This is a genomic window from Bacteroides sp. 2_2_4, from assembly GCF_000157055.1.
In the GTDB taxonomy this organism is placed as follows: Bacteria; Bacteroidota; Bacteroidia; order Bacteroidales; family Bacteroidaceae; genus Bacteroides; species Bacteroides ovatus.
This window is the reverse complement of record NZ_EQ973359.1, coordinates 342,595-400,265: the sequence shown is the minus strand read 5'-3', so window position 1 is coordinate 400,265 and position 57,671 is coordinate 342,595. Positions and strand designations below refer to the sequence as shown.

Annotated in this window: 60 protein-coding genes, 1 tRNA gene and 1 pseudogene (2 of these 62 only partly in view); 32 read left to right on the top strand and 30 right to left on the bottom strand. The window is 41.2% G+C overall.

Features of this window, described 5'->3' with window-relative positions:
• The 14 genes and pseudogenes from BSCG_RS15365 to BSCG_RS15430 form a co-directional block, all read left to right on the top strand.
• On the top strand, positions 1-956 hold the 3' portion of the coding sequence (locus BSCG_RS15365) for an NADH:ubiquinone reductase (Na(+)-transporting) subunit B (protein WP_008775869.1). It extends 217 nt beyond the left edge of the window; only the last 956 of its 1,173 coding nucleotides appear in the window; the start codon falls outside the window, past its left edge; it ends in the stop codon at positions 954-956.
• 13 nt (positions 957-969) lie between these two features.
• A complete protein-coding gene (locus tag BSCG_RS15370) occupies positions 970-1,644 on the top strand; it encodes a Na(+)-translocating NADH-quinone reductase subunit C (RefSeq protein ID WP_004315905.1) in 675 nt (224 codons plus the stop codon).
• Positions 1,645-1,665: 21 nt separating this feature from the next.
• Positions 1,666-2,307, top strand: coding sequence for an NADH:ubiquinone reductase (Na(+)-transporting) subunit D (locus tag BSCG_RS15375; protein ID WP_004300389.1), 642 nt, complete (start codon positions 1,666-1,668; stop codon positions 2,305-2,307).
• Positions 2,308-2,417: 110 nt separating this feature from the next.
• Positions 2,418-3,044 (top strand): NADH:ubiquinone reductase (Na(+)-transporting) subunit E, encoded by a 627-nt coding sequence (gene nqrE / locus BSCG_RS15380; RefSeq protein ID WP_004315904.1) that lies wholly within the window; start codon positions 2,418-2,420, stop codon positions 3,042-3,044.
• An 18-nt stretch (positions 3,045-3,062) separates the two neighbouring features.
• Entirely contained in the window at positions 3,063-4,337 is a 1,275-nt protein-coding gene (gene nqrF, locus BSCG_RS15385; protein WP_008022130.1) for an NADH:ubiquinone reductase (Na(+)-transporting) subunit F, read from the top strand.
• Positions 4,338-4,587: 250 nt separating this feature from the next.
• Positions 4,588-4,767 (top strand): hypothetical protein, encoded by a 180-nt coding sequence (locus BSCG_RS15390; RefSeq protein WP_004306317.1) that lies wholly within the window; start codon positions 4,588-4,590, stop codon positions 4,765-4,767.
• A gap of 46 nt (positions 4,768-4,813) precedes the next feature.
• Positions 4,814-6,148: a DEAD/DEAH box helicase gene (locus tag BSCG_RS15395; RefSeq protein ID WP_008775867.1), complete on the top strand. Its 1,335-nt coding sequence runs from the start codon at positions 4,814-4,816 to the stop codon at positions 6,146-6,148.
• A 205-nt stretch (positions 6,149-6,353) separates the two neighbouring features.
• Complete coding sequence (gene serC / locus BSCG_RS15400) at positions 6,354-7,421, top strand: 3-phosphoserine/phosphohydroxythreonine transaminase (RefSeq protein ID WP_004300395.1); 1,068 nt, start codon at positions 6,354-6,356, stop codon at positions 7,419-7,421.
• 99 nt (positions 7,422-7,520) lie between these two features.
• A complete protein-coding gene (locus BSCG_RS15405) occupies positions 7,521-8,441 on the top strand; it encodes an NAD(P)-dependent oxidoreductase (protein ID WP_004300396.1) in 921 nt (306 codons plus the stop codon).
• A 162-nt stretch (positions 8,442-8,603) separates the two neighbouring features.
• A complete protein-coding gene (locus BSCG_RS15410) occupies positions 8,604-9,851 on the top strand; it encodes a DUF1015 domain-containing protein (RefSeq protein WP_004311623.1) in 1,248 nt (415 codons plus the stop codon).
• 255 nt (positions 9,852-10,106) lie between these two features.
• Positions 10,107-10,724, top strand: a complete 618-nt coding sequence (locus BSCG_RS15415) for an IMPACT family protein (RefSeq protein ID WP_004300400.1) — start codon at positions 10,107-10,109, stop codon at positions 10,722-10,724.
• Between the two features lie 96 nt (positions 10,725-10,820).
• Entirely contained in the window at positions 10,821-11,570 is a 750-nt protein-coding gene (locus BSCG_RS15420; RefSeq protein ID WP_004300401.1) for a C39 family peptidase, read from the top strand.
• Positions 11,571-11,649: 79 nt separating this feature from the next.
• Positions 11,650-12,734: pseudogene (locus tag BSCG_RS15425) on the top strand (HpaII family restriction endonuclease).
• 68 nt (positions 12,735-12,802) lie between these two features.
• The gene (locus tag BSCG_RS15430) at positions 12,803-13,372 is read left to right on the top strand and encodes a nitroreductase family protein (protein ID WP_004300403.1); all 570 of its coding nucleotides are present in this window, start codon (positions 12,803-12,805) and stop codon (positions 13,370-13,372) included.
• A gap of 186 nt (positions 13,373-13,558) precedes the next feature.
• Here the strand turns inward: BSCG_RS15430 and gcvP are convergent, their stop codons facing one another.
• From gcvP to BSCG_RS15460, 6 genes are all read right to left on the bottom strand, one after another.
• Complete coding sequence (gene gcvP / locus BSCG_RS15435) at positions 13,559-16,408, bottom strand: aminomethyl-transferring glycine dehydrogenase (RefSeq protein WP_004315900.1); 2,850 nt, start codon at positions 16,406-16,408, stop codon at positions 13,559-13,561.
• A gap of 112 nt (positions 16,409-16,520) precedes the next feature.
• Complete coding sequence (locus tag BSCG_RS15440) at positions 16,521-17,159, bottom strand: MBL fold metallo-hydrolase (RefSeq protein ID WP_004311627.1); 639 nt, start codon at positions 17,157-17,159, stop codon at positions 16,521-16,523.
• Between the two features lie 43 nt (positions 17,160-17,202).
• Complete coding sequence (gene rsmG / locus BSCG_RS15445) at positions 17,203-17,823, bottom strand: 16S rRNA (guanine(527)-N(7))-methyltransferase RsmG (RefSeq protein ID WP_004300406.1); 621 nt, start codon at positions 17,821-17,823, stop codon at positions 17,203-17,205.
• 113 nt (positions 17,824-17,936) lie between these two features.
• On the bottom strand, positions 17,937-18,788 hold the full coding sequence (locus BSCG_RS15450) for an RsiV family protein (protein ID WP_004326964.1): 852 nt from the start codon (positions 18,786-18,788) through the stop codon (positions 17,937-17,939).
• Positions 18,789-18,932: 144 nt separating this feature from the next.
• A complete protein-coding gene (locus BSCG_RS15455) occupies positions 18,933-19,166 on the bottom strand; it encodes a YecH family metal-binding protein (RefSeq protein WP_004306297.1) in 234 nt (77 codons plus the stop codon).
• Between the two features lie 72 nt (positions 19,167-19,238).
• The gene (locus BSCG_RS15460) at positions 19,239-20,324 is read right to left on the bottom strand and encodes a metallophosphoesterase (protein WP_004306295.1); all 1,086 of its coding nucleotides are present in this window, start codon (positions 20,322-20,324) and stop codon (positions 19,239-19,241) included.
• Between the two features lie 196 nt (positions 20,325-20,520).
• Here BSCG_RS15460 and BSCG_RS30880 point away from each other — a divergent pair, with 196 nt between their 5' ends.
• The 4 genes from BSCG_RS30880 (at position 20,521) to BSCG_RS15480 (ending at position 25,968) form a co-directional block, all read left to right on the top strand.
• Positions 20,521-20,919, top strand: a complete 399-nt coding sequence (locus BSCG_RS30880) for a hypothetical protein (protein WP_004306293.1) — start codon at positions 20,521-20,523, stop codon at positions 20,917-20,919.
• 124 nt (positions 20,920-21,043) lie between these two features.
• Entirely contained in the window at positions 21,044-23,266 is a 2,223-nt protein-coding gene (locus BSCG_RS15470; RefSeq protein WP_032849486.1) for a TonB-dependent receptor, read from the top strand.
• A 69-nt stretch (positions 23,267-23,335) separates the two neighbouring features.
• Positions 23,336-23,659: a heavy-metal-associated domain-containing protein gene (locus tag BSCG_RS15475; protein WP_032849485.1), complete on the top strand. Its 324-nt coding sequence runs from the start codon at positions 23,336-23,338 to the stop codon at positions 23,657-23,659.
• Between the two features lie 98 nt (positions 23,660-23,757).
• The gene (locus tag BSCG_RS15480) at positions 23,758-25,968 is read left to right on the top strand and encodes a heavy metal translocating P-type ATPase (RefSeq protein WP_008775863.1); all 2,211 of its coding nucleotides are present in this window, start codon (positions 23,758-23,760) and stop codon (positions 25,966-25,968) included.
• 174 nt (positions 25,969-26,142) lie between these two features.
• On the opposite strand, the gene BSCG_RS15485 is transcribed toward BSCG_RS15480, so the two are convergent.
• Positions 26,143-26,982: a helix-turn-helix domain-containing protein gene (locus tag BSCG_RS15485; RefSeq protein WP_004300415.1), complete on the bottom strand. Its 840-nt coding sequence runs from the start codon at positions 26,980-26,982 to the stop codon at positions 26,143-26,145.
• A gap of 66 nt (positions 26,983-27,048) precedes the next feature.
• On the opposite strand from BSCG_RS15485, the gene lipB reads away from it, so the two are divergent.
• Complete coding sequence (gene lipB, locus BSCG_RS15490; protein ID WP_008775862.1) at positions 27,049-27,732, top strand: lipoyl(octanoyl) transferase LipB; 684 nt, start codon at positions 27,049-27,051, stop codon at positions 27,730-27,732.
• On the opposite strand, the gene BSCG_RS15495 is transcribed toward lipB, so the two are convergent.
• The 7 genes from BSCG_RS15495 to BSCG_RS15525 form a co-directional block, all read right to left on the bottom strand.
• Positions 27,689-28,606: a PorV/PorQ family protein gene (locus BSCG_RS15495; protein ID WP_032849484.1), complete on the bottom strand. Its 918-nt coding sequence runs from the start codon at positions 28,604-28,606 to the stop codon at positions 27,689-27,691. The two genes, lipB and BSCG_RS15495, sit on opposite strands and share 44 nt — an antisense overlap.
• A gap of 2 nt (positions 28,607-28,608) precedes the next feature.
• Entirely contained in the window at positions 28,609-30,165 is a 1,557-nt protein-coding gene (locus tag BSCG_RS15500) for an N-acetylmuramoyl-L-alanine amidase-like domain-containing protein (RefSeq protein ID WP_032849483.1), read from the bottom strand.
• A gap of 6 nt (positions 30,166-30,171) precedes the next feature.
• Entirely contained in the window at positions 30,172-32,160 is a 1,989-nt protein-coding gene (locus BSCG_RS15505; protein ID WP_004300419.1) for an OPT family oligopeptide transporter, read from the bottom strand.
• A 105-nt stretch (positions 32,161-32,265) separates the two neighbouring features.
• On the bottom strand, positions 32,266-32,661 hold the full coding sequence (locus BSCG_RS15510; RefSeq protein ID WP_004300420.1) for a DUF1573 domain-containing protein: 396 nt from the start codon (positions 32,659-32,661) through the stop codon (positions 32,266-32,268).
• Positions 32,662-32,758: 97 nt separating this feature from the next.
• The gene (locus BSCG_RS15515) at positions 32,759-33,382 is read right to left on the bottom strand and encodes a DUF4923 family protein (protein WP_008022156.1); all 624 of its coding nucleotides are present in this window, start codon (positions 33,380-33,382) and stop codon (positions 32,759-32,761) included.
• Positions 33,372-33,977: a ribosome biogenesis GTP-binding protein YihA/YsxC gene (gene yihA / locus BSCG_RS15520; protein ID WP_008775858.1), complete on the bottom strand. Its 606-nt coding sequence runs from the start codon at positions 33,975-33,977 to the stop codon at positions 33,372-33,374. Before yihA ends, BSCG_RS15515 begins: the two co-directional genes overlap by 11 nt.
• 124 nt (positions 33,978-34,101) lie before the next feature.
• A complete protein-coding gene (locus tag BSCG_RS15525) occupies positions 34,102-35,556 on the bottom strand; it encodes a sodium:solute symporter (protein WP_022199365.1) in 1,455 nt (484 codons plus the stop codon).
• Positions 35,557-35,647: 91 nt separating this feature from the next.
• Between BSCG_RS15525 and recR the strand changes: the two genes are divergently transcribed.
• From recR to BSCG_RS15540, 3 genes are read left to right on the top strand one after another with little or no spacing between them, the layout of a single operon-like run.
• Positions 35,648-36,265: a recombination mediator RecR gene (recR, locus tag BSCG_RS15530; protein ID WP_008775856.1), complete on the top strand. Its 618-nt coding sequence runs from the start codon at positions 35,648-35,650 to the stop codon at positions 36,263-36,265.
• A 26-nt stretch (positions 36,266-36,291) separates the two neighbouring features.
• Positions 36,292-36,750, top strand: a complete 459-nt coding sequence (locus BSCG_RS15535; protein ID WP_004311639.1) for a hypothetical protein — start codon at positions 36,292-36,294, stop codon at positions 36,748-36,750.
• Complete coding sequence (locus BSCG_RS15540) at positions 36,747-37,283, top strand: GNAT family N-acetyltransferase (protein ID WP_004311640.1); 537 nt, start codon at positions 36,747-36,749, stop codon at positions 37,281-37,283. Before BSCG_RS15535 ends, BSCG_RS15540 begins: the two co-directional genes overlap by 4 nt.
• Before the next feature lie 4 nt (positions 37,284-37,287).
• Here the strand turns inward: BSCG_RS15540 and BSCG_RS15545 are convergent, their stop codons facing one another.
• Both BSCG_RS15545 and BSCG_RS15550 read right to left on the bottom strand, forming a co-directional pair.
• Positions 37,288-37,878, bottom strand: coding sequence for a YqgE/AlgH family protein (locus BSCG_RS15545; protein WP_008775855.1), 591 nt, complete (start codon positions 37,876-37,878; stop codon positions 37,288-37,290).
• Positions 37,879-37,972: 94 nt separating this feature from the next.
• Positions 37,973-39,289, bottom strand: coding sequence for an aminotransferase class I/II-fold pyridoxal phosphate-dependent enzyme (locus BSCG_RS15550; RefSeq protein WP_004300428.1), 1,317 nt, complete (start codon positions 39,287-39,289; stop codon positions 37,973-37,975).
• 152 nt (positions 39,290-39,441) lie between these two features.
• Here BSCG_RS15550 and BSCG_RS15555 point away from each other — a divergent pair.
• A tRNA-Asp gene (locus BSCG_RS15555) sits at positions 39,442-39,515 on the top strand.
• 218 nt (positions 39,516-39,733) lie between these two features.
• Positions 39,734-40,873 (top strand): site-specific integrase, encoded by a 1,140-nt coding sequence (locus BSCG_RS15565; RefSeq protein ID WP_008775852.1) that lies wholly within the window; start codon positions 39,734-39,736, stop codon positions 40,871-40,873.
• Between the two features lie 51 nt (positions 40,874-40,924).
• On the opposite strand, the gene BSCG_RS15570 is transcribed toward BSCG_RS15565, so the two are convergent.
• The 11 genes from BSCG_RS15570 to BSCG_RS15620 form a co-directional block, all read right to left on the bottom strand.
• Positions 40,925-41,743 (bottom strand): site-specific integrase, encoded by an 819-nt coding sequence (locus BSCG_RS15570; RefSeq protein ID WP_008775851.1) that lies wholly within the window; start codon positions 41,741-41,743, stop codon positions 40,925-40,927.
• 2 nt (positions 41,744-41,745) lie between these two features.
• Entirely contained in the window at positions 41,746-43,002 is a 1,257-nt protein-coding gene (locus BSCG_RS15575; RefSeq protein ID WP_008775850.1) for a P-loop NTPase, read from the bottom strand.
• A 5-nt stretch (positions 43,003-43,007) separates the two neighbouring features.
• A complete protein-coding gene (locus BSCG_RS15580; RefSeq protein ID WP_007854238.1) occupies positions 43,008-43,277 on the bottom strand; it encodes a hypothetical protein in 270 nt (89 codons plus the stop codon).
• Positions 43,261-43,659, bottom strand: coding sequence for a YopX family protein (locus BSCG_RS15585; protein WP_007854240.1), 399 nt, complete (start codon positions 43,657-43,659; stop codon positions 43,261-43,263). The genes BSCG_RS15580 and BSCG_RS15585 overlap by 17 nt, the downstream gene beginning before the upstream one ends.
• 5 nt (positions 43,660-43,664) lie before the next feature.
• A complete protein-coding gene (locus tag BSCG_RS15590; protein ID WP_004326977.1) occupies positions 43,665-43,922 on the bottom strand; it encodes a hypothetical protein in 258 nt (85 codons plus the stop codon).
• Between the two features lie 7 nt (positions 43,923-43,929).
• Positions 43,930-44,439 carry a hypothetical protein gene (locus BSCG_RS15595; protein WP_008775849.1) on the bottom strand — a complete coding sequence of 170 codons (510 nt, stop codon included), beginning with the start codon at positions 44,437-44,439 and terminating at the stop codon, positions 43,930-43,932.
• Positions 44,432-44,614: a hypothetical protein gene (locus BSCG_RS15600; protein ID WP_007854243.1), complete on the bottom strand. Its 183-nt coding sequence runs from the start codon at positions 44,612-44,614 to the stop codon at positions 44,432-44,434. The genes BSCG_RS15595 and BSCG_RS15600 overlap by 8 nt, the downstream gene beginning before the upstream one ends.
• 6 nt (positions 44,615-44,620) lie before the next feature.
• Complete coding sequence (locus tag BSCG_RS15605) at positions 44,621-46,351, bottom strand: hypothetical protein (protein ID WP_008775848.1); 1,731 nt, start codon at positions 46,349-46,351, stop codon at positions 44,621-44,623.
• A gap of 644 nt (positions 46,352-46,995) precedes the next feature.
• Entirely contained in the window at positions 46,996-47,889 is an 894-nt protein-coding gene (locus BSCG_RS15610) for a hypothetical protein (protein WP_032849482.1), read from the bottom strand.
• A 79-nt stretch (positions 47,890-47,968) separates the two neighbouring features.
• A complete protein-coding gene (locus BSCG_RS15615; RefSeq protein WP_004327399.1) occupies positions 47,969-48,250 on the bottom strand; it encodes a hypothetical protein in 282 nt (93 codons plus the stop codon).
• A gap of 139 nt (positions 48,251-48,389) precedes the next feature.
• Entirely contained in the window at positions 48,390-48,629 is a 240-nt protein-coding gene (locus BSCG_RS15620) for a hypothetical protein (protein WP_004327398.1), read from the bottom strand.
• A 375-nt stretch (positions 48,630-49,004) separates the two neighbouring features.
• On the opposite strand from BSCG_RS15620, the gene BSCG_RS15625 reads away from it, so the two are divergent.
• The 8 genes from BSCG_RS15625 to BSCG_RS15660 all read left to right on the top strand — a co-directional run bounded on the left by BSCG_RS15625 (position 49,005) and on the right by BSCG_RS15660 (position 54,292).
• Positions 49,005-49,571: a hypothetical protein gene (locus BSCG_RS15625; RefSeq protein WP_004327397.1), complete on the top strand. Its 567-nt coding sequence runs from the start codon at positions 49,005-49,007 to the stop codon at positions 49,569-49,571.
• Between the two features lie 758 nt (positions 49,572-50,329).
• Positions 50,330-50,686 carry a hypothetical protein gene (locus BSCG_RS15630; protein WP_008775846.1) on the top strand — a complete coding sequence of 119 codons (357 nt, stop codon included), beginning with the start codon at positions 50,330-50,332 and terminating at the stop codon, positions 50,684-50,686.
• 1 nt (position 50,687) lies between these two features.
• Entirely contained in the window at positions 50,688-52,325 is a 1,638-nt protein-coding gene (locus tag BSCG_RS15635) for a phage/plasmid primase, P4 family (protein ID WP_032849481.1), read from the top strand.
• Between the two features lies 1 nt (position 52,326).
• The gene (locus BSCG_RS15640; RefSeq protein ID WP_008775844.1) at positions 52,327-52,509 is read left to right on the top strand and encodes a hypothetical protein; all 183 of its coding nucleotides are present in this window, start codon (positions 52,327-52,329) and stop codon (positions 52,507-52,509) included.
• A 2-nt stretch (positions 52,510-52,511) separates the two neighbouring features.
• Positions 52,512-52,733: a hypothetical protein gene (locus tag BSCG_RS15645; RefSeq protein WP_032849508.1), complete on the top strand. Its 222-nt coding sequence runs from the start codon at positions 52,512-52,514 to the stop codon at positions 52,731-52,733.
• A 5-nt stretch (positions 52,734-52,738) separates the two neighbouring features.
• A complete protein-coding gene (locus tag BSCG_RS15650; RefSeq protein WP_032849507.1) occupies positions 52,739-53,116 on the top strand; it encodes a hypothetical protein in 378 nt (125 codons plus the stop codon).
• On the top strand, positions 53,113-53,520 hold the full coding sequence (locus BSCG_RS15655) for a hypothetical protein (protein WP_008775841.1): 408 nt from the start codon (positions 53,113-53,115) through the stop codon (positions 53,518-53,520). The genes BSCG_RS15650 and BSCG_RS15655 overlap by 4 nt, the downstream gene beginning before the upstream one ends.
• Positions 53,504-54,292, top strand: coding sequence for a hypothetical protein (locus BSCG_RS15660; protein WP_008775840.1), 789 nt, complete (start codon positions 53,504-53,506; stop codon positions 54,290-54,292). The genes BSCG_RS15655 and BSCG_RS15660 overlap by 17 nt, the downstream gene beginning before the upstream one ends.
• 485 nt (positions 54,293-54,777) lie before the next feature.
• Here the strand turns inward: BSCG_RS15660 and BSCG_RS15670 are convergent, their stop codons facing one another.
• The 3 genes in view from BSCG_RS15670 to BSCG_RS30470 are tightly spaced (each overlapping or abutting the next) and all read right to left on the bottom strand, a layout consistent with a single transcriptional unit that may run on beyond the window.
• On the bottom strand, positions 54,778-56,274 hold the full coding sequence (locus BSCG_RS15670) for a phage portal protein (RefSeq protein WP_008775838.1): 1,497 nt from the start codon (positions 56,272-56,274) through the stop codon (positions 54,778-54,780).
• Entirely contained in the window at positions 56,271-57,623 is a 1,353-nt protein-coding gene (locus BSCG_RS15675) for a terminase large subunit domain-containing protein (protein WP_008775837.1), read from the bottom strand. Before BSCG_RS15675 ends, BSCG_RS15670 begins: the two co-directional genes overlap by 4 nt.
• A protein-coding gene (locus tag BSCG_RS30470) for a hypothetical protein (RefSeq protein WP_241762150.1) crosses the window boundary here: on the bottom strand, positions 57,607-57,671 show its end. Its footprint extends 205 nt past the window's final position; 65 of the gene's 270 nt are visible here — the last part of the coding sequence; the start codon falls outside the window, past its right edge; it ends in the stop codon at positions 57,607-57,609. Before BSCG_RS30470 ends, BSCG_RS15675 begins: the two co-directional genes overlap by 17 nt.

The following is a 57,671-nucleotide window of genomic DNA, read 5'->3' as shown; positions in this document are numbered from 1 at the left end:
TGTACAACGTAGGTTACCAGCATTTCACTCATACAGGTGCTACTGGCAGCTTCATCGAAATGTTTATCTACGGATTCCTGGCAGTACTGCCTAAAATAATCGTATCATACGTAGTAGGTCTTGGCATTGAGTTCGTCGTAGCTCAATGGAAGAAAGAAGAAATCCAGGAAGGATTCCTTGTTTCCGGTATCCTGATCCCGATGATCGTTCCGGTAGACTGTCCGCTGTGGATTCTTGCCGTAGCTACTGCATTCTCTGTTATCTTCGCAAAAGAAGTATTCGGTGGTACAGGTATGAACGTATTCAACGTTGCGTTGATTACTCGTGCATTCCTGTTCTTCGCATACCCGACCAAGATGTCTGGTGATGCCGTTTGGGTGTCAGGCGACAGCATCTTCGGTTTAGGACAAAGCGTAGACGGACTCACCGTTGCCACTCCGCTGGGACAAGCTGCTACAACAGGTAGTGTTCCTGCGTTCAACATGGATATGATTACAGGTCTGATTCCGGGTTCTATTGGTGAAACCAGCGTAATCGCTATCCTGATTGGTGCCGTTATCCTGCTTTGGACAGGTGTTGCAAGCTGGAAGACAATGATTTCCGTATTCATCGGTGGCGCATTCATGGCATGGGTATTCAACTCAATCGGCATGGAAAACAACACAATGGCTCAAATGCCTTGGTACGAACATCTCGTTCTTGGTGGTTTCTGCTTCGGTGCCGTATTTATGGCTACTGACCCTGTGACTTCCGCACGTACAGAAAGAGGTAAATATATCTTCGGATTCCTGATCGGTGTGATGGCTATCGTTATCCGCGTACTGAATCCGGGTTATCCGGAAGGTATGATGCTTGCCATCCTGCTGATGAACATCTTCGCTCCGCTGATTGACTACTGTGTAGTACAAAGCAATATCAGCCGTCGCGAGAAACGCACTATCAAGTCTAACCAATAAATACCGAAAGAAAATGAATACGAATAGTAATAGTTATACTATCATTTATGCTTCGGTAATGGTTATTATCGTAGCATTCCTGCTGGCATTCGTTAGTTCTTCACTGAAATCTACACAAGACAAGAATGTGCAGTTGGACACTAAGAAACAAATCCTCGCTGCATTGAACATTAAGAATGTGGAAGATGCGGATGCTGAATATCAGAAATATGTGAAAGGGGATATGCTGATGAACGTAGACGGTACGCTGACCGAAAATACGGGCGAATTTGCTACCAACTACGAGAAAGAAGCAAAAGAACAACAACGTCTGCACGTGTTTGTATGCGAAGTGGACGGTCAGACTAAATATGTAGTTCCTGTTTACGGTGCCGGTCTTTGGGGCGCTATCTGGGGATACGTTGCACTGAACGAAGATAAAGATACCGTTTACGGTACTTACTTCTCACACGCTAGTGAAACTCCGGGTCTGGGTGCTGAAATTGCAACCGACCATTTCCAAAATGAATTTGTAGGTAAGAAGACTTTGGAAAATGGAGCTATCACTTTGGGAGTCGTAAAAAATGGCAAGGTAGAGAAACCTGATTACCAAGTGGATGGTATCTCCGGTGGTACAATCACTTCAGTAGGTGTAGATGCCATGTTGAAGTCTTGCCTGAATAGTTACTTGAGTTTTTTAACTAAATAATAAGGAGGAGAAAGATAGAATATGGGACAACTGTTTTCAAAGAAAAATAAAGAAGTATTCTCTGCTCCGCTGGGAATTGATAATCCGGTAACCGTACAGGTGCTCGGTATCTGTTCTGCACTTGCTGTTACCGCAAAGCTGGAGCCTGCCATCGTGATGGGACTTTCAGTAACGGTGATTACTGCATTTGCCAACGTTGTTATTTCACTGTTGCGTAAGACTATTCCTAACCGCATCCGCATCATCGTCCAGTTGGTTGTGGTAGCTGCTTTGGTAACTATCGTAAGTGAAATCCTGAAAGCGTTTGCTTACGACGTAAGCGTACAGCTTTCTGTTTATGTAGGTTTGATTATCACTAACTGTATCTTGATGGGACGTCTGGAAGCATTTGCCATGCAGAACGGTCCTTGGGAGTCTTTCTTGGATGGTGTAGGTAATGGTTTAGGCTATGCCAAGATTTTGATTATCGTTGCTTTCTTCCGCGAACTGTTTGGCTCGGGAACATTGCTTGGTTTCAATATCCTGAATTATGAACCGATTCAAAATATCGGATACGTAAACAACGGCTTGATGTTGATGCCGCCGATGGCATTGATTATCGTAGCATGCATCATCTGGTATCAACGTGCACGTCATAAAGAATTGCAAGAACAAAGTAATTAATTATTTCTGATTTCTGAATTATGATTTATGTCTAGCTTTATAGTCATAGTCGCATGATAAGTCTGCTGAATCATAAATTATAAATCATAAATCATAAATCAAAAAGAATTATGGAACATTTATTAAGTTTATTCGTCCGCTCTATCTTTGTGGACAACATGATATTCGCATTCTTCTTGGGTATGTGTTCATACCTGGCTGTTTCGAAGAATGTGAAGACTGCCGTAGGACTGGGTATCGCCGTGACTTTCGTGTTGCTGGTGACGCTTCCGGTCAACTACCTGTTGCAAACTAAGGTGCTGGCTGCCAATGCTATCATTGAAGGTGTCGACCTTAGCTTCTTGAGTTTTATTCTTTTCATTGCCGTAATTGCCGGTATCGTGCAATTGGTGGAGATGGTGGTAGAACGCTTCACTCCGTCACTGTACGCTTCGCTGGGTATCTTCCTGCCGTTGATTGCTGTTAACTGTGCGATCATGGGTGCCTCTCTGTTTATGCAACAACGTATCAATCTGGGTCCGAGTGATCCGAAATACATTGGTGATATTTGGGATGCCCTTTCTTATGCATTAGGCTCTGGTATCGGTTGGTTGCTGGCTATCGTAGGTCTGGCTGCTATCCGCGAGAAAATGGCTTACTCTGACGTACCTGCTCCATTGAAGGGCTTGGGTATCACATTTATCACAGTAGGTCTGATGGCAATCGCATTTATGTGTTTCTCTGGTTTGAACATCTAAAAAGAAAGGAATAAGACAATGGATATGAATTTAATATTAGCGAGCATTGGGGTATTCCTTGTGGTTATTCTGTTGCTTGTTGTAATCTTGTTGGTTGCTAAGAATTTCCTGGTACCGTCAGGAAACGTAAAACTGACAATCAACGGCGAAAAGGAATTGGAAGTGGCTTCCGGTTCTACTTTGTTGAATACGCTGTCTGTAAATGGGATATTCCTGTCATCTGCTTGTGGTGGTAAGGGATCTTGCGGACAGTGCAAATGCCAAGTACTCGAAGGAGGCGGCGAAATCCTACCTTCTGAGGTTCCTCACTTCAGTCGCAAACAGCAGCAAGACCACTGGCGTCTGGGCTGTCAGGTGAAAGTGAAAGGCGATATGTCAATCAAGATTGACGAATCTGTACTTGGCGTGAAAGAGTGGGAGTGCGAAGTAATCTCCAACAAGAACGTGGCTACATTTATCAAAGAGTTCATCGTTGCTCTGCCTAAAGGCGAACACATGGACTTTATCCCGGGTTCTTACGCACAGATTAAGATTCCTAAATTCTCAATGGACTATGACAAGGACATTGACAAGAGCTTGATTGGTGATGAATATCTTCCTGCATGGGAGAAATTCGGTTTGCTGGGTTTGAAGTGTAAGAACGACGAGGAGACAATCCGTGCTTACTCTATGGCCAACTATCCTGCCGAAGGTGACCGTATCATGTTGACAGTACGTATCGCTACTCCGCCGTTCAAACCGAAAGAACAAGGTCCTGGATTTATGGACGTAATGCCGGGTATCGCTTCTTCTTATATCTTTACTCTTAAACCGGGTGACAAGGTAATAATGAGCGGTCCTTACGGAGACTTCCACCCAATCTTCGATTCTAAGAAGGAAATGATGTGGATTGGTGGTGGTGCCGGTATGGCTCCATTACGTGCGCAAATCATGCACTTGACCAAGACATTGCATACTACTGACCGTAAGATGTCTTACTTCTACGGTGCCCGTGCGCTGAACGAAGTGTTCTATCTGGAAGATTTCCTGCAAATTGAAAAGGACTTCCCGAATTTCACTTTCCATTTGGCTCTCGACCGTCCGGACCCTGCTGCTGATGCTGCAGGCGTGAAGTACACTCCGGGATTTGTTCACAACGTAATTTACGAAACTTACCTGAAGAATCACGAAGCTCCTGAAGATATTGAATACTACATGTGTGGTCCTGGTCCGATGTCGAAAGCTGTTGAGAAGATGCTCGACGATCTTGGCGTTCCGGCACAGAACCTGATGTTCGACAACTTCGGAGGATAATTCGCAGAAGAGAACAAACCGGTCGGAACAATGACCGGAAAGGTTACATAAACACAGAGCGGGAAATCTGAAAAGCAGTAATGCTTCTTCGATTTCCCGCTTTTTTTTACTATTATCTCATAATGTCTTTCCGTTATGGTTTGTATCTATTTTATGTCTGTTTAAAAGATAGTTCTCCTTTTTTATCTGTACTTATCTATTATATTCGTATATTTGGCTACACAATAGAATTATTAAAGTACAATAGGTTATGGAATATCATCGTATATCTTTTATTCACAATGATACAGAGTATTCATTTGTCAAAGCTATGAGTTCAAGTTTAACGGGATATGCCTTGGTTACCGCTTGTAGGGCAGAAGTAACCATTTACATGAAAGAGAATAATCTGAAAGGTTATTATATATTGACCGGCATGGCTAAAGTTTGATTGTTTTTTTATCTCCGTACTCTTTCCTTTTTGTATCTTTGCCTCCATGTTAGAGAAAAATGAAATTATACAGTCGGCTCTCCGCAATTTGAAGATTGAGGAACTGAATCCGATGCAGGAAGCATCACTTGAACAAGCTACCGGAAGAAAAGACGTTATACTGTTGTCACCGACAGGATCGGGCAAGACATTGGCCTATCTGTTACTTTTACTCCTTACTCTAAAACCGAACGACGACAGCGTGCAGGTTTTGATTCTCGTTCCTTCGCGTGAGCTGGCCTTACAGATAGATTCTGTATTCAAAGCAATGGGGACTTCCTGGAAAACCTGCTGTTGTTACGGTGGGCATCCTATCGCCGAAGAAAAGAAAAGTATATTGGGCAATCATCCTGCTATCATCATTGGTACTCCGGGACGTATCACCGACCATTTGTCGAAAGGCAATTTCAACCCTGAAACCATTGAAACTTTAATTATCGACGAGTTCGACAAATCGTTGGAGTTTGGTTTCCACGATGAAATGGCAGAGATTATTACCCAGCTTCCGGGATTAAAAAAACGTATGTTGCTTTCAGCTACTGATGCGGCAGAGATTCCCGAATTTACAGGATTGAACCGCACAGTTAAGTTGAACTTCCTTTCGGACGATTCTGAAGAACAAGAGTCGCGCTTGAAATTGATGAAGGTGCTTTCGCCTTCCAAAGATAAGATTGATACTTTATATAACCTGCTTTGTACATTGGGGAGCAGTTCGAGCATCGTGTTTTGTAATCATCGGGATGCGGTGGACCGTGTACATCAGTTATTGGCGGATAAAAAACTACTCGCAGAACGTTTTCATGGCGGTATGGAACAGCCGGACCGTGAACGTGCGCTTTACAAGTTCCGTAATGGCAGTTGTCATGTATTGATTTCTACCGATCTGGCAGCCCGTGGACTGGATATTCCGGAAGTCGGACATATCATCCATTATCATTTGCCGGTCAATGAAGAAGCCTTTACGCACCGCAACGGACGTACAGCACGTTGGGATGCGACCGGAACGTCTTATCTGATTCTTCATGCCGAAGAGAAACTTCCTTCTTATATCCCGGAAGAAATGGAAACAGTGGCGTTGCCTGAAAACCCTCCCCGGCCTCCGAAATCGGTCTGGGCTACCATTTATATAGGTAAAGGAAAAAAGGAGAAACTTAGCCGGATAGATATTGCCGGATTCTTATATAAAAAAGGAAATCTGACCCGCGAAGATGTCGGAGCGATTGACGTCAAAGAACATTATGCTTTTGTCGCTGTTCGCCGGGCTAAGGTGAAGCAACTCTTGAATCTGATTCAGGGGGAGAAAATCAAAGGAATGAAGACTATTATAGAAGAAGCGAAGTAAAGATCTTTTCTGTAAGATACCTTACTTGACATCTATGGATAACAAAATGGTGTATATATCCTGTATAAACCAATAAAAAGAAAGGAAAATCTGCTTTAAAACAGTATTTTTATAAGGAAAGATTTGTGCGGCGGAAATAAATTCGTAAATTCGCAAGGTCAAAAGACAAAAGTAACGAAATTGTTAAACCAAAAACAAACTTCAAATGAAAAAGCATAATTTCAATGCAGGACCTTCCATTCTTCCGCGTGAGGTGATAGAGGATACAGCGAAGGCTATTTTAGATTTCAACGGTTCTGGTCTCTCTTTGATGGAAATCAGCCACCGCGCCAAAGACTTCCAACCTGTGGTTGACGAAGCAGAGGCATTATTCAAGGAATTACTCAATATCCCCGAAGGCTATTCGGTACTGTTCCTGGGTGGAGGTGCTAGTATGGAGTTCTGCATGGTTCCTTATAACTTCCTGGAAAAAAAAGCTGCTTACCTGAACACTGGTGTATGGGCTAAGAAAGCAATGAAAGAAGCTAAAGGGTTTGGCGAAGTTGTAGAAGTTGCTTCCTCTGCTGAAGCTACATATACTTATATCCCAAAAGATTATACAATCCCGACAGACGCAGATTATTTCCACATTACGACTAACAACACAATTTACGGTACAGAATTGAAGAAAGATCTCGATTCTCCAGTTCCGATGGTTGCCGATATGTCTTCTGATATTTTCTCACGTCCGATCGACGTTTCTAAATATATCTGTATTTATGGTGGTGCACAAAAGAATCTGGCTCCTGCTGGTGTTACATTCGTTATCGTTAAGAATGACGCATTGGGTAAGGTTTCCCGTTACATTCCAACGATGTTGAATTATCAGACTCATGTTGACAGTGGCTCTATGTTTAACACTCCTCCTGTTGTACCTATTTATGCAGCATTGCAGACGCTTCGCTGGATCAAAGCACAGGGTGGTGTGAAAGAAATGGAACGTCGTGCCATTGAAAAAGCGGATATGTTGTATGCTGAAATCGACCGTAACAAAATGTTCGTGGGTACTGCTGCCAAAGAAGACCGTTCACGTATGAACATCTGTTTCGTGATGGCTCCCGAATACAAAGACTTCGAAGCTGACTTCTTGAAGTTTGCTACTGAAAGAGGTATGGTAGGTATCAAGGGACACCGTTCTGTAGGTGGTTTCCGTGCATCTTGCTACAATGCTCTGCCGAAAGAAAGCGTACAAGCTTTGATTGATTGTATGCAGGAATTTGAAAAACTTCATTAATAATATTTTCACCACAGATTATACAGACGGACGCAGATTTTTTTTATTCTGTGAGAATCTGGGTAATCTGTGGTGAGTCTTTATAAACAGAATTAGATTATGAAAATACTTGTAGCTACTGATAAACCGTTTGCTAAAGTTGCAGTAGACGGTATCCGTAAAGAAATAGAAGCAGCCGGATACGAGTTTGCTTTACTTGAGAAATATACAGAAAAAGCCCAGTTACTGGATGCAGTGAAAGATGCTAATGCCATCATTATCCGTAGTGATATTGTTGATGCAGAGGTGCTTGATGCTGCTAAAGAATTGAAAATCGTAGTTCGCGCCGGTGCAGGATACGATAATGTGGACCTGGCTGCTGCCACAGCTCACAATGTATGCGTGATGAACACTCCGGGACAGAATTCTAATGCTGTTGCCGAACTTGCTTTGGGTATGATGGTATATGCTGTCCGTAACTTCTATAACGGAACTTCCGGTACAGAATTGATGGGCAAGAAATTGGGTATTCATGCTTATGGAAACGTAGGCCGCAATGTAGCTCGTGTTGCCAAAGGTTTCGGAATGGAAGTGTATGCTTATGATGCATTCTGCCCGAAAGAAGTAATCGAAAAAGATGGTGTGAAAGCACTTGATTCTGCAGAAGAATTGTACAAGACTTGCCAGGTGGTATCTCTTCATATTCCGGCAACTGCCGAAACAAAGAACTCTATCAATTATGCTCTGTTGAAAGATATGCCGAAAGGTGCTATGTTGGTAAACACTGCCCGTAAGGAAGTGATTAACGAAGCAGAACTAATCAAACTGATGGAAGAGCGTGCAGACTTCAAATATATCACAGATATTATGCCTGCTGCTAACGCAGAGTTTGCAGAAAAGTTTGCCGGACGTTATTTCTCAACTCCTAAGAAGATGGGTGCTCAAACTGCCGAAGCAAATATCAATGCCGGTATTGCTGCTGCTCAACAAATTGTGGGCTTCTTGAAAGATGGTTGCGAGAAATTTAGAGTAAACAAGTAAGATTCTGAATAAGTCTGCCGGATTTTTCAGGATAACTATGGTAGTATCTGAATAAAAACAATCCGTTGCAGAATGTCTTTTTTAGAAATAAGTAGTATATTTGAGCCACAGATTTTCAAGAAGTCTGTGGCTTTAATTTTTTACATATAAAATACTAATATCATGGCAATAATCAAACCTTTCAAGGGCATTCGTCCTCCGCAAAACCTCGTAGAACAGGTCGCTTCACGTCCTTATGATGTACTGAACTCTGAAGAAGCCCGCGCAGAAGCGGAAGGTAACGAAAAGTCTCTTTATCATATTATTAAACCGGAAATAGATTTCCCTGTTGGTATGGATGAACACGACGAACGGGTGTATGCTAAAGCTGCCGAGAATTTCCAACTGTTTCAGGACAAAGGCTGGTTGGTGCAGGATAATAAGGAAAACTATTATATCTATGCCCAGACGATGAACGGGAAAACGCAATACGGATTGGTGGTCGGTGCTTATGTTCCCGATTATATGAATGGTATTATCAAAAAGCATGAGCTTACCCGTCGTGACAAGGAAGAGGATCGTATGAAACATGTACGTGTGAACAACGCAAACATTGAGCCTGTTTTCTTTGCTTATCCTGATAATGAGAAGCTGGATGTTATTATAAAGAAATATACAGCAAACAAGCCGGTTTATGACTTTATCGCTCCGGGTGATGGCTTTGGACATACTTTCTGGATTGTCGACCAGGATGCAGATATTGCTACCATTACTGCCGAATTTGCTAAAATGCCTGCTCTTTATATTGCTGACGGGCATCACCGTTCTGCCGCTGCTGCATTGGTGGGAGCAGAGAAAGCAAAGCAAAATCCGAATCATCGTGGTGATGAAGAATATAATTACTTCATGGCTGTTTGCTTCCCTGCAAACCAGCTAACCATCATCGATTATAATCGTGTAGTGAAAGATCTCAATGGTTTGACTCCCGAGCAATTCCTGGCTGCACTTGATAAAAACTTTATAGTAGAAGAGAAGGGTGCGGATATCTATAAACCATCCGGCTTACATAATTTTTCACTCTATTTGGGTGGTAAATGGTACAGCTTGACTGCTAAGGCCGGTACGTATAATGATAACGACCCTATTGGTGTGCTTGATGTTACAATCTCTTCCAACTTGATTTTGGATGAAGTTTTAGGTATAAAGGATCTGCGTTCTGATAAACGTATTGATTTTGTCGGTGGTATCCGTGGATTGGGAGAGCTCAAGAAGCGTGTGGATAGCGGTGAAATGAAAGTGGCTTTGGCTCTCTATCCCGTATCTATGAAACAGTTGATGGATATTGCAGATACAGGCAATATTATGCCGCCGAAGACTACTTGGTTTGAACCGAAACTTCGTTCGGGACTGGTGATTCATAAGTTAGATTAAAAAATATCTGTAAGATGATGCGAAAATCATTGTTGATAGGGACTATATCAGTAGATGTGACGCTTGATTGATGTAGAAAAAATAGTGACGGGATATGCCCGGGATAGTGACGGTATCGTTGTGGTATACCGTCACTATTTTTATTGGATAGCGTCACTATTTTTAATTCCCCCAACTGCCTATCATCGATAAGTGGAACATTAATATTTCCAAATGATAGATTGACTTTTCTCATTAAAGCCGTATCTTTGCAACATGACTGCTGAAGATACTTATAAAACCATCATTGAGCCTTCCGAAGGTATTTATACGGAAAAACGAAGCAAGTTCATTGCTATAGCCCTTCCTGTGCGTACTCTCGATGAGATAAAGATGCATCTTGAAACGTATCAGAAAAAGTATTATGATGCACGGCATGTATGCTATGCTTATATGTTGGGAGCTGCGCGAAAGGATTTCCGTGCCAATGACAACGGAGAACCTTCCGGAACAGCGGGTAAACCTATTCTCGGACAGATAAACTCGAATGAACTGACGGATATACTGATTATAGTAGTTCGTTATTTTGGAGGAATCAAGTTGGGGACAAGTGGATTGATTGTTGCTTACAAGGCCGCTGCTGCCGAAGCGATTGCTGCCGCTACTATTATAGAAAAGACGGTAGATGAGGATGTGACGGTAATGTTTGAATATCCTTTTATGAATGATGTCATGCGCATTGTGAAAGAAGAGGAACCGGAGATTCTTAATCAGTCGTATGACATGGATTGTAGCATGACATTGCGGATTCGTCGTTCGATGATGCCTAAGTTGCGTGCACGTTTGGAGAAGGTGGAGACAGCGCGGATTCTTGATGATGAGAATATTTTGTAGGTAAAGTATTAGAAGTAGTAATAGAGATAGAGAGTGGATTGCATGATAAATAAATGTCACATAATTTTTAGTCTGTTTTTAAGTTCCTTTGTATGGATGAGCGTTCAGGCGCAAGCACAAATACAGGAAACTCAAAAACTGGCTCCTAATAATATTCCTGTTCCGTGGTATTCGCAGAAAATCGCGGGATGCCCTTACTCGCATTGCTCTCTGGCTTCTTCGTTAATGGTCTTTGATTATTTTAAGGGAATGACGGCTGATACACAACGTACAGCCCAGGATGCAGAAAAGAAACTGATTGAATATCAGCGGAACTACTTTCTGAAAAAACGTGCTCCTTTCCGTCGCCGTACTTCAATAGGGCAGGGAGGATATTATTCTTTTGAGATTGATTCGTTGACACGTTATTATGAAAACATGATAAGTGCCGAACATTTCCAGCAGAAAGATTATCGGATATTGAAAGATTATATTGATCGTGGCATTCCTGTGCTTGTAAATGTGAGATATACAGGTGCAGTTCGTGGTTTGCGTCCTGGTCCGAGAGGGCACTGGATGGTGCTTCGTGGCATTGATGATAAACATGTGTGGGTGAATGATCCCGGACGTTCGCCGGAGATGCGGACTAAAGGAGAAAACATCTGTTATCCCATTAAGAAACAGCCGGGTAACCCTTCCTATTTTGATGGTTGTTGGACGGGACGATTTATCATAGTCACTCCCAGAGAATGGATACGAAACTCCCTGTTTGCACAGGTAGGCAAGCTCCCTCCATTGGAGGAGGTGACTCATATAGTTCCTCCGGTTGTGTCGTCTGTAACCTTACCGCAGGTTATCAATCAGTAGAAGCAACTCATAGTTAGGAAAATTCAGTAGTAGAATTAAGATAGAACATTTGTAGTAAAATAAAGAAGAACAAAAATATATGGCATTTGAAGCAACCAAAAAAGAATGGTGCGAACTCTATTCTTTCTTTCGTCTCTTAGCAGATGGAAAAGTAGTGTTAGGCACAGCAGAAGCAAAGGCGGGAGATACATTTTGGCCTGTTGCAATGATTCAACGGGAAGAACATGATGGAACACGTCAATATTATATTGAAGAAGATACGATTCGTATAGAAGGAGAGAATGGGAGTAAGTCCATGCCTCGTGAAGATTTTGGTATTGTAGCTGATCTGATATTACAGGCTGTGAAATCTTCGCCGGAAAATGATGTTGCTTCTCCAGAAGAGTAGAAGAGTTTTTAGACGAAGCTGCCATTTTCGATTTGGAAGCAAAAACAGAAGATCGCACAGATTTTTCCATTACATTTTGGCATCCGAAAGCTCCGTTAAGAGGTTTCAATGTCCGTTCACGGTTGGGCGTAATGAATCCGTTGTTGGACGGAGGACGTGCAGCGAATCTTAAACTGGAACAGAGTGGAGTCAAATTTGCCACTCCAACAGTGAATAAAATCAATGCTTTGCCTGAATCTCCGAATGAAGTTGCCGAACGGATGATGATGATCGAACGTTTGGGGGGCGTACTTAAATACGCTGATGTAGCCGACCGCGTATTCCGCAGTAATCTTTTGATGATTGATCTGCATTTTCCACGTGTACTGACAGAAATGGTTCGTATCATGCATTTGGATGGTATCTCCCGTATTAGTGAGTTGACGGAAGTTATTAAACAAATGAATCCGTTGAAGATTAAAGATGAACTAATCAATAAGCATAAGTTCTATGAATTCAAGATGAAGCAGTTCTTGATGGCATTAGTATTGGGAATGCGTCCTGCAAAGATTTACAATGGATTGGATTCGGCAGTGGAAGGTATTCTATTGGTGGATGGAAATGGAGAAGTGCTCTGTTATCATAAATCGGAAAAGCAAATAATGGAGGATTTTTTGTTTTTAAATACCCGTTTAGAAAAAGGATCTTTAGAGAAAGACAAATACGGGTTCCTGGAGAGAGAGAATGGAGTCTATTATTTCAAACTGAATGCAAAGATTGGGCTGGTCAAACGGTAGAAAAGTATAATGTATTGATGCAGTTAAACTAATAATGATGGCATACTTATATAAAATACTTGTTATCCATGAAAACAAATGAAGTTTTAGAGAACATTAAAGCACGCCGTAGCGTACGGGCTTATACTGGCCAGCAAGTTTTAGAAGAGGATTTGCAGGCTATTTTGGAAGCTGCAACTTATGCACCGAGTGGAATGCATCTGGAAACATGGCATTTTACGGCTATTCAAAATATGGATAAGTTGACAGAACTGAATGAACGGATTAAAGGGGCTTTTGCAAAAAGCGACGATTCTCGTTTGCAGGAACGTGGACATAGTAAGACTTATTGTTGCTATTATCATGCTCCGACTTTAGTGATTGTATCTAATGAGCCTACTCAATGGTGGGCTGGTATGGATTGTGCTTGTGCCATAGAAAATATGTTCCTGGCTGCCCAGTCTTTAGGTATCGGCTCTTGTTGGATCAATCAGTTGGGGACAACATGTGATGATCCGGAGGTTCGTGAATTTATTACTGCTTTAGGTGTTCCTGCCAATCATAAAGTCTACGGTTGTGTAGCTTTGGGTTATCCTGATTCGAAGATTCCAATAAAAGAGAAAAAGGTAAAGGCTAATACAATAACTATCGTTAGATAGAATACAGCTTCTTGTCTGATAAAATAAGAGGCTGTGTCGAAACTCTCATATAAAAATCACCCTCGCCACAGAAAGTTGTAGCGAGGGTGATTTCGATAAAAGGGGAGTTTTGATACATCCCCTTATTTTTGTGAGGTGATTCTTTAAGAGACAGTGCTCTGTAAATCTCTTTGGATAGACCTCTTTTTACTCGAAAGTACCATAGCGAGTGGGTAGTAGCTTACGGTCTCCCAAGGTGTTATCTACGCGAGCTACATTTATCCAGAATTTATTATCACGTACACTTTCTATAGGATAAGCTGCTTTCTCGCGTGTATATGAGTGCTCCCAACGATCACTTACAATTTCATATTCTGGATGAGGAGCATTAATCAATACATTATCATCTTTATCCGCTTCGCCATTCTTCACTTCTTGAATTTCTTTCCAGATATTCAGCATGACATCTACGAAATTGTCTAGTTCTGCCAGACTTTCACTTTCTGTTGGTTCAATCATCAACGTACCGTGGACGGGGAAGGAGAGGGTAGGAGCATGATAACCGTAATCCATCAGGCGTTTGGCAATATCATTCTCCGAGATTCCTGCTTCTTCATGTACTTTCCGGCATTCCAGAATCATTTCGTGCCCTACGAAACCGTTGGCTCCCCGATAAACAACTCCATACGTATCTTTCAGACAAGTAGCCAGATAATTAGCGTTCAGGATCGCAATTTTAGTTGCCTGTGTCAGTCCTTCTGCACCCATCATGCGGATATATCCGTATGTGATAGGCAGAATACCTGCACTGCCGAATGGAGCTGCCGATACTTGATTTTGTGAATTGCCGAAGATTCCGTGTCCGGGAAGGAAAGGAACCAAATGTTCGGCTACGCAGATAGGACCGACTCCCGGACCTCCGCCACCATGAGGGGAAGCGAATGTTTTATGAAGATTCAAGTGACAGACATCTGCACCGATGAATCCCGGATTGGTTAATCCTACCTGTGCATTCATGTTGGCTCCGTCCATATATACTTGTGCACCACAGGCGTGAATGATGTCGCAAATCTCTTTTATCTCGGTCTCGAAGATACCATGTGTAGAAGGATAAGTAATCATCAGTGCAGCCAATTCATCTTTATTTTCTTCAGCTTTTACACGTAGGTCAGCCATTTCTACATTCCCCTGCTCGTCGCATGCACAGGTAACAGTTACGAAGCCTGCCTGTATAGCAGACGCAGGATTTGTTCCGTGAGCCGAAGCTGGAATCAAGACTTTGTTACGGTGTCCCTGACCGATACTTTCGAGATAGGTGCGAATCACACGAAGGCCTGCATATTCTCCTGCAGCACCCGAATTGGGTTGTAGGCTGACCCCTGCAAACCCGGTGATAACTTTCAAATCTTCACTTAGGTTCTTGATTAATTCACGATAACCTTCTGCTTGGTCTTCCGGAACCAGCGGGTGCATACCCATAAACTCGGGACGGCTTAAAGGCAACATTTCTGCGGCTGCATTCAGCTTCATTGTACATGAACCGAGGGAAATCATGGATTGTGCAAGAGAAATATCTTTGCGGTCCAGACGTTTGATGTAACGCATCATCTCTGTTTCCGTGTGATACTTGCTGAATACTTCATGTGTCAGGAAAGGAGTTGTACGTTTTAAATCCTTGTCGATGTTGCTTCTTTCCGGAATGTCGTCTACTTTCTGGTAATCTTTTCCGGCGGCAATGGCAAAAATCGAGAGCAACACATTGGCAGCTGCCACATCTGTTGTTTCGTCAATGCTGAAACCAACATTGCCATTTTCATAATAGCGCAGATTAACTTCTTTGGTAAGTGCTATCGTGCGGATTTGCTGTGCCGAAACGTGTTCGGGCAATTCGAAACGTAAGGTGTCAAAGTATTGAGCGTTGACTTGTGTATATCCGCATTTCTTTAATTGCTTTTCAAGAAATACAGTAATGCTGTGTATACGTGATGCAATTGTAGTGATACCCTCCTGACCGTGATAAACGGCGTAAAAGCCTGCCATAGTAGCTAATAATGCTTGTGCGGTACAGATATTTGAAGTTGCTTTTTCCCGTTTGATATGTTGTTCACGTGTCTGTAAAGCCATTCGGTAGCAGAGTTTGCCATATTTGTCTTTAGACCATCCGATGATTCGTCCCGGCATATTCCGTTTGTATTCGTCTTTGGTAGCAAAGAAAGCAGCCGATGGACCGCCATAGAACATTGGGGTACCCAAGCGTTGTGTGGTTCCGAATACAATATCTGCTCCCCATTCTCCCGGAGGAGTTAGCAGGGCGAGACTTAAAATATCAGCGGCAACAGCTACTTTGCAGTCTGCGGCATGTGCTTTTTCGGTAAATTCAGAATAGTCCTCTACGTTTCCATGTGAGTTCGGATATTGCAGAATACAGGCAAACACTTCCGGTGAAGGTTCAAAATCTTTATATTTACCTACACGTAGTTCGATGCCTTGAGGTACGGCACGTGTAGTCATGACAGCTAATGTCTGCGGAAAAATATTCTCGTCTACGAAGACTACGTTCGCATTGGCTTTCTGTTGCGCGCGGGAGCGTAAGGCATACATCATGCTTACGGCTTCGGCGGCGGCAGTTGCTTCGTCCAGAAGTGAGCAGTTGGCGAGTGGCATGGCAGTAAGATCACATACGGCTGTCTGGAAATTCATCAATGCTTCCAGACGTCCTTGCGATACCTCTGTCTGGTACGGAGTGTAAGAAGTATACCATACTGGGTTTTCGAATACATTCCGCTGGATAACGGCCGGAGTGATCGTGTTGTACCATCCCAAACCGATATATGTGGTATATAGTTTGTTTTTAGCTGCCAGTTCAGCGATGTGTTTTCCAAATTCGTATTCCGTCAGTGGACTAGTCAATGCAAGCGGCTCTTTCAGCCGTATATTGGCGGGAATTGTCTGATTAATCAGTTCGTCCAGTGAGTTCACGCCAATTTTGCGGAGCATTATGGCTGTATCTTGTTCATTGATGCCGATGTGACGGCTAGCTAACAAATCGGTTTTCATAATAATCAAGTATTAAATTAAGTATTAAGTATCAAGTATTAAGTATTACTGCGGTTAATGGGCGATTAGCCTTGTTAATACCTAATACCTGATACTTAATACTTCTTTTTTATTATCTAAAAAATGGGTTTTCAGCTTTTTCCATTCCGATAGTCGTGGGAGCGCCGTGTCCCGGATAAACGACTGTTTCGTTGGGAAGAACAAATAAACGGCTGCAAATATGTTCTATCAGTTCATCGAAGTTGCCTCCTGTGAGATCAGCACGGCCGATGCTGCCTTGGAACAGGACGTCACCGGAGAACATGCAGTTGTCTTCTTTGCAATAGTACACCAAGCTGCCGGGTGAATGTCCGGGCACGTGTATTGCTTCCAGTTTGGTATGTCCGAAAGTGATGATATCTCCGTCATGCAGGTATTTGCCCAGTGGTACAGGTTCTTCCTGCAACTGAAAACCAAACATTCTGCTTTGTTTCGGTGCTTCGTCAATCCAGTACTCGTCTGCTTTGTTTGCTTCTGCCGATAACCCGAATTCTTTCAGCATGAACGGATTTCCGAAGATATGATCTAGGTGTAAATGAGTATTCAGCAGATGCTTTACATTCAGTTCATTGGTAAGAATGAACTTTTTCAGTGCCTGCTTTTCTTCTTCATAGAAACAGCCCGGATCAATTACGACTGCTTCTTTAGTGTCATCCCATAATACGTAGCAATTTACGGGAAACATATTAAATTCAAATCTTTTTATTTTCATGGTTTCTCTATGATTTATCATCTATCAGAACATATAGTCTTGTTTAAATCGGAACATATACCACTTTTTTTGTTTTAAAGAACTCTTCCTCGAAGTTGTCGCTCAAGCTATGAATGACCGTTTTATGTTTGAACGGCATTGTTTCATGCTCCAGTTCACCGCCTTTGAGACAGATAAGTCCGTTGGGCAATGCATTCTGTTGTTTCGAAGAGATATTCTTTTTAATAATCTTAATCAAATCCGCCAAAGGCATTACGGCACGGCTGACAACAAAGTCGAACGTTCGTTTCTCCTCTTCTGCACGGGCATGGCGGAAAGTCACATTTTTCAGTCCGATGGCATTTGCCACTTCGGTTGCTACACGTACTTTTTTGCCGATACTGTCTACGAGGTGGAATTTTACCTCGGGAAACAGGATTGCTAAAGGAATGCCGGGAAAACCTCCTCCTGTACCCAAGTCCATGATGCTGGTTCCGGGGCGGAATTGGATGACTTTGGCAATGCCTAATGAATGGAGCACGTGATGCTCATATAAATTCTCAATGTCCTTGCGGGAGATAACGTTGATTTTTGAATTCCAGTCAGTGTAGAGGTCGTATAGAGCTGCGAATTGTTTGCGCTGCTCTTCCGTCAGATCAGGAAAATATTTCAGTATGATTTCCACTGTTTGAATTTTGAATTATAAGTTTTGAATGATAGATGTGGATGAATATCCTATTCTGTCACATGGAAGTGATAACAACAGGATATTCATTGGTGTTCAGCTTTTTATGATTTTTAATTTTTTAGCTCTCCCAGAATCGGGTTACTGCCTAATAGATGTTCCATCATAGCAAATGGGATTGTTACCTTTACAGGTCCCATAGAATAAGGAGTGATATCGTATACATTATAATAGAAGGTGATTCCTTCTTTGCTTAGATAGAAATTTTCTGTCGGAGCGATGTCCCCGGTGGAAGCATATCCCATATCTTCCAATGCTTCGTGAGTGGTCACTTTGTTATCTGCCATGAGCTGATTCCAGATCAGGTCGGTCAATGCGTCTTTGTAGTCTCCGACAAAAATATCATCGAGGCGGAGCGGACGCATCAGGGTGAGGTCCATATTTAAATAAGTTGCCATGTAAATTCCATGTGCACCTCCGGTATATTCGTTATAGTCGATGCGATATACAAGTAGATCTTTATCATACAGTTGCACATGGCTTTCTATACCTTTATAATAAGAATACCAGGCACCGATGGAAGATTCGTCTTCCTTGTCTTTCTCATCTTCGGTATACATAGGCTCGAGATCGCGACGGTATTCGCTGATATAATTCTCGGTATATTGCTTTACAACTTCTTCCGGTTTTTCGCCGATGTATTTATCTCCGAAACAGGCCGAAATGAAATAAGTATTCAGACTGTCTTTCAGCATATCATCCGATGATTTTATCGGATAAGCAAAATTAATAATAATATTGCAGGCCGGTTTGGCTGTATCATTGAAGAGGTGAGCTGTCTTATTCACTTGAATGCTATCAAACTGTAACGCACCTGTGTTTTTGTTCATCTTGTCATGACAAGAAAACAAAAAGCCGCTTACCGAAAGTATAATTGCAAGCAGACTGACATATTGTTTTTTCATACCCATTTTTTCTGTAAATTCAACATTTGTTTTATCATTCACTATTGACAAATATAGATGAAATTCGTGAATCGGGCTAATAAAAACAGAAAAAAATGCAGCTATTTATCCCCAAAAATGGGATTGGCGGATATTATCCGCCAATCAATGCTTGCAAACTTTAGTGATATCTACTGTGAATCCATCTTCAGCAGGCATAAATTTCCCTTTCATTTTCAGAAATTCGATAAGGGTATCTACATCCATGTTTTCTGCCGAGCAAGCATAAAAACGTTGCTGTGAGCCAAACTTCTTAATGATTGCTTCCCGCAATGATGATTCCGAGTAGCTATTTCCTTCCATCATGTGGAGGACTTCATGAGCATGTAATTGTTCCATAATCTTTTTTCTGCAAAGATAGGGCAGAGATTGCTTGGAAACTGTAACATATGTGACAAAACTGCATAATATTCATTGAAAATTGAAAATAACCATTTCACTATGCGTTCCTATTCTGAAGGGTGGTCCCCAAAGAGACAATCCGGAAGATACATACACGTGACTGTTTCCCCATTGGCGATAACCGTGGCTTTGCTCGAAGATATAATCGGTCACCCAATTAATAGGCCATATTTGTCCGTGGTGTGTATGCCCACTGAATTGCAGGTCGATGCCGGCAGCTTCCGTTTTTTCCAAATCAAAAGGTTGATGATCCAATAAAATGATAGGTTTGCTTTTATCGATATTCACCATTAACTCTTGCAGGGAATGACGCTTGCGGTTATGACGGTCATCACGTCCTATCAGTTGTATGCCGTTGGGAAGTGTAACTACTGAATCGCGCAATAATTGTATTTGAGTGCTTTTAATATATCGGATACTTTCATCGATACCGCTAATGTATTCGTGATTGCCGAGAACCATATAGATACCCATAGGAGCTTTCAAGTTAGCTAATTCTTCCGCCATATTCTCTGTATAAAGAGGTACGACGCTATTATCAATCAAGTCACCACTAATCAGTATCAGGTCGGGATGCTGCGCATTTATCATTTCCACATATTTTTTTAATGCGGCTTTCCCTGTACCATTTCCCAAGTGAACATCGCTGATTGCGACGATTTTAATTGCTTGGGGAGTATCTTCATATCGTTTATTGGTTAAAATGCTGACTACATTGGTTTCCGGGTGATGATAGTTATATACCCCACATCCCAGCAATCCCAACGTGAACACTAAAGACAGATAGAACCTATATTTGTAGACAACTTTGAATAATTTCAAGATATCAAACAAAAGCAAGAATAATGCCATGTATAGAGTAAATATCAACCAACTTGTTCCAATGGTGTACATTGAATGGGAGATAAAGACAGGCATCTCAAGGTTACGAGTTAGCATCGTGCCGAAAAAGGATAAAGCACATATCCAGAATAAAACGGTCAGGAATATTTTTACTCCGAGAGATTTAACTTTCAGAGCTTGCTTTGCTCTGATAAATATGTAGGCATTACCTGCCAGATAAAGAGTGATAATGATGAGTAAATATGTAAGCATAGCGTTTACTTAAAAATCAGAGAATTTATTGGGGCAAAGATAGGTTTTATTGTTGAGTAAAAAGAGTTAATAGTGCTGATATGACTCTAAAATAGCCAAATAAAGGAAAGAGAATGTGTCTGTATCGGATTGATTGAATCTTAATTACGAAAAATTATAGGAAAATCTGTTTTTATTCTTATCTTTGTCCTCTGAAATGAAAAAACTAGCCTACATAACAGCACTTATCCTTTCTCTCCTGATTATCTATTCAGGAGGTGGAGTCTCTATTGTGCATTATTGCTGTGTCCGTTGTGAAACGGTGCAGAGCTGTTGTGATACAGGCTGTCCGAAGTGTAAAAAGACTCATACTTGTGATTCAAAAAAAGGTTGTAAAGATAAGGGTTGTACAGCTATTATCTATAAGCTTGATTTGATGAAACATACTACTGAACTGACAACATCAGCTTTAGTAGTCGATCTTTTGTGTGAGCATTTTTGCTATCTGTTGACTCCGACCTATGCGGATAAATCGGTAGAATATGATAGTCTGACCTCTCCGCCACCTCTCTGTTCGAGGCAGAAGCTGGCGCTATATTCCACTTATATTATTTAGCCACTATTTCTTTCTTATTTAATCCTTTGCTTTCAATAGAACATGAAAGTAAAGCAGCACTGAATGCAACTAAGTTGCATGAGAAATGAATTAATTTTGTATCTCGAAAGTAACTTTAGAAAGAATGAAATATATGATAATAGGACTGTTCCTGTTATTTGCCGGTAATATATATGCGCAAGTACGGGGAACAGTGAAAGATAGTACCGGGGAGGCTATTCCGGGTGCCAATGTGTTCTGGATGAATACAGGACAAGGAGTGACAACCAAAGAGGATGGTAGTTTTTCTATCACTAAACCTTCCAAAAGCCACATGCTGATTGTCAGCTTTATCGGTTTTCAGAACGACACGATTCATGTGAGCAGTAAAAATCAACAACTGGATATTGTGCTTCGTGATGGAGTGGAGCTGAATGAAGTAAATATTGTCACTCGTAAACTGGGAACGATGAAATTGCGCAGTAGCGTGATGAACGAAGACATGATAAGCAGTGCCGAATTGAGTAGAGCCGCTTGTTGTAATCTGGGTGAAAGTTTTGTGACGAACCCTTCAGTAGATGTGAGTTATTCCGATGCGGCAACAGGAGCCAAACAAATTAAATTGTTGGGGCTGTCCGGCACTTATGTGCAGATGTTGACGGAAAACATTCCGAATTATCGGGGAGCCGCCGCTCCTTATGGATTGGGATATGTCCCCGGTCCGTGGATGCAGAGCATACAGGTCTCCAAAGGAACATCTTCGGTGAAGAATGGTTATGAAGCCATCACAGGACAGATAAACGTAGAATTTAAGAAACCACAGTTGCCGGAAGCCGATTGGGTTTCTGCCAATCTTTTTGCAAGCACTACCAACAGGTATGAAGCCAATGCGGACGCTACATTGAAACTTTCCAAACGGTGGAGCACTTCTCTGCTGGCACATTACGAAAATGAGACCAAGGCGCATGATGGCAACGATGACGGATTTGTGGATATTCCGCAGGTAGAACAATATAATGTGTGGAATCGGTGGGCATATATGGGCGACCATTATGTTTTCCAGGCAGGTATCAAAGCCCTTTCTGAAACACGTACCAGCGGACAGGCCAATCACGGAGGGACAATGCACTCCGGTGATCTGTATAAAGTAGGGATCGATACGGAACGCTATGAATTCTTCACCAAGAACGCCTATATCTTTAATAAGGAGAAGAATACGAACCTGGCTTTGATTCTTTCCACCACTTTACACAATCAGGATGCTACGTATGGACGCAAACTGTATAATGTGGATCAAACCAACGTCTATGCTTCGCTGATGTTTGAAACGGAATTTAATCCGCAAAATAGTTTCTCCGCTGGATTGAGCTTCAATTATGACGCTTATGACCAACATTACCGTTTGGAAAATACAACGGACAATCCTCTCAAAGCCTTTGAAAAGGAAGCTGTTCCCGGTGCTTACGTGCAATATACGTTGAACCTGAATGATAAATGGATGGTAATGGCCGGTCTGCGTGGTGATTACAGTAACGAACATGGTTTCTTCGTGACTCCGCGTGCGCATCTTAAGTACAATCCGAATGATTATGTGAATTTCCGTCTTTCTGCCGGAAAAGGGTATCGTACCAATCATGTGTTGGCGGAAAACAACTACCTGCTTTCCAGCAGTCGTAAGGTGGAAATAGCAAAGAACCTGGATATGGAAGAAGCGTGGAATTACGGTGCCAGCGTCTCTACTTATATCCCTATATTCGGCAAAACGCTGAATGTGAATGCAGAATACTATTATACGGATTTCCTGAAACAAGTGATCGTAGATATGGATAGCAACCCCCATGAAGTAGCTTTCTACAATTTGGATGGACGCTCTTATTCGCATGTGTTCCAAGTGGAAGCAAGTTATCCTTTCTTCAAAGGATTCACCCTGACAGGTGCTTACCGGCTCACAGATGCAAAAACGACCTACAAAGGTGAACGAATGGAGAAACCGCTGACTAGCAAATATAAAGGACTACTCACGGCTTCTTACCAAACTCCGCTGGGAATATGGCAGTTTGACGCCACACTGCAACTGAATGGCGGCGGCAGGATGCCTACTCCTTATGAACTGGGAGACGGACAGTTATCCTGGGAACGTCGTTATGGCAGTTTTGAACAGTTGAGTTTACAGGTGACCCGTTACTTCCGCCGCTGGTCTATCTACGTAGGAGGCGAGAACCTGACAAACTTCAAACAAAAGAATCCGATTATCGATGCGGCAAATCCCTGGGGGAACAACTTTGATTCTACCATGATTTGGGGACCGGTGCACGGAGCAAAAGGATATATCGGAATACGTTTTAACTTAGCTAGAAATAGTGAGTAAAAGCAGGAAATAGCGAATGAAAGAAACGATCGCATAATAAAGAATATTAATTTTAAACTGATAAGAAAAATGAGAACAAAAAGATGGATGGCCACTTGCGTGGTGGCTCTTTTGAGTGTAACAGCTGTATTGGCAAAAGATATTCGTGTTGTTGTATTTAAAGTGTCGCAGATGCACTGTGAGAAATGCGAAAAGAAAGTAAAGGACAATATGCGTTTTGAGAAAGGGCTGAAGGATATTTCGACCGAAGTAAAAACGAAAACGGTAACCATTACGTATGACGCTGAAAAAACGAATGTAAAGAAGTTGCAGGCAGGGTTTAATAAGTTCAGTTATGAAGCCGAATTTGTAAAAGAAACAAAGAAAGACGATCAGAAGGCTGATAAGAAGTAATTGAACAAATACCTGTATTAGCTTGTTTCTATAAACAAACAAGGGTTCTTCCCCAACTTCTTTTTTGAGAGGAGGGGAAGGCCGTAAACAATAATTATATGGGTAACACAACAAAAAAGGCATTTCCTGTGCTTAATATGCATTGTGCAGGATGTGCCAATAATGTAGAAAGAACAGTAAAAAAATTGCCGGGAGTCATTGAGGCTTCCGTTAATTTTGCTACCAATACATTGACCGTTTCTTATGAGAAAGAGCAGCTGACTCCCGGAGAGATTCGTGCGGCTGTGCTTGCGGCAGGTTATGATCTGATTGTGGAAGAAGCCCACAAAGAAGAACGTCGGGAAGAGGAACAGCATAAGCGTTACACTCGTTTGAAGTGGAAGGTGATTGGTGCGTGGATTTTGGTAGTACCGTTATTGGTATATTCCATGATACTGATGCATGTGCCACATTCTAATGAGATTCAAATGGTGCTTGCTATCCCTGTTATGGTCTTTTTCGGAGGTGGTTTCTTCACCGGAGCCTGGAAACAGGCTAAATTAGGACGGAGTAATATGGATACTTTGGTTGCGCTTAGTACTTCCATTGCTTTTCTGTTCAGTCTGTTCAACACTTTCTTCCCCGAATTCTGGTATGACCGCGGATTGGAACCGCATGTCTATTATGAGGCTTCTGCGGTGATTATCGCTTTCGTTCTTACCGGAAAGTTGATGGAGGAACGTGCCAAAGGAAATACCTCAACAGCCATTCGTAAGTTGATGGGAATGCAGCCTAAAGCGGCTCGTGTTCTGCGCAATGGAGTGGAGGAGGAGATCTTGATTGAAAAACTCCAGGTAGGTGATTTGGTGGTTGTACGTCCGGGAGAGCAAATACCTGTGGACGGTCAGCTTTCCGAAGGCGATTCGTATGTCGATGAGAGTATGATTAGCGGTGAACCGGTTCCGGTAGAAAAGAAGAAAGGTGATAAAGTATTGGCAGGAACGATTAACCAGCGTGGTTCATTTATCATTCGTGCCGCACAGGTAGGCAGTGAAACGGTGCTTGCCCGTATTATCGCTATGGTGCAGGAAGCACAGGGCAGCAAAGCTCCCGTGCAACGCATTGTCGATCGTATTACGGGGATTTTTGTACCTGTCGTATTGGGCATTGCCATTCTTACATTTGTATTGTGGGTCACCATTGGTGGTAGTGAATATATCTCTTATGGTATTTTGTCGGCTGTTTCTGTTCTTGTCATTGCTTGTCCATGTGCTTTGGGACTTGCTACACCTACTGCATTGATGGTGGGTATAGGCAAAGCTGCCAGCCAGCATATTCTGATTAAAGATGCAGTGGCTTTGGAACAAATGCGCAAAGTAGATGTCGTTGTACTGGATAAAACGGGAACACTGACTGAAGGGCATCCTACAGCTACCGGATGGTTATGGGCGCAGTCGCAGGAACCACATTTCAAAGATGTACTTTTAGCTGCGGAAATGAAATCGGAGCATCCGCTTGCCGGCGCTATTGTCTCTGCGCTTCAGGACGAAGAAAAAATAAAACCTGCCGCGTTGGATAGCTTTGAAAGCATTACGGGAAAAGGAATTAAAGCCTCGTATGAGGGACATACTTACTGGGTAGGCAGTCATAAACTCCTGAAAGATTTCAGTGCGACAGTAAGCGATGTGATGGCTGAAATGCTGGTTCACTATGAATCGGACGGTAACGGCATCATTTACTTTGGACGTGAAAACGATTTATTGGCTATTATTGCTGTTTCCGACCCTATAAAGGCTACTTCTGCCGAAGCGGTGAAGGAACTGAAACGCCAAGGGATTGACATCTGTATGCTGACGGGCGACGGACAACGGACTGCACTAGCCGTTTCTTCCCGTTTAGGAATCGAACGTTTTGTTGCCGACGCTCTACCGGACGATAAGGCCGAATTTGTACGTGAGCTTCAAATGCAGGGAAAGAAGGTTGCGATGGTGGGCGATGGTATCAATGATTCGCAGGCACTGGCATTGGCTGACGTCAGCATTGCTATGGGAAAAGGAACTGATATTGCTATGGACGTGGCTATGGTGACTTTGATGACATCGGATTTGTTGCTGCTTCCTAAAGCCTTCCAGTTGTCAAAGCAGACGGTCAAACTGATTCATCAGAATCTTTTCTGGGCGTTTATTTACAACCTGATCGGTATTCCAATTGCTGCCGGTATCTTGTTCCCACTGAATGGTTTGTTATTAAATCCGATGCTGGCAAGTGCCGCAATGGCGTTCTCCAGTGTGAGCGTAGTGCTCAATTCGTTGAGCTTGGGACGAAAATGAGAAATGAACTATAAAAAGACAGGAACCTGTAAGCTGTAAACGATGAATGGCAAGCTGTCATTTATGAACAGCGTAAATAATAGACGGTGAATACTTTGCGGATAATGCGCAATTTATTCACCGTTCATTGTTTTGCATCTCACCATTTATGTTTTCTATCGTCCTTCGTGAAAATTATCTGTTTCTAAAGTCCAATGGTGTCATTCCTACATATCGTCTGAAATATTTGCCAAAGAAAGAGGCGCTGGGGAAGTTTAGAGAATATGCTATCTCTTGGATAGTCATATTGGTACCTTTCAGTTTGGCTTTAGCATCCATGATAACGATATAAGCAATGGTATCCAAAACACTTTTACCTGTCACTTGTCTCACAGTCGTGCTTAGATGTTGAAGAGATATACCTAATTTATCTGCGTAGAACTGTGCACGACGTTCATTTTTATAATTCTCGGTGATGGCTTGAATCAGTTCCCGGCAGATTTCCTTTTTGCGGTTCGAACTGCTGTTTTCGCCCGGAAATTTATGATATATCAGTCGTATGCTTGTCAAAATGGTCTGAAGAGACAATTCGACCAATTCAGAATCCATTTCGAAGTTCTCATTGCAACTGGCCCGTGATAATAGAGCAAAATAGTCTTTCAGATAACTGGCTACTTCTTCATTAAGAGGAACTACCGGCTGTTCTATCAGTTTGGGATATGCGTTACCAATATTCTTCATGAGATTGATCCGTCCGGCACAATGAGCAGAGAAGCCGGCAAAGCAAAGGCATACTTTTTCTGTTCTCTCCCGAAACTGAATGATTGTTCCCGGTAATAATGTTATTAAGTCATTGGGGTGAATTTCGTAATCAAGCAGATTGATGGAGGCTTTCATCGAACCTTCGGTACAGATGGCAACAATACATGCTTGCAACCGACAAGATTGCTTGTAAATATTGAGAATGTCTTCTGTTACATTCGTCCATGCTAATACTTCGGTAGGCAAGTCTACCTGTGGAAAGTCCATTTTCATAGTTGTGTGTGTTATATTAGGCCAACAAATGTACGCATTTTCTTTTTATTTCTTACCTTTGTTTTTATGAAAACAGTTTTTATTGATTGGAATTTGATACCATACGCCGAAGCATGGCAACGGCAAACAGAATGGTTTGATAACATTGTCCGGGCAAAAGTTCAGGGCGAGAGTTATGAAAACCGTATTGTGATGTGCGAACATCCCCATGTTTATACATTAGGACGTAGCGGGAAAGAAAATAATATGTTGTTGAGTGATGAACAACTGAAAGCAATTGATGCCACCCTTTATCATATTGATCGGGGAGGGGACATTACTTATCATGGTCCGGGACAACTGGTGTGCTATCCGATATTAAACCTGGAAGAATTTCAGTTAGGATTGAAAGAGTACGTTCATCTGTTGGAAGAAGCGGTGATTCGGGTATGTGCTTCTTATGGCATTGAAGCCGGACGTTTGGAGAAAGCGACAGGAGTCTGGTTGGAAGGTGATACGCCTCGTGCGCGTAAGATTTGTGCTATCGGAGTGAGGAGCAGCCATTATGTCACGATGCATGGACTGGCTTTGAATGTGAATACCGATTTACGTTATTTCAGTTATATCCACCCTTGCGGATTTATAGATAAAGGCGTCACTTCTCTTCGTCAGGAACTAAAGCACGATGTGCCGATGGACGAAGTGAAGCAACGCCTCGAAGAGGAGCTTAGAAAACTATTCCAACTCCCAGTTGCCAGGTGCGGCGCATAAAGCAATCTTTATCAGCCAAGGCGTATGAGAAGTCTGCACGTATCGGCCAGAAGTTTATTCCGCAGCCTAGAGTGCCGTAGTTGCCTACTCCTTTGTCTTTGTCTCCGAAATGATATCCCGCACGGACAACAGCATATTTCAGGAAATTATATTCGGCTCCTATGCCAGCCTGGAGATGACGGATTTCAGAGGGGAGCAGATAGTTGAAGTCGAGAGCCACCTGCAAACGGTTTTCTATGCTGAATGGCAGGTCGATTGTACCTCCCAATCCTAATCTGGCGGGTAACTTTTGTCCGTCCAGCTTTTTGCCTAAGTTGGCAGCTTGGAAACCAATGCTCCAGGAAGCCATTTCGTCCAATAGAGCCATATTGCGATAGTAGGTCGCGCCGAAGTCCAGACAAACGCTATTCTTGCTGTCTGCGCTTTCCGCGGCTTTGGCTTGCAGGTATCTGAACGTTAATGAAAGAGACAGATTTTTGGCTACATTTCTGAAATAAGCAGCTTCTAAGTCCCATACGTGAGGGCGGTAATCGAGCACCTTGGGATCTTTGAAATGCCGGAAACCTACAGCAAATCCATGTATGCCTTCCCTTCCGATCCGGTAGAAAAGAGAGGCGCTATGTAGCGCATAATCTTGGTTGATCTTAGCGTATGAATAACTCGCACCCATCACTTCTTGTGAGAAAGCGATGGTAGAAGCATTATGAAAAATAGCTGTACTACCGTTATCGGTGGTAGCTAATCCTGTACCTGCCATACCTGCCGATTGGGCGTCTGGAGTAAGTTCCAGAAAATAGGCGCTTGCCATTTCTTGTGCTCCCAGCAAAGTGGGGAATAAGCACGAGGCGAGAAGGAAATGTTTTACTCGTTTCATAATCAGTTATTTTTAGAGTGAGACATCCGGACAACACGTATGCCTGTCCACGATTTATTGTTGTTTAGCATGTGATTGAGAGGTTCGTCGCTGACAACTACTTTTCCCAATGTAGAAGAAGCGTGCAGCAGGTGCAGTTTTCCCTCTTTATATTCTGCTATTCCCACATGAGCAATGTCCAGTCCGGGCATCTTCGTTGTAATAGCAATAATGTCTCCATTCATGATCCAGGGCAATCCGGCTTCCGGCAGTTCGCTTTTCGGCAACCAATGTACGACTTTTCCGGAGATTGCTTTTTCATATTCGGCCATTTGTCGTACATTTTCCGGCGAATCAGCCAATTTTTTATATTGCTTGGGATGGGTAGACATATACGAAAGAGAGATTTTCTGGGTATGCGCACTGTTTTTGGCAGTAATATCGGTGAGGAATCCGTGGCGGATTCCGTTCTCTATCCATTCGGAAGTATAATGCAACCGGGAAGGATAACCGTTGATGATGCCGTCCCGATAACGTATTTTTTGCAGATTGTCGGCAAAGGAAGAGCCGAGTGCCTGTGCCAACGTGTATTCTACGAAAGTGAGGCAATCTACGGCATCAGTCCGGATCACTAATGATTCTTCTCCGTCTTGATCTAATGTGTTAGCCACGTATTTAGTTCCCAGGTAAGATTTCCCGATTCGTAACATGGGTTCGGGGTTTTCCGGGAATACAACGCCGTCGCGCAACCATTTCTCCAATTCCTGTGTCCATTGTTGCTTATATTTAAAATGATCCTGAAATCCCCAGCCATGTCCTCCGGTAGGATAAACATGGAGAGTTGCCGGAACCTTGTTTTTCTGTAAAGCAAGGTAATAGTTTACTCCGTGGTAAGGTGCTACGGAAGGGTCATCGGAGGTAAGAGCGATAAATGCTTGTGGAGTATCGGGCGTTACTTGCAATTCGGCGGAAAACTTCTGTATCTGTTCCATTGTGGGATTTTTGCCGAGCAATGCAGTTCTTGTATTTCCACGGGTGACTTGCATCATCGTAACTACCGGATAAAGTAATATCTGAAAGTCCGGACGTGTTTCCGAATTGTAGTGAGTGGCAAGTGTAGCAGTTAAATGCCCTCCCGCAGAGGCTCCCATTAATCCTACCTTGTAAGGATTGACATTCCATTCTTTGGCATGTTGGCGTACCATGCGAATGGCTTGTTCGGCGTCTGATACGGGGACTTCCCAATGTCCGTTCGGCATCCGGTATTTTAATACCATATAGGTAATACCTTGTCCGCAGAACCAAGGGGCCATATCATACCCCTCTCCATCCATACCCAATCCACGATACCCGCCTCCGGGACACATGATAATAGCCATTCCATTCGGCTTTTCCGGGTGGTAGACCGTCAGGGTGGGATGCGTGACATTCGTGACAAAATGAGGACGCGTTTCCTGCTCCTCTCCGGTTAGTCCACTGGAGTTGGGAGCACCGTCGGGCCACAAAGGTAGCTCGACGGGCTGCTGCGCAAATGATATGGCAGTTACAAGTGATACTATAATGGATAATAGTCTCCTCATAATGATTTATTTAACTTTCATTGAAGCCTTTATAAAGTAAAGAATCAGTAAGGCATACGCTCCTAATGCCAACACTTCTGACCAAGTATTGTTCAACCATGCCTCATTAACCAGATTGATTCCACCAAAGCGCATCGCGGCACTGATTACTCCCATCAATGCACCTCCGGCAATGAAACCGGATGCCAGTAAAGTTCCTTTTTCACCTCTTTCCGTATTCAGAGATGCGTCTTTGCTACGTGTTGTAACAAACCAATTCACTGCTCCACCCACTACCAGCGGCACATTCAGTTCCAATGGAATAAACATACCCAATGCGAAAGCTAATGCAGGAATTTTACAAAGAGTCAGAATAATAGCTAAGACAGCACCAATGCCATATAGCAACCAGGGTGCACCTACACCGCTCATCAGCGGTTCGATAACGGCTGCCATCGCATTTGCTTGCGGAGCAGCCAGTGCGCCACTTGTAAATCCGTATGTCTTATTCAGGATAATCATTACACCGCCTACTGTTGCAGCCGATACGATTGTTCCCAAGAACTTCCATGTTTCCTGTTTGGCAGGCGTACTTCCGAGCCAGTAACCAATTTTCAAGTCGGTGATAAAACCTCCTGCCATCGACAGTGCGGTGCATACTACACCACCCATAACCAATGCGGCAACCATGCCCGAAGGACCTTTCAGTCCGACAGCTACCATCACTACGGAAGCCAAAATCAGTGTCATCAATGTCATTCCCGAAACCGGATTAGTACCAACAATCGCAATGGCGTTAGCTGCTACTGTGGTGAACAGGAAAGAGATGCCGGCAACCAAAACAATGGCTACCAATGTATGCAACAGATTCCCTTGCATGACATCGAGATAGAAGAATAATACGATTAATATCAGTGTGATGATGGAACCGATAGCGATAATCTTCATGGAAAGATCCCGTTGGGTACGGATAATGCTTTTCTCTACATTCCCTTTACCGCCCATCTCTTTGGCTGCCAGCCCGACAGCACTCTTGATGATGCTCCAGGAACGGATAATACCGATCACGCCTGCCATGGCGATACCACCGATACCGATGCTCTTGGCATAATATTTGAATATTTCTTCCGGGCTCATCATACCTACGGTAGAGGTGATTTCCGGATTCCATGCATTCAGTACACTGTCACCCCAGATAGCAGACATTCCCGGAATGATAATCCACCACACAGCCAGTGAACCGGCACAAATGATGGAAGCATATTTCAGTCCGACGATATATCCCAAACCAAGCACAGCGGCACCGGTGTTTACCTTGAATACTAATTTTGCCTTTTCTGCCAGCATTTCTCCGGCACTGCAAACACGGGTAGTAAAATTCTCGTTCCACCATCCGAATGTCGCTACGATGAAGTCATATAATCCACCGATCATACCTGCCATCAATAACGGTTTGGCCTGGCTGCCGCCTTTTTCGCCGGAGATCAACACTTGTGTAGTGGCTGTTGCTTCCGGGAAAGGATATTTTCCATGCATGTCACTGACGAAGTATTTACGGAAAGGAATCAGGAATAGAATACCCAATACGCCACCCAATAAAGAGCTGATGAATACCTGCATGAAGGTAACCGTCATCTCGGGATATTTAGCTTGGAGAATATAAAGAGCGGGGAGGGTGAAGATCGCTCCGGCAACGATTACTCCGGAACAAGCTCCGATAGACTGGATAATCACATTTTCGCCCAACGCATTTTTTCTTTTGGCAGCTCCGGAAACTCCTACGGCAATGATCGCAATTGGAATAGCTGCTTCAAATACCTGTCCGACCTTCAACCCCAGATAGGCAGCGGCGGCCGAAAAAAGGATTGCCATGGCAATACCCCATGCTACTGACCAGATATTAACTTCCGGATAATTTTTAGAGGGACCCATCAACGGGTTGTACACTTCCCCGGGTTTCAACTCTCTGAACGCATTCTCGGGTAACCCGGTGAATTTGTCTTCTTCTTGTTTCATAGTTTTTATAATTTGCTAATGTGTTAATTTACATTTCCGTCCTCAAAGTAAACAAAAAAAAAGGAGAACCGAAAGATTCTCCTTTATGTAATAGTCTATTTTTTCCTACTTTGCATCTTTTGCTGTCATATCGCCTTCGATATACAATCTTACCATCTCTGTTTTGGCGTTGGTACGCAAGGTGATTGATTTTTTGAAATGTCCCGGATATTTGCCTGTTCCGTTATAAGTCACCTTGATTGTTCCCTTTTTGCCCGGCATGATGGGTTCCTTTGTATATTCGGGTACTGTACATCCGCAAGAGGCTACAGCCTGATGGATCACCAGCGGGGCATCGCCGATATTAGTAAAGGTAAATGTGCAACTGACAACCGGGCTGTTTTCAGAAAACTTACCGAAATCGTGAGTTGTTTTGTCAAACTTGATATCTGCATTTGTTTGTGCAAATGCAAAGCTTACGCCCATTACTAACAGCGTCATTAAAAAAAGTATCTTTTTCATTTTTCCTTCTCTTTTTGATTACAAACGACAAAGATAATGCTTTTCCCCTAAAATATACTTTATGGAGTGCGAAATAGTATTAAACGATTCTCTTTTGCTATTTTGAGAGTTGGAATCCGAGCATCATTCCATCGTAATTTTCAGCCAGTGAACTAACTGTTTTCAGTGCGGTACTGCTACTTTTGCTACCGATGAAAGCCATTAGTTTCAACAGTTTGTCCGAGTTGAACAGTAACTCCAGTGAGCTGGAACTGCAATTTACTTTAGCGTGCAGATTCAGAAGTTTCAAATACTTCAAATCAACTTGTTTGGTTGAAGCATTGTAGGAGTAAGTGCCTTTCAATGTTTTCTTGCCCACTGTGCTGGTGAAAGTACTGTCGGCATTGAAAGTGAAGCTCATTTGGCCGTCTTTAATACCTATTTTGCTTAATTGTTCGTTCAGCTTATTTTCAGCCATAGTAGCTGCGGCAGCTCCGCCTGCTTTCATTAGTAAGTTATCCGATTCGAACTCTACCGCCGAACCTTTGTAGCTCCATGTTCCGGTCATGTCGATAGATTCGGTGGTTCCGGTGATGGCATTTACTACTTTTGAAATGTTGTCCTTATTTAATAAGTCGGACCATGATTGCGCCTGGCTGTTAGTTGCCGTTAGCATAAATACTGCCAAAAAGGCAATAGGTAAAAAACTCTTTTTCATTTTCATTCTTCTTTCATTTAACATTGAGATCCTTGTTTATGTTTTCTATGTAATTGAGTATATCAACACGTCCTGTGCGGTCTTCCGAGGAAGATACGAAGTGAGGAGGGAGCTCTTCCCATTGTTTGCCCAACTCACGTAAATAGGCATTGATATTCATTTTTAAACGTCCACCTTTTAGCTTGTCGGCTTTGGTAAAGATGATAGAGAAGGGGATACCGTTCTCGCCCAGCCATTCCATAAACTCGAGGTCTATTTTTTGAGGTTCCAGCCGGCTGTCTATCAGGACAAAGAGGTTGGTCATTTGCTCCCGTTCCAAGATATAATCTTCGATTATGGTGCGTATCTGGTTTTTCCCTTTTTGTCCGCGTCGGGCATAGCCATATCCCGGAAGGTCGACGAGATACCAATTCTTATTGATAAGGAAGTGGTTGATTAACATCGTTTTTCCCGGAGTAGAAGAGGTCATGGCCAGACCTTTACGGCTGGTCAACATATTGATAAGACTTGATTTACCCACATTCGAACGGCCTATAAAGGCATATTCCGGGAAAATACCGGCTGGGCATTTCTTCACGTCCGTATTGCTAATCACAAATTCAGCACTTGTTATTTCCATTTTCTTGTCATTTATTTCTTTGTAAAATCGTTTATAATAAACTTGTTCATTGTTTATAATAAACTATTGCGCAGTTTATAATAAACTCTGCCATTATTTATTATAAACTTCGGAGTACCTGTTTTCATGGTACTTTCAGCGTTTTCCCTTTTTTAGACATACAAATTAACCCCGCAAAGGTAAGCGTTCCATTTAACATTAGCAATTCATAACCGAATTTATATCCGGTTTCTTTTTCAATCCACCAGTCGGCAAGATAGCAGATCAGTGGTGAAAGGATGGCTATGAGAGGAACCCACCGGTCGTTCGTTTGCCTGCGTGTAAAAAGTCCGAAAGCAAACATTCCAAGCAGGGGGCCGTATGTGTAGGAGGCGATGATATATATGGCGTCAATAACGCTCTTATTATTAAGTATTTCTACCAGGCAGATGAAGAATGCCAATAAGACTGATAACGATAAATGCACTTTGCTTCTTTTGCGACGTGCCGTTTCTTCTGTGTCTTTTTCCGTATTCAGCAGGTCTACGCATACACTGGTTGTCATGGCTGTCAGGGCGGAATCCGAGTTGCTGAAAGCTGCTGCGATAATACCGATTGTAAAAAGTACCAATACGGATTGTCCCAGATAACCTTGGGCTGCAAACATGGGTAGTATATCATCATTCATGGCTGGCAGTTCGAGGTGCATCTGTCCCGCTAGCGCTATTAATAGAATTCCCAAGCATAGAAAAAGGAAATTTAGCGGAATGAATGAGAAACCGTAGCAGTACATGTTTTTTTGTGCTTCCTGGAGGTTCCGGCAAGAAAGATTCTTTTGCATCATATCCTGATCCAGTCCGGTCATTACGATGACGATGAAGATACCACTGAAGAACTGTTTGAAGAAGTTCTGTCGGGATACCCAGTCGTCAAATACAAAAATACGGCTGTGTTCGCTGTTTTGGATTGTTTGCACAATGCCGCTGAAGTTAAGGTCTAATCTTTGGATCGTAAAATAGATGATAAAAATCAGAGCGGCAATCAGGCAAAATGTTTGTAAGGTATCTGTCCACACAATGGTCTTTATTCCGCTTTTATGAGTATATATCCATACCAATGCAACCGAACCGACAGCAATCAGCCAAAAGGGAACGTGCATTTCCTGAAATACATACGTATGGAGAATGAGGCATACCAGATAAAGTTTGGCTGCGGTTCCCAACATGCGTGACAGCAGAAAGAAAAAGGAACCGGTGCGATAGGCACGCATCCCGATGCGGGTGCCGAGATATCCGTAGATACTTGTCAGATTCAACTTATAATATAAAGGAAGTAAGATATGGGCTACGGCCATGTATCCGAAGAAAAATCCGAGTACCGTTTGCATATACGTCATATCCATTCCGCGCACCATTCCCGGTACAGAGACGAAAGTGACTCCGGAGATAGAGGCGCCAATCATTCCAAAAGAGACTATATACCAAGGTGATTGGTTCTCTCCCTTGAAGAACGCTGCATTCGATCCGCCCTTACGTCCGGTGATACGGGCTATTAGTAATAATACCGCGAAGTAGCAAAGAATAGTGACTAGTATCATCATAACAGATGCAAAGGTAGCAATTTTTGTAGGTATTAAAAACAATAATCTGTATCTTTGCAAGGTTTTATCGATAGAACAGCAAATATTATCTATGAACCAACAATATCCTTCTATACTGCTTGAAAAGGCAGTCGGCGAATTTTCCAAACTTCCGGGTATCGGGCGTAAGACGGCTATGAGGCTTGTTCTGCATCTGCTCCGTCAGGATACGGCTACGGTGGAAGCTTTCGGAAATTCTATCATAACGTTGAAACGTGAGGTGAAATACTGCAAAGTGTGTCATAATATATCCGATACTGAAACTTGCCAGATTTGCGCTAATCCGCAACGGGATGTTTCCACTGTCTGTGTGGTGGAAAATATCCGTGATGTAATGGCGGTGGAAGCAACCCAGCAGTATCGCGGGCTTTATCACGTTTTGGGTGGGGTTATTTCTCCAATGGACGGAGTCGGACCGAGTGACCTTCAAATTGAAAGCCTGGTGCAGCGGGTGGCTGAAGGTGGAATCAAAGAAGTTATTCTGGCATTGAGCACTACGATGGAGGGGGATACTACCAACTTCTATATCTATCGCAAGCTGGATAAACTAGGGGTTAAACTAAGTGTGATAGCCCGTGGCATATCGGTTGGTGATGAACTTGAATATGCCGATGAAGTAACTTTAGGACGCAGTATTGTGAACCGGACGCTTTTTACCGGAACTGTATAATCATTATTAATCATTTAAGAACGAACATGGAAGAACAGATAAAACGAGCTGTCAGAAATTTGAATATCAGTTATGTTTTCTTTTGGGTGCTCCCGGCATTTTTGCTTGGGGCAGGAGAATTTGAACTTTTTCCCGTAGGAGGTTTGGTAGATAACGCATCAGCTACCTATTATTTTGAGACGGTCGGCATTTTGCTCACTGCTTTGTGTGTGCCTCTTTCTCTCAAATTATTTAGCTTGGTGCTTAAGAAAAAGATAGATCACATGACTATCACGCTTGCCTTGAAGCGATATGTGCAATGGAACATTGTTCGCTTGGGAGTGCTTGAAGTAGCTATTGTAGTGAACCTTTTGTGTTACTACCTGACGTTGAGCAGTACGGGTAACCTCTGTATGCTGATTGGCCTCACGGCGTCACTTTTCTGCCTGCCCAGTGAGAAGAGATTGCGTAACGAACTTCACATTGCAAAAGAAGAAAAGCTATGAGACAGTCTTTCTTGATGAACGAGCGTATCTATCTTCGTGCGGTAGAACCGGAAGATATGGACATTATGTACGAGATGGAAAATGACCCTTCAATGTGGGATATTAGTAATTTTACGGTTCCTTATTCCCGTTATGTGCTTCGTCAATACATCGAAGGCTCACAGTGCGATGTGTTTGCCGATAAGCAATTGCGGCTGATGATTGTACGCAAATCTGACCAGTGTATACTCGGCACAATTGATATAACAGATTTTGTACCCCTTCATTCGCGGGGAGAAGTAGGGATTGCCGTCCATAAGGATTATCGGCAACGAGGTTATGCTACTGATGCATTGAAATTGCTTTGTGAATATGCTTTTGATTTTCTGTCTTTAAGTCAACTCTATGCACATGTCATGACGGATAATGAAGTATGTGTAAAACTGTTCACCTCTTGTGGTTTCGTTCAATGCGGATTATTAAAAAACTGGTTGCAGGTGGAGGGTTGTTACAAAGATGCATTGCTTCTCCAATGTTTGAATCCTAAGAAATGAGAAATTAATTGAGAGTAGGCACTTGTGGGAAACGTGACCACGTTTCATACTTGCTGCCTAACTTCTCTAAAGCTTTCCGCCACATATCTTTAATATTGTTTTTCATCAGATATGATTTCTCTTCCTCGGACACCAACCAAGTGTTTTCTCTGATTTCGTTGCTCAACTGTTCGCTATCCCAACCGGAATATCCCAAGAAGAAACGAATGCATTCACTGATTTTATTCCCTTGTAATATATATTTCTTTATTTCATCAAAATCTCCATTCAGATAAAGCCCTTTACTGATAGAAATGGATCCGGGGATATCAGATAATGTGTGGAGATAAAATAGGGTATCAGTGGCAATAGGTCCACCTTTGTATAGAGGAATCTCATCCAGGTATTTAAATTCCATGATGATATCGTTAAGGAACAATGGCAGTTGCTTGTTGATAACCAATCCCATACTTCCTTCATCCGTATGATCGACCAGTAAAATTACGGATCTGCCAAACGTTGCGTCACGTAGAAAAGGTTCTGATATTAAAATCCTTCCTCTCGATGGCAACACATTATTCGATTGAATCTTAAATATGTCAGAGTCGATATTCATGCCACTAAAGTAAGAAAAAAAACGGAATAACAATCGTTCTTTCCGTTTTTTTTCATTTTAAGAATGGCTTTTATGAATATCTTATGTCAAATAATCAGGCTATCGGATGATTTTCAGCAAATAGTTTCATTCTTTCATCCAGTTGAGCATATTGGTGGTCTTTAATGAAAGAGGTACACGCGCGCAATCCTTCCTGATGGCTTCCTGTAGTTACTAATGAGATAGCGCTGACTCCGTAGTACATCAATTCTTTCGCCAGTTCGCCACTGGTCATTCCCGGATAACCGATGGTGAAATAAAATCCGTCTGCAATCGGCTCGCCCAGATCGTTGTCATATACCAGATGAAAACCGTGACGGAGGAAGATTTCTTTTAATTTCCGTGCTCTTTCACCGTATATCTTCACTTCGTTAAGGAAATTATATTGTCCTTCGTTGGCAGCTTTCAGCATGGCGGCCATGGCGAACTGTGCAGAATGACTAGTTCCTGAAGAAAGCGCATAAAGCACACGGTGAATGAAAACCGTTCCGAAAGTTCCGCCACCATATCGTTTGGTCAGTCCCGGATAGCTTCGGTGGTATAGTTTATCAGAGATACAACTTACCCCAATACGTTGCCCGGCGTAGCTGAATGCTTTTGAGCCGGAAATCAGCAATACGTAATTGTCCGTATAATGGGCAACTGATGGCTGGAAAGGAGGTTGATACGGTTTACTTAAATCTTGGCGGAAGTCCATGGCAAAATAAGCCAAATCCTCCAGAACAATCACATCATACAGTGTTGCCAATTCACCGATAATCCTCAATTCTTCTTCTTTCAGGCAAATCCAGCTGGGATTATTGGGATTTGAATAAATGATGGCTGATATATTTCCTTTTTTCAGATAGCTTTCCAGTTTCTCTTTCAGTTTTTCTCCGCGGTAGTCATACACATCAAATGTTTCAAACTTTTGCCCCATTACAACCAACTGCTGTTTCTGTACCGGAAACCCTGGATCGATAAACAAAATCGTATCTTTCTTTTCGTCACATTGGCTGCAAGTAAGAAATGAAGCGAATGTACCTTGCATGGAACCAGTGACAGGCACACAACCTTCCGGACTTAAATCTACGTTGATGAATGCTTTGATAAAGTTGGATGCCTCTTTCTTTAGTTCCGGCAATCCGTTGATGTCGGGATATAGACTGGCAATGCCATTTTGTAATGCTTCAATTTCCGCTTTCACGCCTACAGCGGAAGGAGGAAGTCCCGGAACACCCATTTCCATTTTGATAAATTCAACTCCCGATGCTGTTTCTGCTTTTGAAGCAATAGCTTTCACTTCACGAATGGTAGCTTTGGAAAAATCGACAATTTGAAACTCATTGATGGTTTCGTCAATCAGATGTCGTTCAATTGGTGTATTTTTCATTCTATTTTCTATTTTATTAGTAGCTGCAAATGTACACGATAATTCTTAATAAACCCACTTTTTCAGAAAAAAGATACTGAAGCTATTGCAGGTTTCAAAAAAATATCTACCTTTGCATCCGCAATCGAGAGAGATGCTAAAGTGAATATTTTGGTGCGTTAGTTCAGTTGGTTAGAATACATGCCTGTCACGCATGGGGTCACGGGTTCGAGTCCCGTACGCACCGCGAAAGGGAGTAACATTGGTTACTCCCTTTTTTGTTGTGTATCAGGCAATTAAAGTGCTGGAAGTAGATGAAAAACATACAAAAATTGGGTGCATATTTACCGGAAACTTACCAGTATTTCCCGATTTTTACCGATATTTTCACCTATAATGATACCGCCTTTGATACCATTTTTTTTATTGTAGCGATAATCAGTAGATACCAAAACTCAAAAGAATATGAAATATCCGACAATGAGATTCGTCTTTGATCGTAAAAAGGTTGCGACAAAGACACACAAGGGACTCGTTCAAATTGAAGTTTTGAGCGAAGGTAAGAGAAAATGGATCGGAACCGGCGTTAAAGTCTATTCCGACCAATGGAATGATCGAAAGAAGATAATCAATTCGGTTGAAATGATTCAATTGAACCAGTGTCTTGACGAACAACTCCGGGTTATCCAAAATTGGATTAATGAACTTATCAGCAAAAAGGAAGTTTTTGATTTTGATAAGCTGGATAGATTTTTGAGATATACCAATAAATCAGAAAGTTTTGTTGACTTTGTAGAAAGAAGGATTGAAGAACGTGGAGATATAACGGAAAGTACCAAAGCTTCCCATCGGACATTTGCGGCTTCATTACGTGAATTTGATAGAATAATATATTTTTCTGATCTCACAAAAGCCAATATCACATTGTATGATGATTGGTTACATGCTAAGGGCTATTCACAGCCGACAATATATAACTATCATAAACGTAACAAACGTTATATCCACGAGGCCATAAAGTTTGATTTGCTAAAAAATGATCCGTATAAGGGTGAGCGTTTTTCCCGTGGCAAACATGCCATCAGGAAATATTTGACTGCCGAAGAATTGAAGAAAGTGAAAGATGCTCAAATAGACTCGGAAACGATCTGTAGAGTCCGTGACCTTTTTATTTTTCAGGCATATACTGGAATATCCTATGCTGATCTTGCTAAATTCAATTTCAAACGTGACGTACAAAAACGCGGCAATAAGTATGTTATATTGGATATTCGTTTAAAGACAGAAGAAAACTATTTTATCGTATTACTGTCTCCTGCAATGGAAATATTGAGAAAATATGATTATGTGCTTCCGATTATCAGTAATCAACAATACAATTTGCGGCTTAAAATAGTTGCTGATTATGCAGAGCTTGATAGAAATTTGACCGTCCACATGAGTCGGCACACATTTGCGACAATGTGCCTGAACAATGGGGTTAAAATGGAAAATGTGAGTAAAATGCTCGGTCATACAAATGTACGCACCACACAACAATATGCTAAAGTTCTGAATGCCGAAGTGGAAAAAGACTTTGAGATGCTGGAACGGATTTTGTCATAGTATAAGAGAGCCACGCTAAAATAGTTCTACCGATATTTAGCGTGGCTTGTTTCATTTAAAATACTCCATAACTTGTGCCGATTGTTCACGGAGACCACAGCAAAGATAATTTTGAGTCATTTCCACGCTTGCATGTCCCATCATTTGGCTTATTGAGTATAAATCGGCACCGCGTAAATACAAATTGGTTGCAAAACTCCGGCGTGCCGTGTGGCTTGAAACAAATTCCCATTTTTCACCTTCCACTTCCTTTCCAGCCTTGAATACTTTAACCGCCTCTGTGATTCCGGCTTTCCGGCAAATATTACGGATATTATTGTTGAATGTCGGATCACTAACTTCTTCTTTAGGCAAATTTGTTAGTAGCTCTTTCACGATTGGCTTCAATGGCACTGTGGCATGAGTTTTAGTTTTTAGGCTGACATAAGAGATCATTCCACCCACTATATTACGGTTATTCAACCGTGTATAGTCACTATGACGGCAACCGGTAAAGGCTCCTATTAAAAATTGTGTGCGCACCAATTGTTCGTTGGCATTCTTGGGAACATAGGTGATAATTCGTTCAAGTTCTTCATCAGTAAGCCAAACATTAGTGCTTCTCACATTTTTTACTGAAAGGATTTTATTATAGTCTTTAGGTAGCTCAACCTCTTCATTATACAAGTTCAATACAGCTTTTAATTTGGCGGCATATTGGCGAACAGAGTTTGGTGCCAGCCGTTCTTCCATATAATCAACAAAAGTCTGCAATCGGACTTTTGAAAGATTCTCCCATGTTGCCGGGCAATCATTTGCCCGACTATACATGTTGAGTATAATTTCATATTTTGGGTATTTTGCCAAGAATGCTATGCGTAAGTCTTTCATTTTTATTTCATTTCTTTATTCCAACCATCATAAATATCTTCCCAATTATCACCTAAACCAACCCTTATGCCGAAAGCGTTGTAACATTGTTGTACCGCTTCTTTCGGTGGTAAGTATCTCCCGTCACTTAACATTATATAGCCTTCATTTATTTCTTGTTGTAGCAGATTTATATCTACTGGCATGATTTCATCAGGGAACAGCACCACGTTTCCTTTACTTGTTTGATAACTGACTCTTGGTAGTTCAAAATGCCCTCTCTGTCCGGTCAATAAAGAACAGATTCCAATTTCTCCGGTAATGAGATGAACTTCCGTGTTTGGCGCATTTATAACCATAAAATAGGCGTTATCGTCATTTTGGAAATGATTTACTACTCTGCCAACCCTTTCTGTATCACATCTTCTCATTCTCTCGTCCCAAAGATGTCCCATATCATCATGGAACCGGATATAATCTCTTACTTTATCCCATGTTCTTACAGACAGAAATTTCATAGCAGGTAGAGTAAGAGTTTTTTCTACACCATTATCATATTTAAGTTCATGGGTAAAGTAATGTTTTCGTGAGCCGGTAATGTGTATATCCGTAACATCAAAGTTTTCATCATATCCGTTTTCGGTGGAATATTCTTCAAGAACAACAATATCACTCTGTACGATTTCATCAACTATCTTTTGAAACTCATTATAGGCATTGGTTAGCAGGTTTTCGGTATTCATGTTGTCCTGCATGGGTATTTGTGCAACAAGTCTTATTGGGTATTCATTATGTTCTGTACCGTAGCACATATTCTCCACAATACCACAATTAACCTTCCCACATCTTTCATGAAAGAAGTCCATTGTACGCAATACATCTTGGTTGCTTAATTTCGTGGGTTGGGTGACAAACAGCACATAACTTACTTTTACCCTACTAAGAAGTTCTATATGCACGTTTGTAACACTTGGAGGCGTGTCAATAAGAACATAATCCGGGTTGATAGAGTGTATTTTCTTTTTAGCCAGTTCAAGATATTGCCTTACCATTGATTTTTCCAAGTAAATAAACTTGGAAAACATATTTCCAGAAGAGTGTACCCAAATCATTTCATGCGGATGATCGCCTTCAAATTCGGTGTTCATTGACGGGGTGTTTATATCTGCATCAATGATAAACACCTTATTCCCTTGTTTTGCAAGCAATCTTGCTATATTTGCGGTTGTTGTGGTTTTGCCTACGCCGCCTTTGCCTGAATATATTATAACAGCTTTCATATCAATTAAATATTTGGTTCAATAAATTCTATATTAGCCATCCGCATTTCATCTTCAAACGTCCATTTGTAATTGTGATTTTCCCAAAATGAAGCATATTCACAACCACGGCAAGTAACAGAGTATCGGCCTTCTCCTATTTTTCTTGCTTTACAAACATCGCGGAAAATCCGGTTATCTATCGGAAAGTCTGTAAAACATACGATCTCTTTTCCTTCATCCAGTAGCTTTTTAAGAAGCTGATAGTCACGACTGGTTCTATATGGCATATTCATGGTTGGCTCCTTCTTTCATCAATTCAGGATTATCAAAAGCATTTCCTATGACTCGAATTTCCCGTTTGAAATCATTCCACCAATCAGGTGAAATTTGTTGCCATGGGTTCATCCATTCTTTATTTAAGTCGCTGATATTGGCAAGGCAAAAGCAGGCATATTCATCTATGTATTTAACCAATTTGGGATATTTACCATTAACACTAATAATGTCATGTTCGTAAATTTCTGTACCTTCTTTATCTGTTTTGCCTATAAATTGGCCGATTGTTTTGCAATCAACCTCATACTCTATGAATGTTCTTTTACCTCTATGGTTCAGATCACCATATACCCACATCTTTGTATTAAGGCTTTTGCCTCTGAATTTTATTATTCTCATAAATATTAAGAGTCAAGTTTTTTAATAAATTCATTTAATCTACTGGCTGAATAATCGGTACCGCCAATTATAAAATAACCATCAACGGCAAATTTGAATGCTTCAATGGCTTTTTGTCTCATTCCTTCTTCGGCTATCGCTATTGCTGCATAGGCTTTTGCTTCTGATATGGCATATTGCACATAGCCGGTAGAATCCATCCGGTTGTCACTTTCCAAATCCAAAGTGTTACGTCTGATATAATCTTTTGCTTTTTGATTCATAATTATGCTAAAATTGCTTTATTTGTTTTCTAAATTCGTTCCATTCGTTGTTGGTAAAGTTGAAAAGAGTCTTTTTGCCTTTTTCTTCCCAATCACTTATGGCATAACCTACTAAATAGACTTTTTTAGTGCTGAAATCAAATCCCGTCACCCTATAACGTTTCTCATTATCCCGGTACATTGCCCCTTTGCATAACCTTCTGCCTTTGGAGTCTATGAAGGGTTTAATATTGCAGAATGCTTCATAGCTTTGGCAGGCTGAAATATTTCCCGAAGTAACAGCTTCCCGATAGAAATTTTCACCATAGCCCTTACCGTTGGCGTTGACTCCAAACCAGTAACCACCGCTGAATTTTGAAAATATATTCTGAAAATCCTCTTTATTGAATTTCATTTGAGATATTATAGCCAACTTTACTGCTTCATACATGGCTATGTTGACTCGTAAATAAGAATCAGTCTTTTCATTGTTCCAAACAAATTCTATCAGTTCAAAAGCTTTTGATTTTTCATTCATACTTTAGGGTATTTTCCTTCTCCTTTCGGATCAGTTCATTAATAAATTTACTCATGTTCGGTTGCTCTCTGACAAAATCAACCAAATCAATATCCAGTCTAATAGCATAGACCTTACTTTTCGTAACCGGTTTGTTTCGGCGATAACTTCTTTTGGCTTGTTTATTCTCTTCCATAATGATTCATTGATATATGTAATAATTCGTTTGAAATGGCTGTAATTTAGGTTTGTTTGCCTCTTTTGTTCCGTCTCTGATTCGATGATTACCTTTGGTGTGAAAACGTCTGAAATCTCCCCAAAATAGTTCATCTGCATTTGCCTTTGGTCGGATTGTTCCCCAAACATATCGCCGTAATAGTTCGGGCAACATCATGGAAACAAATAGTAACGCTATACATTGGTGATTCAATAGTTCGGGCACAACGGTTCGGCTGATAATTCGTTCATGTTTATGTATGAAGATAGGCACCGGGAAAACCAAAGGCCGATCAATATACAATAGTTCGGGTGTGTATGCGCGTACTGGTTCATCCTCTGTTATTGGTTCGGGTACATTTGCGTTTGTTTCTTCGCTTACTGGTTCGGTCAATAGTTCAGGCAAAGAAATGCCGGATAGTTCGGTTAACATTGTTAGCCTCTGTAATGCTTTGTTTATTTGATCCTGATAAAACCAACGGGAAATAAAATCTATCAGAGCTACCAAAGTAAAGACAAACGCCGGTGTTTTCGTTTGTGCATCCACATATAAGGTCGGTAAATGTTTTTCCGGCTCTCTTACCGGTTCTTTTTCCGTGATGATCGGAGCTTTGGCGCGATCCAAAGCCTTTATATTACATTTTAGGTTCGGGCAAATAGAATCATTTATAAACGCAGGCATAACCACACCTATACGCGCCATCTTATCATCAAAGACCACCGCCCGATCAGGTGCCACCAGCCACACGCCACCAGTCCAGCCGGGAAGCAATGGGATAACGTTTGATGCAAAGAAACCTAACTTTATATCAATTAAAGCGGCTTTTTCCAATGTTACACAAAGTTCTTTGTGTCCGTTACTGTCTGCATCATTATAAGATAAATAAACTTTATTCTCTCCGGCAATAGTGCGAAGTGAAAAACCGCTTTTTTTGTTTCGTTTGGCTATTTCTTTTACAAAACTGGCAACCGCTTTTAATTCGCTTTTCTGAATCTTTATAAATCCGTCTTTTGAAAGATTGGGGTACACAAGCCGGTAATTAGGGAAATATCCGGCAAAATCACAAACAAAGGTTTGTTTCTTATCGTTGGTTATTTCTGTAATATTGCCGCCTTCCTGATTACAAACACAAACAGAACACCGGCCAACCATTTCTTTTAAATGCTTGGGATTGATAAATAATTTCAGGCTGTCAGGCAAAAGCCCGGATGTTTCAATAATTACGGGGTATTCTTTTAATGTACGCCCATCAGAAGCGACTAAAGCCGATTTGTAAGGATCAAGATAAATATAATTAAATGCTGGTCTTAGAGAATCTTTTGTTACTAATTTAGTGATATTTAGATGCTCTTTTGTAATCCATATATCAAAGGAGCAAACAATATTTTCGCGCTCTTCTATTTTGGTAAACCTTGTTTTATTGGCTTGTTTGGTGCCTATCAGCTTTTCAAATTGCCAAACAAGATTAAAAACCTGATCCACTGGAAAGGAACATTTAAAGCTGTTTATTTGTACAGTCCTAAAATCCGTTATATTTAGTTGGGCGTCAACGCAAAGATATTTTATATTTATCTCGTTACCGTTGGCATCTTTCAGCTTTGCAAGCTCCGCGGCGGTATAGGTGCCGGGAGCTATTTCTATTTCATTTGTAAAAACGTCGTTTGCTATTTTAACCAATTCGGCCAAAATGAGGCCGTTAAATTCTTTTTCATTCATAACATTAAATAGTTAGATATTTTACACCAAAGTAAAAGCCTAAAGCAAGGCAAAAAAGCAAGTAAATAGGAAGCAGCCAAAGACCGCCAAACACGCTAAAGCAGATTAATAAAACTACTATTAGCCAAATAATTACGCCCACCATGTTAGAAAGTAGGGTTTTCAAGCTCTTGCAAAAAATCTTCCTCCGTTATGCTCTCACATATATTTGAGCCATCAACATAAACACTAAACCCGGTTGCGGTGCGGAATACTTCTAATTTGTGCGTTTCTCCGTTTGGGGATTCTATTATATAGGTAGTCATAATATCAAAGTTTAAAGGAATGCCGGGAAACCGCCCGGCGCGGTGGAATTATTTGTATTATTCGTTTATGTTATGTAAATTACAGTTCCAAACGTGAAAAGGGAATGAACCGTTTCCATTAAGACTAACGACAGACGTACGATCCCCGTTATCCTTTATTACATAAACTATAAGCTTTCTAAATCCGTATAACCCAATATGATATAATATCTTTTTCTCCATAAATTTAAAATCTGTCTGATTGATCGTCTTTATTTATAAAGTCTTTTAATTTTTTGGGATCGGTGCCGGAGATAAACACCACGGCACCGAATAAAAGCAGCATTAAACAAAACATTTTTATTTCATTTTAAAAGTTATGCCAGCAGGCAACAAAGAACGGTTAACACTGGAAACAAATTTATTAAAATCGTTCTCCGTTACTTTTGTTTCGTAGTCTTTCCAATTAAAAACAAGCTCGTTACTATGATCGTAATATATTACATTACGTAATGATAACCCGGCATCAAGAACGGCCAACATAACCCGCTTTTCATTTTCGGCCTTTTGTTGTTTCTTTTTGCAATCGTTAATTATTTCAGCGCGTTTTTTCTCGTATGCTTTGCGCTTTTCTTCGTCTTTTCGCGCTTGTACAGCTTCAGGGCGATAATAACCATCGTTTATTCTGTTAGTTATAGTTGTACGTCCTTCGTCCGTCAATTTCAAAGTAAAACGTTCGTTTTCCGGCTTATATGGGTTTTCCCATGTTTGCCCGGTTAACTCTTCCAGCTTTTTTAAAGCCTCGTTAGATTCTCTTTTCCAGCGTTCAACGATACCGAGCATATAAAGGAGGTATTTAAAGTATTGTTTATCTTCTGCCTGATGAAGCAAATTATATTCCGTTTCCGTGATACGCAAATAGTTAATTGCAGTTTCTTTGCTGCTGTTCGTAATATGGTAAAAACCGTTTTCAACTGGGTACATTGGCGCGCCGTAATGATTAGACAAATGAAGATCAACGAACATTTTAAACTGTGGGAAACGCTTTAGTATTTCTTCATGGCAGCAACCACCAGCACACCAAACGAAACGCCCGTTTTTGCGTTGTTCGTAAATATCCGCCGTTATACTCCAATCGCATATATTATTTTTGCAATCATCAGCCAGTAATATTTTAACATTGATTTCAAAGGTTGTCCCGGCTTGAATATATCTTTTTGATACTGTGTAACAAAGTCTATTTGTAGTAGTCATAATACAAAGTTTTAAAGGGTGAATAATGAAAAGTAAGAAGTAACCCGGAGCCATGACAACCCCGGAAAAATAGTTATTATTAGAATTTAGAAAGATATTCCACGCATCCGATAATATAGGCCGCGTGTTCTCTTGCCGCTTGTTCTTTTTCTTGCTTGGTTGCGGTCTTATGATCCTGATCGGAAAGCATTTTAGCCGCCATCCGGACGATCTTTTTCATAGTAGAACAGTTTGCAAGATATTCAACGGAAGGAGTTAAACCGCGGTTTACTTTTTTCAAGAGTGCATTTTGCAGCCATTCAGTAAGCGCGTAAATATCGCGAGAATTGCGAATATAGATAATTAATAAATCTGTGTTCATAACGCAAAATTTAAAGGGTGAAACTTGGTTTGTCTTTGTTTTTCCCTTAACTTTGCGTTATCACTGTGGAAGGTGATCCGATAAACGCAAAGTTTAAAGGGAGGCCGGGAAGAGTCGCCAAACTCGACCCGGTTTTTTATTAATATGAAATCTTTTGAATGCGATCAAAAGGAATTAATAACGCTATATGTTTATCTTGATAGTGAATCAGTTCAAAACTATTTGCCGTTGATAGTCTTATAATAGCGGCTTTTTTCGCCGTTTCTTGAAACACATCAAAATGAACCTTCAAACGGTTGCAACAGTTTGTGCCCTCTGGGGCTACATGTACGGCGTTTAGCGTTACATTTTTGTTTTGTAAGTTTAGTAATACTTCCATGATCTTATATTTTAAATTAAACACTCAACCAAGAAGAAGTAAAAGCGGAATTTGTGGAAGGTGATCCGGTCTTTTATCTCCTTTTCTGTATTACAAAGATACGAATAATATTTGTAATACAAAACAAAATGTACTTTTATTTTTTAATAAAATGCTCCGTTTTTACATTTATTAATATTGATATAATATATTGATTATCAATAAATTAATAAATAATATGATGATAAATATAAAGTATTTAAGAAGTAAGGAAATATTTATAGAAAATAGGTGTTTAAATACGCTTATTTGCTTTATTTATAGCCTTTGTTTAACTTTGTAGCAAGTTACAGAGCGCGAGACGCCAATATAATAAACTCTTTCATATCGTTTTATATGGTGTACAGTAAGCGCGTAACAGATTTACAGCAAATTTATCAATTAACCCCGGATGATGTTTTCTTTTGTATGCTTGTTGCATCCGGTGCCAGTCGTGGCGAAGCATACGCAACTATATTTAGACCACGATCAACCAAAATAGAAACGGCGCAACGCGGAGCCGCCCAACTTGCAAAGGATAAACCCGGCATTAATAAACTAATACGGTCTTTTGAAGATAACCGCGCCGCCTTCCTTCCTGACAATGATAGCCCCAAAAGCAAGAAGAAAAAGAAAAACACAGAAACAGAAGAGGAAGAAAAAGCCGGGAATGTTGTACAATACCGAGATAAAGACGCTGTTTTATCAGGCCTCGAACAAACCCTACCTTATTTAAGGGGCAAAGATCGCGCGGATGTATTAATGAAAATAGCCGATCTCCAGCAAATGAAGAAGGACGAAAACACGGAAGAAGAGGAAACAGTACATTATTATCTACCTTTGCAATGTTATAGATGCAGCCTTTTTATAGCTGATCGAGCAAAGCGGAAAGCAGAAGGAGCGGAAAAGCCGGATAATATTTAATATTATAGGTATAATATAAAGAGAATCAAGATAAAACGCGGCTTTTCTCCTTCTTTGCCGGTTAACTGGATAATGAAAGCAGGGAGGGCACCCCCCCCGGCTACCCAAGACACCAAGCATGTTTCAATCCCGGTAAGATTTTTATTTTTTTTCTTTTTTGGAGCCAATAATGGATGTTTTTAAGGCTTTTCCAATGATAAATTACAAAAGTGAATGTCCGATGTATAGTTTTACTTCTGAAAATGTATAGTATATGTATAGTTTACTTCATAACTATACATGTGTAAATCATTCATTATTAAGTCAATGGAAATTTAATGTATAGTATGTATAGTTTATATGTAAATTGCGTATGGAAAAAATATATATAATATGGTTTGCATAAAAAACTATACATACTATGCACTATTTTTCCATTGATTTGTATTTCAATATGTTATATATGTATAGTTGCCTTTAAAACCCTACATAAACCATACATATCAGAGAGAATGCTCCATCTGTATTTCCTATTGAAATAGAGTCGTTATCCTTTGTTTGCCAATATTTTATGATTACTTATATTGAATGGTGCTATGAATACAAAATATGATAAAAAAGCCTTCAAAAGCGCGTGTTTATTCTATATTTTAAGTAGAAAATAATAGTATTTATATGATAATTATGTAGAAAATAGGCTATATTTGTGGCGTAAAACGGCCTGAAAATAGGCATAAAACTATCAAAAACACTTGTTTTTGAATATATAATGATATTTTATGAAAATACATGAGTTTGATCCGGTGATATATCCACGCAAGTTGTGGGTTGCAGTCAGTACAGATACATTTTCAGATAGATTTGAAGGTGTAAGTGAATGGGATGATACTGCTGATGCCATTGTGGACTGTGTTCGTGATAAACTGCGAAATTTGGGTGGTATTCTTGTCCGATTTGAAAGTAAGAATGCCATTACTATAGCAAATATCGCTCATGAAAGTTCACATATAGCGATGAACATATTTGATTATATAGGTGCAAAAGTGGATTTAGCTAATCAGGAAACATTCTCGTATCTTGTTGGATGGGTTGCTGACTGTATCAATCAGGTAAGGACTGGTAAATTTAAAGACTGAAATGGAGTCGGGAAAGTATAGGAAGTTGTTAAATGAGGTCTTCGGGCTTATGAAAGGCGAGAAACTGGATGCCGCCTTACAAGAGTCCAAAAGTGCAGCGCGTGTTGACGCTGTGCAGGACTTGATGCGTGCAGCCATTATACGATCTTCGATTTGTAAGTTCAATGGTACTCCTTACTATTTCAGTGGCCGGATATATGAAGAGATGGCATGGGATGATTTTGGCAACCTGATATATGACTTGATGCGTAAATGCAAAATGCCCAATGGTGATTATTCCCGTGTGGAGGGTGTACTGAAAGTTTGTAAGCGTGTGGTGGCAGGGAAAGCCTTGAAGCCTGATAATGCCATTGTGGTGTTCAATAACTGTGTGTTTGATATGAATGCTCGCCGTGCACATTCTTTCAACCGCCGTTGGGTACAGACTACATGCGTTCCCTATGACTACAAGCCGGAAGAGCATGTCTTTCTTTGGAGAATGTTCCTGGATGAAGTTTTGCCGGACAAAAACATGCAAAAAGTTTTGCAGGAGTTTCTTGGAAGTATTTTTGTTGACCGGCGTGTGGCGAAAATGGAAACTATGCTTGTTCTTCGTGGCTCCGGCTCCAATGGCAAAAGTGTAGTCTTTGAAACGATCATGGGCATACTTGGCCGGGAGAATGTCAGCAATTTCGGCATAGGTGCATTGATTACTGGAAATGAGAGAAAAAAAAATATCGCTTTCATTAATGGCAAGCGGTTGAACTACTGTTCTGAAATACAAGCGTTAGAGTTTGGTAAGGATAGTGACACGTTGAAGAGCCTTATCAGTGGTGAACCTACCGAAGCCCGGCCTATCTATGGCGATAACTTCACTGCTTACAATATTCCCCTGCTTATGGCAAATGCCAACCAAATGCCGTATTTGAAAGACTGGAGCTATGGAATGAGGCGGCGTATTTGCATTATTCCCTTTGAAGTGGAGATACCCAAAGCCCGGCAGAAAAAAGAACTGTCACGGGATTTGGAAGCCGAATACCCGGCTATATTCAATTGGATATTGGAAGGCCGTGACCGTTTTATCGCCAATGGTTATAAGTTGACAGACAGTAAGGAGCTTGAAAATGTCATGGATGAATATCAGTCGGAAAGTAGTACCGTAATGAAGTTCATGTACCAAATGAACTATCTATGCCGATATGAAGAGATTGCCGATATTGAACCCAAATGGATGTCTTCGGCCATTCTGTACCGGAAATATTGCAAATGGTGCAAGGACAATAATACCAAAGAAGAGAATGTAACAGTATTCGGACGTATTCTTTCGGAAGCCGGTTATCGTAAAAAAAGAACCCCGAATGGTCAGGTGTATGGTTTGTATGGAACAGCCTTGACGGAAAAACTCTATTATGAGAAACGGGAAGACCTACGGGGTAACTATAAGCAAAGGATCGCTAAACCGGTTTATCAAGATGGCAAACGATACGCTTATACCCATGAAGGGCTTGCGGCCTGCTTGTCATTGAGCATTTATCAAGTCCAGCGTTTGTTCCGGGAGAAGAAACTGGAGGGGACGTACCACATGGAGAAGAGAACAACTGTTTTTGACTTGGACGCTGTGGAGAAGATTATCAAACAATTAAAAATAAGAACCAAATAGTATGATCGCACCGGATGAATTTGCAGAGGTTATTGAAAAAATAGATAACCTACGGGGAGCATTGGAAATCCCTATGCCAGCTGGATTTCATGTAAATCAAATGAAGCGTGAGCTTGAAGAAGTATCAGACAAATTAAAACGGATTTACGTTGAGGAAGAAGACGGAAATCCATGGGAGGAATAAGCATGGCAGTAAAATTTAGACACAAGGAAACGGGACTGTTCTTTTGCAGGGCAAAGGGATTATCCCCTTCAAGAAGAGATTATGACAAACTTGGAGAAGAAGGTATTTTTAAGAAAAGGCATTTGTCTAAGCGAGGAAGAATCTACGAAACCGCAACTGAAAATCAGAAACGGGATTGGATTGGTAAGAAACATGCAGATGAATTTGAAATAGTAAAAGTATGAAAAATATGAATCACATAGAGTTGAGTGTTGAGCTGATGTCTATCCTTCGAGCCTTGAACTATTCATGTGAATTGAAGACAATAGAAGGTAAGAGCATTGCAATGGATATAGCAGTGCAAGGAGAATTGTCTGTCAGACACAAAAAAATGATTGAAATGCTTCTTGGTGGATTTCTCTCTGAATTTTATTGGGTAAATGGGAAGCATCATATTTATATCAGAGAAGAGTGCAAAGGGCTTCTCCCTGATGATGATAGGTATAGTTGTTTGATTTATGAAATGAACAAAGTATCATCGGATGAAGAACGTATAAACTCTTATGGTAAGGAATACTTTTTTAATCTTGGAGATAGATTTGAACGTAAATTAAAAATAGAATTATGAGCAAAAAAACAAATGGTATTCAGGTAGGTAACTTTATTGTTACGAGGGATAATGGTAGTGAACATGACTGGATCAGCATTAAGGCAGTGTCAGGTTTTTGGAGTATGCGTTTTCGGGATGACAACGGAATGTTCTCCCGGATTCGGGAGTTAGCCAACAATAAGGAACTTCGCGAATATTTGGAAACATGGATCAAAGTCTGTTTCCTTATTAGTAACGCAACCCCCGATGTTAAGTTTATGGAAGAGTTTTTTAAAAGCTACTCTGATCTTACCGAACGGCTACGAGGCTTGCAGAAACCAGTATCACCGGAAGATGATGCCAAAATACTGGAAGAAGAAAGAAACATGAATAGCATAAAGGAAAGTATTAAGGAGGAACATAAAAATGAGGGTACCGACTGATAAGGAAATTGAAGAGGCCAAAGAATACCTCCGTCAACGTCTGGATGCGGAGCTATCCATGCGTACCAATCTTCAAATTGTAATGATCGAGGCGGCAAAGCAAATTATAGATATTTCATACCGGTACAAAATCAGCCCTGAACTATTCCGTTTTTCAGCAAACAGACAGTTGCAGGAGGAGGTGGATGCCATTATTTTATCCCTTCTTGAAATAATTGAAGACTATACTTATACTTTGGCAGTAGCGACACATGAGGATAATAAGGATGCAATCATAACATATATAACGCGAGAATCATACAGCAAAACCTTCACGCAACGCGCAAGAGAATATGTTGACCGGTTTTCAAAGGAGGTTGAAACGGCCATTGCCGCCGGACTACTACTGAACCTTTCCAAAGACAAACTACTTTCATCTATCAGGCAGTCGGTAAAAACGCCGTTGCTTAATGAGCATGTACAGAGAGCTATTTCAAAGGGTTATCCGGTTATTTCAAGACTCGGTGTTCAGGAGTCTTTTGGAGTAGGACGTACTGTAAGCTCTTGGACTGCACTGTCAGATTTGACGGAGTATGCTGTGGCAGAGGGTTGGATGAAGCATTGGGAATTACAGGCTAAAGCCAGTGGAGCCGTAGGGTTCTTTGTCATGCGTGGCAGCTCCTATCCTTGTAACATTTGTGACGATGAAGTCGGATTTCATGTGGAATGGGACAAATTACCACCGTATCACGGTCATTGTAAATGCTTTGCAGTTTCCGTATCAGCAATATAATTATTTAATAGGTTAAATATCAGAATTATTATGTTTGGAATATCATTAATCAGCACAAAGAAACTCAATCATCTTGCATCAGAATGCAGCAAACTGGCTATTGCCAATGTTGAACTTTCAAAACAAAATGCGACACAATCCAAAACTATTATGGAACTTACTGGAGAAGTCCGGGTGCTAAACTCTAAAATCCTTCTGAATGAAAGTATCAATGATGATCTGCAAAAGAAGCTTAACCGGAAATATCCTCGAAAGCCTTATAATAAAAAATTGTATCGAAAGTAGTGTCATATTCAATTCATTCATTACATTTGCAATGTAGAAGTTGACTTGTTATAACACAAGCTTATCAACCAAGTTGTTGAAAAAAAGTAAAGCCTCTGTCTATTTTATGTAGGCAGAGGCGGCTTTTTCCAATGTATAATTACATTGGATTCGGAGCGCGGAGTACGGGATTGCTTTCGCGCTCCGCGTTTTGGTACAGATCATTTTGCATTACCCTCTTTACTTTCATTTTTCTTGATTTTCAGTTGATATAGCAAGTCAGCTTGTTGCTGTTCCTTATATTCACGCATGATACGATCCCATTCATTGTTTTTCCCATAACCGGATTCTTCCGAGCCGGTTTCTTTTGATAAAATACCGGCACCGACTAATTGTACCAAGTTCGATACCAATTCGGCTGCATTTTGGTGGACGTATGGAACTGCCCACGAAAAAATTTTCAAATTGAGGAATTTGGTAAGTTGGCCTTTTTCTGTTCCATATCCGTGCAGGAACAGCCGTTTCATTTTGTCTATTGATTCGTCAAATTCCTTGCAGTCAATCATGGCTTTTTCCAAAGATGGTGAATAGATCAGCTTGATAGCAACACCCGGCAAATCTCCTGACTTTACTTCGGGAGGCATGACAACAAAACTCCCCATAAAAATCATTTTAAGTAATGTATTAATTTGAAGTTCAAATGATTGTGATGCTTCGGGACGATTCATAAAGCCTGCATCATCATCCTTCCCCATAGTGATAGCTTTTACCGCACCATACATATCTCCCTGAATCTCAACATCTTCACCTTTAAGTAACATGATTGGAAATGCGTATGCCATATTGTTTTGACACAAATGGGAAATAGCCAGTTCGTACTTGTCGATATTATCTTGTGAAAAGCTCCAGCAGGCACCGTGTTTGTCCCGATAATATACAACCGGACATTCGGTAAATCCATGATCGTGTTCTTCCACTAATGTATATCCTTCAATACCGAAATACTGTTTCACTTTGTTTATTGCTCCGGCTATTCCCCTTTTATCCTGCCGGTAACGGTACATTTTTTTATTATCCCACACTTCCACCCAAGAAATGAGTTCCTTTCCCTCTTCGTCATAGTCGCTGTATCGCCGGGCAAACAGTGTCATTTGACCGGTTATGGAATCGTAGTGAGGATAAAGAGTGTCACCATCAAAATAGGAGAGATTCTTGGTGAACACCTTGCCTTCATTCATATAGAATACGATTGCTGCATCTCCCGTTATTTTTACACTTTTGGCATATTCGTAAAATGCAATCTCCATATTTTTATCCAGCCATCCTTTTTGAAATTCGAGAAATATTTCCCGTGAACTTTCATCAACTTTGGTATCGGTCAGCTCATGATGAATGTCATTGCCACATAGATGTACAAGTTGTTGGATAGTGATTATCATCTGAAAGGGAAAAGAAGCACGGAATACTTTCTCCCGGAAGAACCGTTTCTTCTCTTCGTCATATTTCAGTCTGTCCGGGTAAAACAATTCCGAATTGATCTTGTGCCCTGAAGGATAAAACTCACGGATAAAATCAGCCTGCGAAATGAGCTGCCATGTCAGCCTATCACTGTTGTTTGTGAACGATGCGTTTCTTAAATCGCTCGTAATCCTGCCTTGCAAGTAACCTTCGGGAGTAACCCTTGCAAAAGGCTTTTTTGTAAGAATCTCTGCTATCATATTAATCCTAAACCTTTTATGTGTTTGCGTTTATGTTTAATTTCAAAAATCATTCGCATAAGCAATGCTTCTATGAAGTCGGGAGAATGGCCTACTAATTTTTTCATTATAATCTTCTTGATAATAGTCCAGCCTTTCTCTTCACTGTCTTCATCCTTTCGTATCGCTTTCCTTTCCTTGTCGAGAATCTGTCTAAGGGGAACTTTCTCAAACCCTTTGCCGGAGAACTTGCGTTCAAGAAGAGTCGGTTCAATGGAAATCTCCCGGTTGATAATTTTTTGTGCGAACAGATATGCCGCTTGTGATTTTAAATTCGCATAGATGTATTTGAATTTCTCTTCCACGGCTTCTTTGTTGTTGAATGGGATTGCATTCGGGAAAAAGCCTTTGAATATTTGTCCGAGTCCGTTAAGGTCATAGGTGAAGCATTCTTCTCTTACATGCCATTCTTCCAGCATCGCTTTTACGGTATCGACTGTTTTCTTGCTGTCAAGTTTGCAAACAAATATGTCTCTTATATGCCATCCTTCCCACAGCCACATGACAAGACTGTCGCCACCCTCAAATGCCGCATCACATGATACCCGGCGTATTCCATCACCTATCTGCATGGAATTGCGGTATAAGGCTTCCATGTGAGTCAGCTTTATTATATCATCTCCGGCAGCTTTGTATTTCCAGTTACCGTCAAGATCGCGTGCGCGTTGTTCGTCTGACTGGTTGACAAGGTTAGCCAAATAGGTCGGATCAGAAGACATCAGTTTTACATTATCGGAAAGTTTTGCTTCAATAAAAGTAACCGACTTGATAAACAGTTCTTGTGGTGTGCCATATTGCTCATACTCCGGCTTCCAGTAGGCGTGTATAATATCCTTGCATTGCTCATATACTTCCTCACGGGTATCTCCCCAATATATACCTGAAACATTGTCCCCGTCCATAAAACAATACCGGACTCTGCCATCACGTTCCGGGATTGGAAGACCATCTTCTCCGATCCACCAGTCAATGAATTTTGCAACCCAGCTGTCAGGATCAGGGTTACATGTTCCGATAAAGCGGTTACGGATATGAAAGGCGTTACGGTTACAAGTGATAAGGTATTTGAATTTGAGATATTCCATGTGGGTTATTTCATCCACACCTATATATGCGAACTGTTTACCTTGAAAACGCTTTTTGAAATCGTCAAGTGTGTCAGCATGATAGCTGAATTTTAAAAATCCACCTTTATAGAAATTCCAGCGCATGTCGTTTTTGGACTTGTTGTATTCCCCAAAATCATCATATAAGGTGGATGATGTTTCTACCATATCAGAGAGATCGTCTATCTCATGCCGGAGAAGCACAGAACGGAAGTTTTTTATTTTTTATATCTTTCAATGTTTCCATAAGAA

What these genes read in the sequence shown, in the direction of transcription:
- BSCG_RS15370 (WP_004315905.1), top strand. Translation starts at nt 970, where the DNA reads ATGAATACGAATAGTAATAGTTATACTATCATTTATGCTTCGGTAATG.
- BSCG_RS15375 (WP_004300389.1), top strand. Translation starts at nt 1,666, where the DNA reads ATGGGACAACTGTTTTCAAAGAAAAATAAAGAAGTATTCTCTGCTCCG.
- nqrE (WP_004315904.1), top strand. Translation starts at nt 2,418, where the DNA reads ATGGAACATTTATTAAGTTTATTCGTCCGCTCTATCTTTGTGGACAAC.
- nqrF (WP_008022130.1), top strand. Translation starts at nt 3,063, where the DNA reads ATGGATATGAATTTAATATTAGCGAGCATTGGGGTATTCCTTGTGGTT.
- BSCG_RS15390 (WP_004306317.1), top strand. Translation starts at nt 4,588, where the DNA reads ATGGAATATCATCGTATATCTTTTATTCACAATGATACAGAGTATTCA.
- BSCG_RS15395 (WP_008775867.1), top strand. Translation starts at nt 4,814, where the DNA reads ATGTTAGAGAAAAATGAAATTATACAGTCGGCTCTCCGCAATTTGAAG.
- serC (WP_004300395.1), top strand. Translation starts at nt 6,354, where the DNA reads ATGAAAAAGCATAATTTCAATGCAGGACCTTCCATTCTTCCGCGTGAG.
- BSCG_RS15405 (WP_004300396.1), top strand. Translation starts at nt 7,521, where the DNA reads ATGAAAATACTTGTAGCTACTGATAAACCGTTTGCTAAAGTTGCAGTA.
- BSCG_RS15410 (WP_004311623.1), top strand. Translation starts at nt 8,604, where the DNA reads ATGGCAATAATCAAACCTTTCAAGGGCATTCGTCCTCCGCAAAACCTC.
- BSCG_RS15415 (WP_004300400.1), top strand. Translation starts at nt 10,107, where the DNA reads ATGACTGCTGAAGATACTTATAAAACCATCATTGAGCCTTCCGAAGGT.
- BSCG_RS15420 (WP_004300401.1), top strand. Translation starts at nt 10,821, where the DNA reads ATGAGCGTTCAGGCGCAAGCACAAATACAGGAAACTCAAAAACTGGCT.
- BSCG_RS15430 (WP_004300403.1), top strand. Translation starts at nt 12,803, where the DNA reads ATGAAAACAAATGAAGTTTTAGAGAACATTAAAGCACGCCGTAGCGTA.
- gcvP (WP_004315900.1), bottom strand. Translation starts at nt 16,408, where the DNA reads ATGAAAACCGATTTGTTAGCTAGCCGTCACATCGGCATCAATGAACAA.
- BSCG_RS15440 (WP_004311627.1), bottom strand. Translation starts at nt 17,159, where the DNA reads ATGAAAATAAAAAGATTTGAATTTAATATGTTTCCCGTAAATTGCTAC.
- BSCG_RS15450 (WP_004326964.1), bottom strand. Translation starts at nt 18,788, where the DNA reads ATGAAAAAACAATATGTCAGTCTGCTTGCAATTATACTTTCGGTAAGC.
- BSCG_RS15455 (WP_004306297.1), bottom strand. Translation starts at nt 19,166, where the DNA reads ATGGAACAATTACATGCTCATGAAGTCCTCCACATGATGGAAGGAAAT.
- BSCG_RS15460 (WP_004306295.1), bottom strand. Translation starts at nt 20,324, where the DNA reads ATGCTTACATATTTACTCATCATTATCACTCTTTATCTGGCAGGTAAT.
- BSCG_RS30880 (WP_004306293.1), top strand. Translation starts at nt 20,521, where the DNA reads ATGAAAAAACTAGCCTACATAACAGCACTTATCCTTTCTCTCCTGATT.
- BSCG_RS15470 (WP_032849486.1), top strand. Translation starts at nt 21,044, where the DNA reads ATGAAATATATGATAATAGGACTGTTCCTGTTATTTGCCGGTAATATA.
- BSCG_RS15475 (WP_032849485.1), top strand. Translation starts at nt 23,336, where the DNA reads ATGAGAACAAAAAGATGGATGGCCACTTGCGTGGTGGCTCTTTTGAGT.
- BSCG_RS15480 (WP_008775863.1), top strand. Translation starts at nt 23,758, where the DNA reads ATGGGTAACACAACAAAAAAGGCATTTCCTGTGCTTAATATGCATTGT.
- BSCG_RS15485 (WP_004300415.1), bottom strand. Translation starts at nt 26,982, where the DNA reads ATGAAAATGGACTTTCCACAGGTAGACTTGCCTACCGAAGTATTAGCA.
- lipB (WP_008775862.1), top strand. Translation starts at nt 27,049, where the DNA reads ATGAAAACAGTTTTTATTGATTGGAATTTGATACCATACGCCGAAGCA.
- BSCG_RS15495 (WP_032849484.1), bottom strand. Translation starts at nt 28,606, where the DNA reads ATGAAACGAGTAAAACATTTCCTTCTCGCCTCGTGCTTATTCCCCACT.
- BSCG_RS15500 (WP_032849483.1), bottom strand. Translation starts at nt 30,165, where the DNA reads ATGAGGAGACTATTATCCATTATAGTATCACTTGTAACTGCCATATCA.
- BSCG_RS15505 (WP_004300419.1), bottom strand. Translation starts at nt 32,160, where the DNA reads ATGAAACAAGAAGAAGACAAATTCACCGGGTTACCCGAGAATGCGTTC.
- BSCG_RS15510 (WP_004300420.1), bottom strand. Translation starts at nt 32,661, where the DNA reads ATGAAAAAGATACTTTTTTTAATGACGCTGTTAGTAATGGGCGTAAGC.
- BSCG_RS15515 (WP_008022156.1), bottom strand. Translation starts at nt 33,382, where the DNA reads ATGTTAAATGAAAGAAGAATGAAAATGAAAAAGAGTTTTTTACCTATT.
- yihA (WP_008775858.1), bottom strand. Translation starts at nt 33,977, where the DNA reads ATGGAAATAACAAGTGCTGAATTTGTGATTAGCAATACGGACGTGAAG.
- BSCG_RS15525 (WP_022199365.1), bottom strand. Translation starts at nt 35,556, where the DNA reads ATGATGATACTAGTCACTATTCTTTGCTACTTCGCGGTATTATTACTA.
- recR (WP_008775856.1), top strand. Translation starts at nt 35,648, where the DNA reads ATGAACCAACAATATCCTTCTATACTGCTTGAAAAGGCAGTCGGCGAA.
- BSCG_RS15535 (WP_004311639.1), top strand. Translation starts at nt 36,292, where the DNA reads ATGGAAGAACAGATAAAACGAGCTGTCAGAAATTTGAATATCAGTTAT.
- BSCG_RS15540 (WP_004311640.1), top strand. Translation starts at nt 36,747, where the DNA reads ATGAGACAGTCTTTCTTGATGAACGAGCGTATCTATCTTCGTGCGGTA.
- BSCG_RS15545 (WP_008775855.1), bottom strand. Translation starts at nt 37,878, where the DNA reads ATGAATATCGACTCTGACATATTTAAGATTCAATCGAATAATGTGTTG.
- BSCG_RS15550 (WP_004300428.1), bottom strand. Translation starts at nt 39,289, where the DNA reads ATGAAAAATACACCAATTGAACGACATCTGATTGACGAAACCATCAAT.
- BSCG_RS15565 (WP_008775852.1), top strand. Translation starts at nt 39,734, where the DNA reads ATGAAATATCCGACAATGAGATTCGTCTTTGATCGTAAAAAGGTTGCG.
- BSCG_RS15570 (WP_008775851.1), bottom strand. Translation starts at nt 41,743, where the DNA reads ATGAAAGACTTACGCATAGCATTCTTGGCAAAATACCCAAAATATGAA.
- BSCG_RS15575 (WP_008775850.1), bottom strand. Translation starts at nt 43,002, where the DNA reads ATGAAAGCTGTTATAATATATTCAGGCAAAGGCGGCGTAGGCAAAACC.
- BSCG_RS15580 (WP_007854238.1), bottom strand. Translation starts at nt 43,277, where the DNA reads ATGAATATGCCATATAGAACCAGTCGTGACTATCAGCTTCTTAAAAAG.
- BSCG_RS15585 (WP_007854240.1), bottom strand. Translation starts at nt 43,659, where the DNA reads ATGAGAATAATAAAATTCAGAGGCAAAAGCCTTAATACAAAGATGTGG.
- BSCG_RS15590 (WP_004326977.1), bottom strand. Translation starts at nt 43,922, where the DNA reads ATGAATCAAAAAGCAAAAGATTATATCAGACGTAACACTTTGGATTTG.
- BSCG_RS15595 (WP_008775849.1), bottom strand. Translation starts at nt 44,439, where the DNA reads ATGAATGAAAAATCAAAAGCTTTTGAACTGATAGAATTTGTTTGGAAC.
- BSCG_RS15600 (WP_007854243.1), bottom strand. Translation starts at nt 44,614, where the DNA reads ATGGAAGAGAATAAACAAGCCAAAAGAAGTTATCGCCGAAACAAACCG.
- BSCG_RS15605 (WP_008775848.1), bottom strand. Translation starts at nt 46,351, where the DNA reads ATGAATGAAAAAGAATTTAACGGCCTCATTTTGGCCGAATTGGTTAAA.
- BSCG_RS15610 (WP_032849482.1), bottom strand. Translation starts at nt 47,889, where the DNA reads ATGACTACTACAAATAGACTTTGTTACACAGTATCAAAAAGATATATT.
- BSCG_RS15615 (WP_004327399.1), bottom strand. Translation starts at nt 48,250, where the DNA reads ATGAACACAGATTTATTAATTATCTATATTCGCAATTCTCGCGATATT.
- BSCG_RS15620 (WP_004327398.1), bottom strand. Translation starts at nt 48,629, where the DNA reads ATGGAAGTATTACTAAACTTACAAAACAAAAATGTAACGCTAAACGCC.
- BSCG_RS15625 (WP_004327397.1), top strand. Translation starts at nt 49,005, where the DNA reads ATGGTGTACAGTAAGCGCGTAACAGATTTACAGCAAATTTATCAATTA.
- BSCG_RS15630 (WP_008775846.1), top strand. Translation starts at nt 50,330, where the DNA reads ATGAAAATACATGAGTTTGATCCGGTGATATATCCACGCAAGTTGTGG.
- BSCG_RS15635 (WP_032849481.1), top strand. Translation starts at nt 50,688, where the DNA reads ATGGAGTCGGGAAAGTATAGGAAGTTGTTAAATGAGGTCTTCGGGCTT.
- BSCG_RS15640 (WP_008775844.1), top strand. Translation starts at nt 52,327, where the DNA reads ATGATCGCACCGGATGAATTTGCAGAGGTTATTGAAAAAATAGATAAC.
- BSCG_RS15645 (WP_032849508.1), top strand. Translation starts at nt 52,512, where the DNA reads ATGGCAGTAAAATTTAGACACAAGGAAACGGGACTGTTCTTTTGCAGG.
- BSCG_RS15650 (WP_032849507.1), top strand. Translation starts at nt 52,739, where the DNA reads ATGAATCACATAGAGTTGAGTGTTGAGCTGATGTCTATCCTTCGAGCC.
- BSCG_RS15655 (WP_008775841.1), top strand. Translation starts at nt 53,113, where the DNA reads ATGAGCAAAAAAACAAATGGTATTCAGGTAGGTAACTTTATTGTTACG.
- BSCG_RS15660 (WP_008775840.1), top strand. Translation starts at nt 53,504, where the DNA reads ATGAGGGTACCGACTGATAAGGAAATTGAAGAGGCCAAAGAATACCTC.
- BSCG_RS15670 (WP_008775838.1), bottom strand. Translation starts at nt 56,274, where the DNA reads ATGATAGCAGAGATTCTTACAAAAAAGCCTTTTGCAAGGGTTACTCCC.